This is a genomic window from Streptomyces hirsutus (genome assembly GCF_001418415.1).
Taxonomy (GTDB): domain Bacteria; phylum Actinomycetota; class Actinomycetes; order Streptomycetales; family Streptomycetaceae; genus Streptomyces; species Streptomyces hirsutus.
The window spans coordinates 1-50,217 of the sequence record NZ_LIQT01000067.1 but is presented as its reverse complement, the minus strand read 5'-3'; the positions used below and the strand labels follow the sequence as shown (position 1 = coordinate 50,217).

41 protein-coding genes are annotated in these 50,217 nt (G+C 69.3%); 22 read left to right on the top strand and 19 right to left on the bottom strand.

What is annotated here, in order from left to right; genetic code table 11:
- The 5 genes from AOK11_RS06120 to AOK11_RS06100 all read left to right on the top strand — a co-directional run.
- Positions 1–1,390: VWA domain-containing protein (locus tag AOK11_RS06120; protein ID WP_240497237.1), on the top strand; the 1,390-nt coding region annotated here is incomplete at its 5' end.
- Between the two features lie 164 nt (positions 1,391–1,554).
- Positions 1,555–3,282 (top strand): methionine--tRNA ligase, encoded by a 1,728-nt coding sequence (metG, locus tag AOK11_RS06115; protein WP_055592602.1) that lies wholly within the window; start codon positions 1,555–1,557, stop codon positions 3,280–3,282.
- A gap of 127 nt (positions 3,283–3,409) precedes the next feature.
- Positions 3,410–3,775, top strand: a complete 366-nt coding sequence (locus AOK11_RS06110) for a PH domain-containing protein (protein WP_055592601.1) — start codon at positions 3,410–3,412, stop codon at positions 3,773–3,775.
- A gap of 122 nt (positions 3,776–3,897) precedes the next feature.
- Positions 3,898–4,806, top strand: coding sequence for a hypothetical protein (locus tag AOK11_RS06105; protein ID WP_055592600.1), 909 nt, complete (start codon positions 3,898–3,900; stop codon positions 4,804–4,806).
- Between the two features lie 194 nt (positions 4,807–5,000).
- Positions 5,001–8,090, top strand: a complete 3,090-nt coding sequence (locus AOK11_RS06100) for an FG-GAP repeat domain-containing protein (RefSeq protein WP_055592599.1) — start codon at positions 5,001–5,003, stop codon at positions 8,088–8,090.
- Between the two features lie 70 nt (positions 8,091–8,160).
- Here the strand turns inward: AOK11_RS06100 and aspS are convergent, their stop codons facing one another.
- Complete coding sequence (gene aspS, locus AOK11_RS06095; protein ID WP_055592598.1) at positions 8,161–9,924, bottom strand: aspartate--tRNA ligase; 1,764 nt, start codon at positions 9,922–9,924, stop codon at positions 8,161–8,163.
- 156 nt (positions 9,925–10,080) lie between these two features.
- Here aspS and AOK11_RS06090 point away from each other — a divergent pair, with 156 nt between their 5' ends.
- Positions 10,081–12,288 carry an ATP-binding SpoIIE family protein phosphatase gene (locus AOK11_RS06090; protein ID WP_079034667.1) on the top strand — a complete coding sequence of 736 codons (2,208 nt, stop codon included), beginning with the start codon at positions 10,081–10,083 and terminating at the stop codon, positions 12,286–12,288.
- A 6-nt stretch (positions 12,289–12,294) separates the two neighbouring features.
- Here AOK11_RS06090 and AOK11_RS06085 read toward each other — a convergent pair whose 3' ends face one another.
- The 3 genes from AOK11_RS06085 to AOK11_RS06075 form a co-directional block, all read right to left on the bottom strand.
- Positions 12,295–13,386: an AI-2E family transporter gene (locus AOK11_RS06085; RefSeq protein ID WP_055592597.1), complete on the bottom strand. Its 1,092-nt coding sequence runs from the start codon at positions 13,384–13,386 to the stop codon at positions 12,295–12,297.
- Positions 13,387–13,578: 192 nt separating this feature from the next.
- Positions 13,579–14,559, bottom strand: coding sequence for a pirin family protein (locus AOK11_RS06080; protein ID WP_055592596.1), 981 nt, complete (start codon positions 14,557–14,559; stop codon positions 13,579–13,581).
- Between the two features lie 198 nt (positions 14,560–14,757).
- Positions 14,758–15,237: an SseB family protein gene (locus tag AOK11_RS06075; RefSeq protein ID WP_055592595.1), complete on the bottom strand. Its 480-nt coding sequence runs from the start codon at positions 15,235–15,237 to the stop codon at positions 14,758–14,760.
- A 261-nt stretch (positions 15,238–15,498) separates the two neighbouring features.
- On the opposite strand from AOK11_RS06075, the gene AOK11_RS06070 reads away from it, so the two are divergent.
- The 4 genes from AOK11_RS06070 (at position 15,499) to AOK11_RS06055 (ending at position 19,855) form a co-directional block, all read left to right on the top strand.
- The gene (locus AOK11_RS06070; RefSeq protein ID WP_055592594.1) at positions 15,499–17,325 is read left to right on the top strand and encodes an acyl-CoA dehydrogenase; all 1,827 of its coding nucleotides are present in this window, start codon (positions 15,499–15,501) and stop codon (positions 17,323–17,325) included.
- Positions 17,326–17,474: 149 nt separating this feature from the next.
- Complete coding sequence (locus tag AOK11_RS06065; RefSeq protein ID WP_079034666.1) at positions 17,475–18,848, top strand: M18 family aminopeptidase; 1,374 nt, start codon at positions 17,475–17,477, stop codon at positions 18,846–18,848.
- 104 nt (positions 18,849–18,952) lie between these two features.
- On the top strand, positions 18,953–19,201 hold the full coding sequence (locus tag AOK11_RS06060) for a DUF6458 family protein (RefSeq protein ID WP_055592593.1): 249 nt from the start codon (positions 18,953–18,955) through the stop codon (positions 19,199–19,201).
- 162 nt (positions 19,202–19,363) lie between these two features.
- On the top strand, positions 19,364–19,855 hold the full coding sequence (locus AOK11_RS06055) for an LURP-one-related/scramblase family protein (RefSeq protein WP_055592592.1): 492 nt from the start codon (positions 19,364–19,366) through the stop codon (positions 19,853–19,855).
- 69 nt (positions 19,856–19,924) lie between these two features.
- Here AOK11_RS06055 and AOK11_RS06050 read toward each other — a convergent pair whose 3' ends face one another.
- The gene (locus AOK11_RS06050) at positions 19,925–20,743 is read right to left on the bottom strand and encodes a carbon-nitrogen family hydrolase (RefSeq protein ID WP_055592591.1); all 819 of its coding nucleotides are present in this window, start codon (positions 20,741–20,743) and stop codon (positions 19,925–19,927) included.
- 218 nt (positions 20,744–20,961) lie between these two features.
- On the opposite strand from AOK11_RS06050, the gene AOK11_RS06045 reads away from it, so the two are divergent.
- Complete coding sequence (locus AOK11_RS06045; protein WP_055592590.1) at positions 20,962–21,786, top strand: maleylpyruvate isomerase family mycothiol-dependent enzyme; 825 nt, start codon at positions 20,962–20,964, stop codon at positions 21,784–21,786.
- A gap of 79 nt (positions 21,787–21,865) precedes the next feature.
- On the opposite strand, the gene AOK11_RS06040 is transcribed toward AOK11_RS06045, so the two are convergent.
- Positions 21,866–23,164, bottom strand: a complete 1,299-nt coding sequence (locus tag AOK11_RS06040; protein WP_055592589.1) for an MFS transporter — start codon at positions 23,162–23,164, stop codon at positions 21,866–21,868.
- Entirely contained in the window at positions 23,161–23,814 is a 654-nt protein-coding gene (locus tag AOK11_RS06035) for a GntR family transcriptional regulator (RefSeq protein WP_055592588.1), read from the bottom strand. The genes AOK11_RS06040 and AOK11_RS06035 overlap by 4 nt, the downstream gene beginning before the upstream one ends.
- Before the next feature lie 276 nt (positions 23,815–24,090).
- Here AOK11_RS06035 and AOK11_RS06030 point away from each other — a divergent pair, with 276 nt between their 5' ends.
- Positions 24,091–24,990 carry a D-alanyl-D-alanine carboxypeptidase family protein gene (locus tag AOK11_RS06030; RefSeq protein ID WP_055592587.1) on the top strand — a complete coding sequence of 300 codons (900 nt, stop codon included), beginning with the start codon at positions 24,091–24,093 and terminating at the stop codon, positions 24,988–24,990.
- A gap of 128 nt (positions 24,991–25,118) precedes the next feature.
- On the opposite strand, the gene AOK11_RS06025 is transcribed toward AOK11_RS06030, so the two are convergent.
- The 8 genes from AOK11_RS06025 to AOK11_RS05990 all read right to left on the bottom strand — a co-directional run bounded on the left by AOK11_RS06025 (position 25,119) and on the right by AOK11_RS05990 (position 31,595).
- On the bottom strand, positions 25,119–26,282 hold the full coding sequence (locus tag AOK11_RS06025; protein WP_079034665.1) for a flavin reductase family protein: 1,164 nt from the start codon (positions 26,280–26,282) through the stop codon (positions 25,119–25,121).
- Positions 26,279–26,656 (bottom strand): acyl-CoA thioesterase, encoded by a 378-nt coding sequence (locus tag AOK11_RS06020; protein ID WP_157869290.1) that lies wholly within the window; start codon positions 26,654–26,656, stop codon positions 26,279–26,281. Before AOK11_RS06020 ends, AOK11_RS06025 begins: the two co-directional genes overlap by 4 nt.
- A gap of 74 nt (positions 26,657–26,730) precedes the next feature.
- Entirely contained in the window at positions 26,731–27,504 is a 774-nt protein-coding gene (locus AOK11_RS06015; RefSeq protein ID WP_055592584.1) for an enoyl-CoA hydratase/isomerase family protein, read from the bottom strand.
- Positions 27,505–27,524: 20 nt separating this feature from the next.
- Positions 27,525–28,025, bottom strand: a complete 501-nt coding sequence (locus tag AOK11_RS06010; RefSeq protein ID WP_157869289.1) for a peptidase associated/transthyretin-like domain-containing protein — start codon at positions 28,023–28,025, stop codon at positions 27,525–27,527.
- Positions 28,026–28,034: 9 nt separating this feature from the next.
- Positions 28,035–28,820, bottom strand: coding sequence for a dioxygenase family protein (locus AOK11_RS06005; protein ID WP_055592582.1), 786 nt, complete (start codon positions 28,818–28,820; stop codon positions 28,035–28,037).
- Positions 28,817–30,055, bottom strand: a complete 1,239-nt coding sequence (locus AOK11_RS06000) for an NAD(P)/FAD-dependent oxidoreductase (protein WP_055592581.1) — start codon at positions 30,053–30,055, stop codon at positions 28,817–28,819. Before AOK11_RS06000 ends, AOK11_RS06005 begins: the two co-directional genes overlap by 4 nt.
- A 9-nt stretch (positions 30,056–30,064) precedes the next feature.
- Entirely contained in the window at positions 30,065–30,379 is a 315-nt protein-coding gene (locus AOK11_RS05995; RefSeq protein WP_055592580.1) for a 2Fe-2S iron-sulfur cluster-binding protein, read from the bottom strand.
- The gene (locus AOK11_RS05990) at positions 30,372–31,595 is read right to left on the bottom strand and encodes a cytochrome P450 (RefSeq protein WP_157869288.1); all 1,224 of its coding nucleotides are present in this window, start codon (positions 31,593–31,595) and stop codon (positions 30,372–30,374) included. The genes AOK11_RS05995 and AOK11_RS05990 overlap by 8 nt, the downstream gene beginning before the upstream one ends.
- A 456-nt stretch (positions 31,596–32,051) precedes the next feature.
- On the opposite strand from AOK11_RS05990, the gene AOK11_RS05985 reads away from it, so the two are divergent.
- The 5 genes from AOK11_RS05985 to AOK11_RS05965 all read left to right on the top strand — a co-directional run bounded on the left by AOK11_RS05985 (position 32,052) and on the right by AOK11_RS05965 (position 38,548).
- On the top strand, positions 32,052–33,404 hold the full coding sequence (locus AOK11_RS05985) for an MFS transporter (RefSeq protein ID WP_079034664.1): 1,353 nt from the start codon (positions 32,052–32,054) through the stop codon (positions 33,402–33,404).
- Positions 33,405–33,669: 265 nt separating this feature from the next.
- Positions 33,670–34,815: a CaiB/BaiF CoA transferase family protein gene (locus AOK11_RS05980; protein WP_063793431.1), complete on the top strand. Its 1,146-nt coding sequence runs from the start codon at positions 33,670–33,672 to the stop codon at positions 34,813–34,815.
- Positions 34,812–35,588, top strand: a complete 777-nt coding sequence (locus tag AOK11_RS05975; protein WP_055592578.1) for a citryl-CoA lyase — start codon at positions 34,812–34,814, stop codon at positions 35,586–35,588. Before AOK11_RS05980 ends, AOK11_RS05975 begins: the two co-directional genes overlap by 4 nt.
- On the top strand, positions 35,581–37,197 hold the full coding sequence (locus AOK11_RS05970) for a class I adenylate-forming enzyme family protein (protein WP_055592577.1): 1,617 nt from the start codon (positions 35,581–35,583) through the stop codon (positions 37,195–37,197). The genes AOK11_RS05975 and AOK11_RS05970 overlap by 8 nt, the downstream gene beginning before the upstream one ends.
- A gap of 70 nt (positions 37,198–37,267) precedes the next feature.
- Positions 37,268–38,548 (top strand): acyl-CoA dehydrogenase family protein, encoded by a 1,281-nt coding sequence (locus AOK11_RS05965; RefSeq protein ID WP_240497236.1) that lies wholly within the window; start codon positions 37,268–37,270, stop codon positions 38,546–38,548.
- Positions 38,549–38,604: 56 nt separating this feature from the next.
- Here AOK11_RS05965 and AOK11_RS05960 read toward each other — a convergent pair whose 3' ends face one another.
- From AOK11_RS05960 to AOK11_RS05950, 3 genes are all read right to left on the bottom strand, one after another.
- Complete coding sequence (locus AOK11_RS05960) at positions 38,605–39,108, bottom strand: MarR family winged helix-turn-helix transcriptional regulator (RefSeq protein WP_055592576.1); 504 nt, start codon at positions 39,106–39,108, stop codon at positions 38,605–38,607.
- 332 nt (positions 39,109–39,440) lie between these two features.
- Positions 39,441–40,901, bottom strand: a complete 1,461-nt coding sequence (locus AOK11_RS05955; protein ID WP_055592575.1) for an MmgE/PrpD family protein — start codon at positions 40,899–40,901, stop codon at positions 39,441–39,443.
- A gap of 16 nt (positions 40,902–40,917) precedes the next feature.
- Positions 40,918–42,249 carry an MFS transporter gene (locus AOK11_RS05950; RefSeq protein ID WP_055592574.1) on the bottom strand — a complete coding sequence of 444 codons (1,332 nt, stop codon included), beginning with the start codon at positions 42,247–42,249 and terminating at the stop codon, positions 40,918–40,920.
- Positions 42,250–42,415: 166 nt separating this feature from the next.
- Here AOK11_RS05950 and AOK11_RS05945 point away from each other — a divergent pair, with 166 nt between their 5' ends.
- From AOK11_RS05945 to AOK11_RS05925, 5 genes are all read left to right on the top strand, one after another.
- Complete coding sequence (locus tag AOK11_RS05945) at positions 42,416–43,189, top strand: IclR family transcriptional regulator (RefSeq protein ID WP_055592573.1); 774 nt, start codon at positions 42,416–42,418, stop codon at positions 43,187–43,189.
- Positions 43,186–44,391: a CaiB/BaiF CoA transferase family protein gene (locus tag AOK11_RS05940; RefSeq protein WP_055592572.1), complete on the top strand. Its 1,206-nt coding sequence runs from the start codon at positions 43,186–43,188 to the stop codon at positions 44,389–44,391. The genes AOK11_RS05945 and AOK11_RS05940 overlap by 4 nt, the downstream gene beginning before the upstream one ends.
- Entirely contained in the window at positions 44,388–45,344 is a 957-nt protein-coding gene (locus AOK11_RS05935; protein ID WP_079034663.1) for a citryl-CoA lyase, read from the top strand. The genes AOK11_RS05940 and AOK11_RS05935 overlap by 4 nt, the downstream gene beginning before the upstream one ends.
- 31 nt (positions 45,345–45,375) lie before the next feature.
- Positions 45,376–47,964, top strand: a complete 2,589-nt coding sequence (gene acnA, locus AOK11_RS05930) for an aconitate hydratase (RefSeq protein ID WP_055592571.1) — start codon at positions 45,376–45,378, stop codon at positions 47,962–47,964.
- Positions 47,965–48,158: 194 nt separating this feature from the next.
- Positions 48,159–49,136: a BRO-N domain-containing protein gene (locus AOK11_RS05925; RefSeq protein ID WP_055592570.1), complete on the top strand. Its 978-nt coding sequence runs from the start codon at positions 48,159–48,161 to the stop codon at positions 49,134–49,136.
- Between the two features lie 77 nt (positions 49,137–49,213).
- Here AOK11_RS05925 and AOK11_RS05920 read toward each other — a convergent pair.
- Positions 49,214–50,217 (bottom strand): dihydrolipoamide acetyltransferase family protein (locus tag AOK11_RS05920; RefSeq protein ID WP_055592569.1); only part of this gene is annotated, 1,004 nt, incomplete at its 5' end.

The following is a 50,217-nucleotide window of genomic DNA, read 5'->3' as shown; positions in this document are numbered from 1 at the left end:
CGACACCACCCCCGAGCCCGAGCCTGAGCCCCAGCCGGTGGCCGAAGCCGCCCCGAAGGCCCAGCCCGAGCAGCCGCAGGCCGAGCCGGTGACCGAGGCCGACACAGCCCCCGAAGCTGAGGCCGACACCAAGGCCGAGCCCAAGCTCGAGGCCGACACAGCCCTCGATGCCGAGCCCGAGGCTGAGGCCGACACCACCCCCGAGCCCGAAGCCAAGACCGAGCCCGAGCCTGAGCCCCAGCCGGTGACCGAGGCCGACACAGCCCTCGATGCCGAGCCCGAGGCTGAGGCTGAAGCCAAGCCCGAGGCCGACACCACCCCCGAGGCTGAGGCCAAGACCGAGGCCGAGCCCGACACCACCCCCGAGCCCGAAGCCAAGACCGAGCCCGAGCCCGAGCCCCAGCCGGTGGCCGAAGCCGCCCCGAAGGCCCAGCCCGAGCAGCCGCAGGCCGAGCCGGTGACCGAGGCGGCACCAGAGCCGAATCCGGAACCGGAACCCGCAGCCGAGGCCACTCCGAAGGCAGAGCCGGAACCGACGCCGGAGCCGGAAGCACAGTCCGCGGCAGCAACGACGTCGGAGCCGGAGCCGGAGGCAACCCCGGAATCCCAGCCCGAGGCCGCCGACGGCGAGGACACCCCCCAGGGGCCGCCCGCACCCGACGACGAAAGCCGCACAAGCGGTGCGGGTGAGAACACGACCAAGGCCGACGCCGAGACCGAGCCCGACGCCGGCCCCACCACCCCCCTCAAAACGCCGGAGGCACTCCGCACCGCCTACGAAGCCGCAGGCCAGGCCCTCGCGGAGCGCGGCCTCGCCGACACCCGCGCCAAGGTCTACCTCGTCCTGGACCGCTCCGCGTCGATGCGCCCGTACTACAAGGACGGCTCCGCACAGGCGCTCGCCGAGCAGACCCTCGCTCTCGCGGCCCACCTCGACACGGACCCCGGGTCCGTCACGGTCAAGGTCGTCTTCTTCTCCACCGAGATCGACGGAACCGGCGAGCTGACCCTCGCCGACCACGAGAACAAGATCGACACCCTGCACGCGTCCCTCGGCCGTATGGGCCGGACCAGCTACCACGCGGCCGTGGCCGAGGTCCTCGCGCTGCACGACAAGGCGGCACCCGGCACGCCCGCCCTGGTGGTCTTCCAGACGGACGGCGCCCCCGACGCGAAGACCCCCGCGACCCAGGCCCTCACGGAGGCCGCGAAGACCCACTCCTCCGTCTTCTTCTCGTTCGTCGCCTTCGGAGACCCGGACAACAAGGCGTTCGACTACCTCCGCAAGCTGAAGACGCCGAACACGGCCCACTTCCTCGCCGGCGAGTCTCCCCTGGAGCTCACCGACAAGGAGCTCTACGAGGCCGTACTGGAGTCCTGGCGTCCCTGACCCGTGGGGCCGGCCTCCGGCCCCACGGGTGACAGACGGGCACCGCCCCTCCCGCACACCCCCGCGCCGCCCGCTTCTCAGCCCATAAAACGAGAAGCGGGCGGCGCACCCGTGTCGGCTACGATTTGGAGGTTCCGTACGTTTCAACCTGGGAGCAGCCCCCGATGGCTCGACACCTCATCACCAGCGCCCTTCCGTACATCAACGGGATCAAGCACCTGGGCAACATGGTGGGGTCCATGCTCCCGGCGGACGTCTACTCCCGTTATCTGCGTCAGCGCGGTCACGACGTCCTGTACATCTGCGCGACGGACGAGCACGGCACCCCGGCCGAGCTGGCCGCGAAGGACCAGGGCCTGCCCGTCGACGTGTTCTGCGCGCAGGCGCACGACGCGCAGAAGGCGGTCTACGACGGCTTCGCCCTCGCCTTCGACCACTTCGGCCGCAGTTCCTCGCAGCAGAACGTGGAGATCACGCAGCACTTCGCCCGCCGCCTCCGGGAGAACGGGTTCATCGAGGAGCGCGCGATCCGGCAGGTCTACAGCCCGGCCGACGGCCGCTTCCTCCCGGACCGCTACGTGGAGGGCACCTGCCCGCACTGTGGCTACGACAAGGCGCGCGGCGACCAGTGCGAGAACTGCACCCGTGTGCTGGACCCCACCGACCTGCTCGACCCGCGGTCGGCGATCTCCGGCTCCACGGAGCTGGAGGTCCGCGAGACCAAGCACCTCTTCCTCCTCCAGTCGAAGCTCCAGCACGAGGTCGAGGAGTGGGTGGCCCGGCACGAGGAGGAGTGGCCCCAGCTGGCCGCGTCCATCGCGCGCAAGTGGCTGACCGAGGGCCTGCACGACCGCGCGATCACCCGCGACCTGGACTGGGGCGTCCCGGTGCCGGCCGACACCTGGCCGGACCTGGCGGCCGAGGGCAAGGTCTTCTACGTCTGGTTCGACGCCCCGATCGAGTACATCGCCGCGACGAAGGAGTGGGCGGACTCCGCGCCCGACGGTGAGACGCGCGACTGGAAGTCGTGGTGGTACGAGGCGGACGACACCGTCCGCTACACGGAGTTCATGGCGAAGGACAACGTCCCGTTCCACACGGTGATGTTCCCGGCCACCCAGCTGGGCGTCCGCGAGCCGTGGAAGAAGGTCGACTACGTCAAGGCCTTCAACTGGCTGACGTACTACGGCGGCAAGTTCTCCACCTCCCAGAAGCGCGGTGTCTTCACCGACCAGGCGCTGGACATCCTCCCGGCCGACTACTGGCGGTACTTCCTGATCGCCAACGCGCCGGAGTCGGACGACGCGTCGTTCACCTGGGAGCACTTCACCGCCACGGTGAACAAGGACCTGGCCGACACCCTGGGCAACTTCGTCAACCGTGTCCTGTCCTTCTCGAAGAAGCGCTTCGGCGAGGAGGTCCCGGCGGGCGGCGAGCCCGGCGAGGCCGAGACCAGGCTCGGCGAGGAGATCGCTTCGCTCCTCGCGGAGTACGAGACCCAGATGGAGGCGCTGCAGTTCCGCAAGGCGGCGGCCGCCCTGCGCGCCCTGTGGTCCGCGGGCAACTCCTACCTGGAGGAGAAGGCGCCCTGGCTGGAGATCAAGACCGACAAGGACGGCGCCGCCCTCACCCTGCGTACGGCGATGAACCTGATCCGCCTGTACGCGGTGGTGTCGGAGCCGTTCATCCCGTCGACGTCGGCGGCGATGCGCCAGGTCTTCTCCCTGACCGGTGACACCGCGACCTGGGTCACCGCCGAGGAGGCCCGTTCCCTCACCTCCGTCCCGGCCGGCACGCCCTTCATCGTCCCGCCGGTCCTCTTCGCCAAGCTGACGGACGACGACCTGGACGCGTACAAGGAGCGCTTCGGCGGCGAGCCGCAGCCCGCGTAACAACCCCGCACCACCGACGTCAGGGCCCGGGAACAAAGGTTCCCGGGCCCTGACGCGTTCAGCAATGTCCGATAACGTCCAGGAAAGATCACTTCATACGAAGACCACTTCACGCAGGGGACCTTTCATGGCACTGTTCGGCAACGCGCACAGCATCGACCCGGCGCAGGCGCAGCAGGAGTACGCCCGTCTCCTGGGCCACGGCGAGCAGGTGCACGCCGCCTACCTGCTGATCCGCGACACCATCCTCTTCACCGACCGCCGGCTGATCCTGATCGACAAGCAGGGCATCACCGGCAAGAAGACCGAGTACCACTCCATCCCGTACCGCAGCATCACCCACTTCGCCGTCGAGACGGCCGGCACCTTCGACCTCGACGCCGAGCTGAAGATCTGGCTCTCCGGCACCTCCACCCCGGTGCAGAAGACCTTCACCAAGGGCGTCGACATCTACGAGGTGCAGGCCATCCTCACCCAGTTCGTGGCCCGCTGACCCGCACGTCCGGGGAGCAAGTCAACGTCCTGTTTCCCTGGAACGTTTTTCCAGCTCCCGAACGGGTGAATGCCCCCGCATATGCCCCACGCCGGGATCATGGGCCCACCAGGCTCACTCCCATGGTCACATCGACACACGAGGTCTCCCATCGGCTCCTCCAGGAGCACCCGGAAGCCCTCGCACCCGTCTTCGAGGCGCTGCGGCTTCCCCCGCCCGTGAAGCAGGACTTCGGCGAACTCTCCCCCGACACCACGGAGATCCGGCCACTCGAGCGTCGCGTCGACACGGTGCTCAAGTTCGAGCCCGACATGGGGGAGAGCTTCCTGCTCGCCGTCGAGTCCCAGACGAAGAAGGACCCGGACAAGGCCAGAAGCTGGTCCTACTACGTCGCCTATCTGAGCGCGAAGTTCGACATGCCGGTGCTGCTGGTGATCGTCTGCCGGGACCGGGCCACGGCAGCCTGGGCGATGGGACCCTTCGCATGCGCCGTGGGTCCGTGGTCGACCCAGACCACACGCCCGTTCGTCCTGGGACCGCAGACCGTCCCGAAGGTCACCGACACGTCGATGGTGACCCGACAGCCGGCACTGTCGGCACTCTCGGCCATTGTTCACAGCGGGGACCGCAGGGCGGACGCCATACTGGACACGGTGGCCCATGGATTCGCGTGCCTCGCTCCGCACACCATGTCGTACTGGTTCGAGCTGGTGGAAATCGGCCTGGAGAACACTCCGACCAAGCAGAAATGGAGAGATCTGATGAGCTTCGCCAGTCACTTCCCGGGAAGCGGAACCCTGATCGAGGAGACGTACCTGGAGGGAAAGGCCGAGGGAAAGGCCGAGGACATCCTGCGCGCACTGCAGGTACGCGGGCTCACGATCCCCGACAGCGTCCACGAGCGCATCACCACCTGCACCGACCTCGACACGCTCACCGCCTGGTTCGATCGCTCCTTGACGGCCACCACGGCCGAGGACGTTCTCAAGGAGGGCCCGACCGTGCCGACGGACGCCTCCGAGCAGCCCTGAAGACGTAGCGTCAGAGGCCGCTCATATCCGCGTGCGCGGCAGGATGTCGCGGTGCATGCGCTCGCGACGCAGGTCCAGGAAGCGGGCCCCGTGGCTTGTTCAAGATCCGAGGGCGCGAAAAGAGCTGAAAACCCCCTGGTAGAGTCCGCTCACTTGTGCGAGGGCAGGGGACCCTCGCGGGGAGGGAACCTCACGTGGGCAGACACGCCCTGGGACGGGGCGGTCTGACCGCCATCGTCGCCACGCTCGCGGTCGCGGCCGCGTCCGTCACCGTCCTCACCGGAAGCAGCGATCCCGCTCGGGCCGCGGGCGCGCAGAGCGCGGCCGGCACCACCAGGATCACGCTCACCGATCCGGCCTCGCCCCAGCCGCGCGGCGAACGGCCGTTCGCCGCCGGTCCCAGTGGCTTCCTGCACCGGCAGTCGGGAGTCCCCGGACTGCTGTGGACGAGCTACGCGGACGGCACCACCGTCGGCGTGCGGACCCCGGACGGCGTCTTCACGCAGACGGCGCCGTGCGAGGACCTCGGCTCGACGTGCCGGCAGGCCTGGTACGGCTCGGACGGCGACCTCGTCGCCCTGCCGACGAGCACGTCCGCCACCGCCGTCACCCTGTGGGACCCGGCTACCCGCAAGACGTCGACCGTGACGTCCGCGTACCCCTACCGGGCGCTGGCCGGGACCACCGTCGTCACCAGCCGTACCCTCGTCGACACCGTGGCCGGCGAGCGCCGCGAGCGCCCCTTCGCACCAGCCGACGTGGTGGTCAACGACGGCTACGTCCTGGCCGCCGACGCGGCCGGGGTGCTGGTCAGGTCGGGCACCGGCCTGTACTACATCGACATCGAGTCGGCCGCCGTCACCAAGGCGTTCAGCGGCGTCTCCGCCACCGCCCCCGCCGTCCTGAGCGAGGACAGGGTCGGCTGGTACGGCGACGGCGGTCTGCACGTCAAGCCGCGCACCGAGCCGGGCGGCGAGGAGGAGTTCGTCGAGCTGCCGGGTCCCTACCAGAGTGCCAAGCCGGCCCTGATCGGTGACTGGCTGCTGCTGCCTCCGCAGACGGGCGCCAGCAGTCTGACGGCCCTCTCCCTCACCGACGGCTCGTCCCGCACCCTGCTGGAGAAGGCCGGCAGGTTCGCGGTAAGCGGACCCGGTGACACCGCTCTCGTCAGCGGCGGCACGGGCGCCACCGACTGGTGGGTGCAGCGCGTGAGCACGGCCGCGGACGGCACGCCGAAGCTGACGAAGCTGTACCAGGTGCCCGCGGTCGAGAACGCCAAGACGGGCATCGCCCTCAGCCGCGGCAGCCTGCGGGTCGCACAGGTCGACCCCGGCAATGCCAACGGCCTCCACACCACCTCCGTACGGACCCTGACGACCAACGGCGGTACGGTGCTCACCGCGTCCCCCGCCACCGAGAGCGCCAAGATCCACCCGAAGTGCCCCTACCCGGACACCACGTGCTCGGCCCTGTGGGGCAACACGGTCACCTCGCCCCGGGACGTCTACCTGGAGGGGGCCTCGGACGTCTACGAGGACGGCCCCGTGCCGGGCTCGGACCGGCTGGTCCCGATCGGCTACAACGCCCTGGGGTTCAACACCACGGGCGGCAGCATCGTCGACGTCTCCGACGACTACGCGGTCTACCACTCCGGCGGTTCCGCCCCGGCCCAGTACGTCGGCCGGTTCGGCTACGGCCAACTGCTGAAGCGCCCGGTCCAGGCCGCCGCCCTCAACGGCCCTGTGCTGTGGAGCGCCACCAGCACCGTCGGCCGGGTCACCTCCTACAGCCTGACGGAGAAGAAGACCCTCACCACGATCGCCGTCCCGGGCGCGCGCTGCGTCCCGAGCGAGCTGCAGGCGGCGGGCCGCTGGCTGTACTGGTCCTGCGGCACTTCCTCGGCGGGCGTGTACGACACCAAGGCCGGCACCTCCCGCGCCGTCACCCCGGGTGACGTACTGCTCGGCGACGGCTTCACGGTCCGCCACGACCACGCGGCCGGCACCCTCGTCCTGACCGACGCGGCCACCGGCGCCACCCGCGTACTGGCCTCCGAGATACCGGACACCGGCCTGGCCGCCGACCGCCGCCACCGCTGGACCGTGGACGAGTACACGGGCCTGGTGGCCTGGTTCGACATCCACGAGCGCACCCATGTCGCCACGACCGGCTTCTCCCCGACGGCCCCGACCGCGTTCACGACGGACGCCGCCGCCCAGGCGAACCTGACCGCCGCGAAGCCCTGGACCGGCACCTGGCTGCTGTCCCGCCCCGTCACCTCCTGGTCGCTGACGTTCACGTCCGTGCAGAGCGGCGAGACCGGCAAGGCCACCCGCACCCTCACCGGCGGCGCGGCCACCGCACGGGTGACGGCGAACTGGGACGGCAGGACAGCGGGCGGTGTCCGCTTCCCCAACGGCCAGTTCAAGTGGAGCCTGAAGGCGACCGGCCTCGGCACCTCCACGGCCGTGACCATCGGCAGCGGCAGCGGCACGCTGACCGGAGGCTCGCCCGTACGCCACGACTACAGCGGTTCGGACGGCACCGGCGACCTGCTCACCATGAACTCCACGGGCTCCCTGACCATCCACCGGGGCACGGGCAAGGGCACCCTCTCGTCCAAGGTGGGCGGTACCGGCTGGCCGAAGGGGACCACGGTCGTGCCCTTCGGTGACCTGAGCGGCGACCGCTGCAACGATCTCGTCGTACGGCCGAGCAACGGCTCGCTGCGGCTCTACAAGCCGAAGTGCGGGGCCGCGCTGAAGGCGTCGACGCCGTACACCACGATCGGCAAGAGCGGCTGGAACCAGTACGACATCATGCTCTCGACCGGTGACATCACCGGGGACGGACGCCCTGACCTGATCGTCCGCAAGGCGTCCACCGGGGACATGTACCTCTACAAGGGCACCAGCGCGGGCAAGCTCTCCGCCCGCGTCAAGATCATGAGCAACTGGAAGACGTACAAGAAGATCGTCGCCGTCGGAGACATCACCGGTGACGGCATCGGCGACCTGCTCGCCCAGGACAAGTCCAACAACCTCTACCGCTACAACGGCACACGTACCGGCACCTTCAAGACCCGCGTCAGGATCGCCACCAAGTGGGGCGGCTCCTACAACGCCGTCGTCGGCGTGGGCGACCTCAACCGCGACGGCATCGGCGACCTGATCTCCCGGGACACCTCCGGCAAGCTGTTCCGCAACTACGGCAACGGAAAGGGCGGCATCGGCGCACGGACCCAGATCGGCACCGGCTGGGGCGGATACAAGGCCCTGTACTGACCGCGTCCGAACAGAAAGCGGCTCGGAACCGGTGTCCGGTTCCGAGCCGCTTTCATGCTGTGCCTGTGGCCTACTTCGGCTGCGGCTTGCGCACCGTCAGGTGCAGTTCCTTCAGGCGGGCCTCGTCCAGCTCCGTCGGGGCGCCCATCATCAGGTCCTGGGCGTTGCCGTTGAGCGGGAAGGCGATGGTCTCGCGGATGTTGGGCTCGTCGGCGAGGAGCATGACGATGCGGTCGACGCCGGGCGCGATGCCGCCGTGCGGCGGGGCGCCGAAGCGGAAGGCGCGCAGCATGCCGGCGAACTTGTCCTCGACCGTCTCACGGTCGTAGCCCGCGATCTCGAAGGCCTTGATCATGATGTCCGGCTCGTGGTTACGGATCGCGCCCGAGGACAGCTCGACGCCGTTGCAGACGATGTCGTACTGCCAGCCCAGGATGTCCAGCGGGTCCTGGGTCTCCAGGGCCTCCAGACCGCCCTGCGGCATCGAGAAGGGGTTGTGCGAGAAGTCGATCCGCCCCGTCTCCTCGTCCTTCTCGTACATCGGGAAGTCGACGATCCAGCAGAAGCGGAAGACGTCCTCCTCGAACTGGCCGGCCCGCTTCGCGGCCTCGACCCGGACGGCGCCCATGATCTTGGAGACCTCGTCGAACTCGCCCGCGCCGAAGAACACCGCGTGGCCGGGGGCGAGGGACAGCCGCTTGGTCAGCTCCGCGATGTTCGCCTCGGTCAGGAACTTCGCGATCGGGCCGGTCAGCGAGCCGTCCTCGGCCACCCGCACCCACGCCAGGCCCTTGGCGCCCTGCGAGACCGCGTAGTCACCGAGCTGGTCGAAGAACTTGCGCGACTGACCGGAGACGTCCGGCACCGGCAGCGCGCGCACGTGCTTGCCGGCGAACGCCTTGAACTCCGACCCCTCGAAGACGTCGGTGATGTCGACGAGCTCCAGCTTGGCGCGCAGGTCCGGCTTGTCGGAGCCGTACTTCAGCATCGCCTCGCGGAACGGGATCCGCGGGAACGGCGAGGTCACGTGACGGCCGTTGCCGAACTCCTCGAAGAGCTCGGTCATGAGCTTCTCGATGGGCTGGAAGACGTCCTCCTGCTCGACGAAGCTCATCTCCACGTCGAGCTGGTAGAACTCGCCCGGCGAGCGGTCCGCGCGGGCGTCCTCGTCGCGGAAGCAGGGCGCGATCTGGAAGTAACGGTCGAAGCCGGAGACCATCAGCAGCTGCTTGAACTGCTGCGGAGCCTGCGGCAGCGCGTAGAACTTGCCCGCGTTGAGACGCGACGGGACGACGAAGTCGCGGGCGCCCTCGGGAGAGGTCGCGCTGAGGATCGGCGTCGCCATCTCGTTGAAGCCCAGCGCCGTCATCTTGTGGCGGATGGCCGAGATCACCGACGTCCGCAGCAGGATGTTGCGGTGCATGCGCTCGCGGCGCAGGTCCAGGAAGCGGTACTCCAGGCGCCGCTCCTCGTTGACCCCGTCCTCGGCGTTGATCGTGAAGGGGAGCGGGGCCGCCGCGCCCAGCACCTCGACCTCGCCGACCTCGACCTCGACCTCACCGGTCGGCAGTTCGGGGTTGACGTTCTCCGTGCCGCGGGAGACGACCTTGCCGTCGATCCGGACGACGGTCTCCTTGGAGAGCCGGTCCAGGGCCTCGTAGGCGGGCGTGCCGGGACGGGCCACGAGCTGCGTGATGCCGTAGTGATCGCGCAGATCGATGAAAAGGATGCCGCCCAGGTCGCGCCGATTGTGCAGCCAGCCGCTCAACCGGACGTCGGTGCCGACGTCAGAGGCGCGGAGCTCGCCGCAGGTGTGGGACCTGTACCGATGCATCGTCGTTCATCCAGCCTTCGCGGATCGGGGTCTTTGTTTCACGTGAAACTCCCCCAAGCCTACCGGCCGGTCCAAGATCGCCGCCCCAGGATTGCCTGCCGGTGCCACGGAGAACGCCGGTAGCATTTTTGTGCTGAATCTCCATAAAGTGGGGCAATGCGTACAGGTGAGCCCCTGCCGGCCATGGAGGAGGTCCTCGCCCTCGTCGACACCGGCCGATGGCACTGGGACACGGCAGCCGGGCTGGTCACGGTCGACGAGGTGGCGGCACGACTCCTGGGGCTGCCCGCCGAGCAGACCACCCTCACCGAGGCCCAGGTCCGGTCCCGGCTGCACCCGGTCGACTGGAACGAGATCACCGGGGTGGTCCGGCTCGCCGTCACCGAAGGCACCCTCTCCGAGGTGTGCCTCCGGATCATGGACGACCGGGGACGGGTCGTACGGGTGGTGCGCAGCCGCTCCAAGCCGACCTTCGATCCCCTGCGCAAGGCGTACCTGCTCACCGGAACCCTTCAGGAGGTCACCGACCCGGCGCCCGGCACGCCCGCGGACCGTGGGACGGTCACCGGCGACTGGCGCCGGTCCCGGGAGGCGTTCCTGCTGGACGCGGGCAGGGCGCTGGCCGAGGCGCGGTCGACGCAGGAAGTGCTGCGGGTCGTGGCGAACCTCTCGATGCCGGGCTTCTCACCCGACGGACTCGCGGTGTTCGGCGTGACGGGCGACCGGCTCACCATCATCGGCCACCACGGGCAGGAACCCGCCGCCGAGGACGCCTTCTACATGCCTCTGGACACGCCCTACCCGGCCGCCGAGGTGGTACGGACGGGCCGCGCGATCTACCTGTCCACCCCGCAGCAGTACCGGGCCCGCTATCCCCACACCTGGCCGCTCGCCGAACGCTTCGGCCGCAGTTCCTGGGCATTCCTGCCACTGATCGTGTCCGGCCGCACGATGGGCACCTGGATGGCGGCCTTCGCCAACCCGGTCGCCTTCACCCCCGACGAGCGGTCGGTGCTGACCACCGTGGCACGGATGCTGGCCCAGGCGCTGAGCCGCGCGGGCACCGAGGAGAGCGAGCGGGCCCTCACCGACGGCCTGCAGCGCTCGATGCTGCCGAGGCTCGGCCCACAGCGCATCCCCGGCATGACCCTCGCCGCCCGGTACATCCCCACCGGCGGCGGCCTCCAGGTGGGCGGCGACTGGTACGACGTGATTCCCCTGCCGAACGGACGGTTCGCCCTGATCATCGGAGATGTCCAGGGCCACGACGTACGGGCCGCCGGGCTCATGGGCCAGGTGCGGATAGCCCTGCGGGCGTACGCCTCCGAAGGGCACCGGCCCGACGCCGTGCTCTCCCGCGCCTCCCGCTTCCTGTACGGGATCAACGAGGTGGACCCCGTCGATCCACGCTTCGCGACCTGCCTCTACGTGGAGGTCGACCCTGCCGGCGGAGTGCTGGACGTCGCCCGCGCGGGACACCCCGAGCCGGCGGTCCGCATGCCCGACACGACCGTGCTGACCCGGCAGACGGCCGGCGGGCTTCCGCTGGGCATCGACCCGGACGCCGACTACCCCACCACCCGCATGCCCCTGGAACCCGGTGAGACCCTGCTGGTCTGCACGGACGGTCTGATCGAGACCGGCGGCCATGACCTGGACACCGGCTGGCAGCGGCTGCGCGGCATCCTCGAACGCCACGAGGGCAATCTGGAGGAACTGGCGGACGCCCTGGTCCAGGCGGTCCACGGCCCTTCCTCGCACCACACCACCGGCCCTCTGATCGACCGCCGCGAGGACGACATCGCCCTGCTGCTGCTCTCCCGTCGGACCGAGAGCCACGGCGCCGGCACGAGCCTGGACGGGGTACGGGCGTCGCTGCGCCGCACCATGCTGACGGTGGAGCAGGCGGAACCGGAACGGGTCGCGGAAGCCCGGCGGCAACTGCGCGAGCTGCTGCACGACTGGTGCTCGACGGACCAGGTCGACTCGGCGGTCCTGCTCCTGTCGGAGGTGCTCACCAACGTCCTCGTGCACACCGACACCGCCGCCCTGCTCGAAGCCGAGATCACCGACGCGCCTCAGGGCCGCCGGATGCGCGTCGAGGTCACCGACGCGGGCGCCGAGCTCCCGCACCTGCGCGCACCGGGCGAGCTGGCGTCCTCCGGCCGCGGTCTGCTCCTGATCGAACTCCTGGCCCACGCCTGGGGCGTCGTCCCGCGCGGCAAGGGCAAGAGCATCTGGTTCGAGCTGGACGAGTCGGCCGCCCCGCCGGACAGGGCCGACGGGGCCGCTCCCCCGAAGCCTCCCGAGGACCGCACCACCCACGAGGACCGCAAGCCCCACGAGGACCGCGCCACTCCGTGAAGGACCTCACGACGGCTCGGGCTCCGGGGGCGACTTCGAGGGCGGTTCCGCCGACGCGGTATGGCGTTGACGCAGTTCGTCCAGGACCCCGAAGACCGCCGCCGTCACCGGTACCGCCATCAGCATGCCGACGATCCCGGCGACCGAGGCACCGGCGGTGATGGCGATCATGACGACCGCCGGATGCATCTGCACGGTGCGGCTCTGGATCATCGGCTGGAGCACGTGCCCCTCCAGCGCCTGCACCGCGAGGACCACGCCGAGCACCCACAGCGCGATGAGGAATCCCCGGTCGGCCAGCGCCACCAGGACGGCCACCGCCCCGGAGATGAACGCCCCGAGGTAGGGGATGTACGCCCCGACGAAGACCAGCGCGCCCAGCCCGACGGCGCCCGGCACCTTGAGGATCAGCAGCCCGACGGTGATGCAGACGGCGTCGATGAAGGCGATGAAGGTGGTCCCCCGCATGAAGCCCTCGACGCCCCGGAAGGCTCGCCGGGCCATGGCCAGCACCGCGTCCCCGGAGTCGCCCGGCACGAGCCCGCGCAGTTTCTCGGCGGCCCGGTCGGAGTCGCGCAGGAAGAAGAAGACGAGCAGCAGCGCGAGCACCGCCATGGCGAGCGCCTGGCCCACCACGCCGACCCCGCTGATGACGCCCGACGCGGCCGTGCCCCCGAACTTGGACAGCAGGTCGCGCGCGTTCCCCACGACGTCGTCCAGGGAGGTGTCGGCCGCCCCGAAATGCTTGCTGAGATCGCGCGCCGCGGTCCTGAGCGAGGCGATGATCTGGTCCCCGGAATCGACCAGCGCGGACACGACGATGTACAGCGCCCCGCCGACCACCGCGACGACGGCGACACAGGTCAGGCCCGCCGACAAGGACCGCTGCACTCCGACCCGCACCATCCTCCGGTGCAACGGCCGCAGCAGAGCCGTCCCGAGCAGGGCGAGCAGTACGGGAATCACGGCCGTCCGGAACTGCACGCACAGCAGCACCACGACGTAACCGACCCCGCAGGCGAGCAGGATGACGGCACACCAGGCGGCGAACCGCCGAACGGCTTCGGGCAGCAACGGAGATGACGAGGAGTCCTGCATCGTCTCAGCCGATCACGCCCGGCACACCCTGTCCACCCGCCGGCCGCCCGTCCCGGGCCACCGCACCGAAAGCGGCACGTCGTCTCCCCTCCTCCGCTCCCGGCCACCGCACCGGGAACGGCGGACGACCCCGCCCGGGATCGGACGGGGCCGCCACGCGCTCGGCCGCTCAGGACTCCCCGGGCTCCCGGGTCAGGACTCCTGCGGTCCCGATGCCGACATGCCGTGCACGGCCGGGACGGAACCCAGACGGCCCTTCTGGAAGTCCTCGAAGGCCTGCTGGAGCTCCTCGCGGGTGTTCATGACGAACGGCCCGTAGTGCGCCATCGGCTCCCGGATCGGCTGCCCGCCGAGCAGGACGACCTCCAGGTCCGGCGTGTTCGAGTCCTGCTTCTCGTCCGCGCGGACGGTCAGCGAGCCACCGGCGCCGAAGACGGCCGTCTGCCCCACGTGGACCGGACGGCGGTCGGTGCCGACCGCGCCGCGGCCGGCCATCACGTAGGCCAGCCCGTTGAAGTCCTCGCGCCAGGGCAGGGTGATCTCGGCGCCCGGAGCCAGCGTCGCGTGGACCATCGTGATCGGCGTGTGCGTGATGCCGGGACCCTCGTGGCCGTCCAGCTCACCGGCGATGACCCGCAGCAGCGCGCCGCCGTCGGGGGAGGTGAGGAGCTGGACGCTGCCGCTGCGGATGTCCTGGTAGCGCGGCGCCATCATCTTGTCCTTGGCCGGCAGGTTCACCCACAGCTGGAGGCCGTGGAAGAGGCCGCCGGACATGACCAGCGACTCCGGCGGCGCCTCGATGTGCAGCAGCCCGGAACCGGCCGTCATCCACTGGGTGTCGCCGTTGGTGATCGTGCCGCCACCGCCGTTGGAGTCCTGGTGGTCGAAGATCCCGTCGATGATGTAGGTGACGGTCTCGAATCCGCGGTGCGGGTGCCAGGGCGTTCCCTTGGGCTCGCCGGGCGCGTACTCCACCTCGCCCATCTGGTCCATCATGATGAACGGGTCGAGATGACGGTAGTTGATCCCGGCGAACGCCCGGCGCACCGGAAAGCCCTCACCCTCGAAACCGCTCGGCGCGGTCGTGACGGTGAGCACGGGACGTGCCACGGCATCGGCCGAAGCGGTCACACGGGGAAGCGTCAGCGGGTTCTCGACGGTCACTGCAGGCATGTCGGTACCTCTCTCTCGTGCGGCCATTTTAGTTGAGCGTTGAACTTTCCGCCAGCAGCAACGGAGAAAGCCCGGAGGGCATTCCCTCCGGGCTCGGCAGGTTCCGGGGCGGGCGGAGATCACCCGCCCGTCACGCGACGACGATGACCCCGGCGACGGCACCGGGCGTGCCCGTGACCGGGGCGTCCGGGGCGGGCCCTAGCCATACATGCGCCGCATCGCGAACTCGACCATCTGCTCCACTGCCTTCGCGTCGAACACCATCCGGTGCTCGCCCTCCATGTCCAGCACGAAGCCGTAGCCGGTCGGCAGCAGGTCGATCATCTCGGCGCCGGTGATCACGAAGTACTTGGACTCCTTGCCCGCGTACCGCCGCAGCTCCTTCAGCGAGGTGAACATCGGGATCACCGGCTGCTGGGTGTTGTGCAGGGCGAGGAACCCCGGGTTGTCGCCGCGCGGGCAGTACACCTTGGATGTCGCGAAGACCTGCTGGAAGTCCTCGGCGGTCACCTGACCCGTGGTGAAGGCGCGCACCGCGTCCGCGAGCGACGGTGCGGACGGCTCCGGGTACAGCGGCGGCTGCTGCTGTTGCTGCTGCTGCCCGTAGCCGCCCGGCATCTGCTGCTGCGGCGGGACGTACCCCTGCTGTGCCCCTACGTTCTGGTCGTAGCCGTACATGCGCGCAAGCGTACCGAGGGCACCGGAGGGGCGGGCGGGTACGGGCCGGTAAGGACCGACGGACAGGGGGCCGGCCCTTCCCGGTGATCCGCGGCCGGGCGCTCCGGAAAGTCCCCGGAGGCGGATCTCGTCACAGATGGCCGGATCGGGCTTGCTTCTTATTACTGGCGGGTAGCATCATCGTAGCCACTTGTTGGAATGCAAACCTGTGCGAGGAATCAAGTGCCTCGCCGATCTCTCTACGGACCGGGAGCCGTCACCATGGGGCACTACAAGTCCAACCTCCGCGACATCGAGTTCAACCTGTTCGAGGTCCTCGGGCGCGACAAGCTGTACGGCACCGGGCCGTTCGAAGAGATGGACGTCGACACCGCGAAGAGCGTCCTCGAGGAGCTGACCCGCCTCTCGGAGAACGAGCTGGCCGAGTCCTTCACCGACGCCGACCGCAACCCCCCGGTCTTCGACCCGGAGACCAACACCGCGCCGGTTCCCGCGTCCTTCAAGAAGAGCTACCAGGCCTTCATGGACTCCGAGTACTGGCGGCTCGGCGTGCCCGAGGCCGTCGGCGGCACGACGGCGCCCCCGACGCTGATCTGGGCGTACGCCGAGCTGATCCTGGGCGCCAACCCGGCCGTGTGGATGTACTCGTCCGGTCCCGCCTTCGCCGGGGTCCTGCACGACGAGGGCAACGACACGCAGAAGAAGATCGCCCAGATCGCCGTCGAGAAGCAGTGGGGCTCCACCATGGTCCTCACCGAGCCGGACGCCGGCTCGGACGTGGGCGCCGGCCGCACCAAGGCCGTGCAGCAGGAGGACGGCTCCTGGCACATCGAGGGCGTGAAGCGGTTCATCACCTCGGGTGAGCACGACATGTCGGAGAACATCCTCCACTACGTGCTCGCGCGTCCCGAGGGCGCCGGACCCGGCACCAAGGGCCTGTCCCTCTTCCTCGTCCCGAAGTACCTCTTCGACTTCGAGACCGGCGAGCTGGGCGAGCGCAACGGCGTCTACGCCACGAACGTCGAGCACAAGATGGGCCTGAAGGCCTCCAACACCTGCGAGATGACCTTCGGCGACCGGCACCCCGCCAAGGGCTGGCTGATCGGCGACAAGCACGACGGCATCCGCCAGATGTTCCGCATCATCGAGTTCGCCCGCATGATGGTCGGCACGAAGGCGATCTCCACCCTCTCCACCGGCTACCTCAACGCGCTGGAGTACGCCAAGGAGCGCGTCCAGGGACCGGACCTCGCGAACTTCATGGACAAGTCCGCGCCCAAGGTCACCATCACCCACCACCCCGACGTGCGCCGCTCGCTGATGACGCAGAAGGCGTACGCGGAGGGCATGCGCGCGCTCGTCCTGCACACCGCCTCGGTGCAGGACACGATCGCGGTCAAGACGGCCGCGGGCGAGGACACCTCGGTCGACCACGCGCTCAACGACCTGCTCCTGCCCATCGTCAAGGGCTACGGCTCCGAGAAGGGCTACGAGCAGCTCGCCCAGTCGCTGCAGACGTTCGGCGGCTCCGGCTTCCTGCAGGAATACCCGATCGAGCAGTACATCCGCGACTCCAAGATCGACACCCTGTACGAGGGCACCACCGCGATCCAGGGGCAGGACTACTTCTTCCGGAAGATCGTCCGCAACCAGGGCGCGGCCCTGAACTCGATCGCCGAGGACATCAAGCAGTTCCTCGCCCTCGGCACCGGCGGCGAGGAGCTGGCGGGCGCCCGCGAGCACCTGGCCAAGGCCGCCGTCGAGCTGGAGGCCATCGTCGGCCTGATGCTCACCGACCTCGCGGCCACCGAGCAGGACGTCAAGAACATCTACAAGGTGGGCCTGAACACCACCCGCCTGCTGATGGCCTCCGGTGACGTGATCGTCGGCCACCTGCTCCTGCGGGGTGCCGCGGTCGCCGCCGAGAAGCTCCAGACGGCCTCCGCCAAGGACGTCCCCTTCTACACCGGCAAGATCGCCGCGGCGAAGTTCTTCGCGTCCAACGTCCTGCCCGGGGTCACCCTGGCCCGCAAGGTCGCCGAGGGCGTCGAGCTGGACCTGATGGAGCTGGACGAGGCGGCCTTCTAGGCCTCCCGGCGCAGATCGCGCACGAGCGGACGGAATCGCCCGGTCCCGTCCGCTCCTCGAGTCCGTTCCTCTCCGAGTCCGTCCGAACCCGTACGAGGGCCCGCTTCCGCGCCAGGGAAGCGGGCCCTCGTCCTCGTTAAGGTGAACCCATGAGCGAACCCGTCCGCCCGTCTCCCGCCGCCTCCCCTCCACGGAGCGCTGAGCGCGCCCCCCTCACCTTCGACCGCGGCCACACCGACGACCTCATGACCTTCCTCGCCGCCTCCCCCACGCCGTACCACGCGGTGGCGAACGTCGCCGAGCGGCTGGAGAAGGCGGGCTTCCGCCAGGTCATGGAGACGGACGCCTGGGACGCCGGGACATCGGCGGCTCCCGCCGCGGGCGGCGGCGGCAAGTACGTCCTGCGCGGCGGCGCGATCATCGCCTGGTACGTCCCCGAGGGCACCGCGCCCCACACGCCGTTCCGAATCGTCGGCGCCCACACCGACTCCCCCAACCTGCGGGTGAAGCCGCGGCCCGACAGCGGGACGCAGGGCTGGCGCCAGGTGGCCGTGGAGATCTACGGCGGGCCGCTGCTCAACTCCTGGCTCGACCGCGACCTCGGCCTGGCCGGCCGGCTGTCCCTGCGGGACGGTTCGACCCGGCTGGTGAACGTCGACCGGCCGCTGCTGCGCGTCCCGCAGCTCGCCATCCACCTGGACCGCTCGGTGAACGCCGACGGCCTCAAGCTCGACAAGCAGCGCCACATGCAGCCGGTCTGGGGCCTGGGCGAGGACGTGCGCGACGGCGACCTCATCGCCTTCCTGGAGGACACCGCCGGGGTCCCGTCCGGCGAGGTCACCGGCTGGGACCTGATGGTGCACTCCGTGGAGCCGCCGGCGTACCTGGGCCGCGACAAGGAGCTGCTGGCGGGTCCGCGCATGGACAACCTGCTGTCCGTGCACGCCGGTACGGCCGCGCTGACGGCGGTCGCCGCGGCCGGGGCCGGGCTGTCCTACATCCCCGTCCTGGCCGCCTTCGACCACGAGGAGAACGGCTCCCAGTCCGACACCGGTGCGGACGGGCCGCTGCTCGGCGGCGTGCTGGAGCGCTCGGTGTTCGCCCGCGGCGGCTCGTACGAGGACCGGGCGCGTGCCTTCGCCGGCACCGTCTGCCTCTCCTCGGACACCGGTCACGCCGTCCACCCCAACTACGCGGAGCGGCACGACCCGACGCACCACCCGCGCGTCGACGGCGGCCCGATCCTCAAGGTCAACGTCAACAACCGCTACGCGACGGACGGTTCGGGCCGGTCCGTGTTCGCGGCGGCCTGCGAGAAGGCGGGCGTGCCCTTCCAGTCGTTCGTCTCCAACAACTCCATGCCGTGCGGCACCACGATCGGCCCGATCACCGCGGCCCGGCACGGCATCAGGACCGTCGACATCGGCGTGGCCATCCTGTCGATGCACAGCGCGCGCGAACTGTGCGGTGCGAAGGACCCGTTCCTCCTGGCGAACGCGCTGACGGCGTTCCTGGAGGGGTAGGGGCGCCCGCCCCCGACGCATGAGCGATGACTGCCCGGGTACCTGGAGGCAACCGGAAGGACCGGGGAAGAACCGGGAGAACCGGATACAGGGAGGCGGCACTCATGGGACTCGGAGGGTGCATCATCCTGATCGCCGTAGGGGCGATCCTCACCTTCGCGACCGACTGGGACATGCAGGGAGTCAACCTGAACCTGGTCGGCGTCATCTTCATGATCGTCGGACTGATCGGCGTGGCGACCTTCAGCAGCATCGCCCGGCGCAGGCGCGTCGTCGTCCCGCCGACCACGCCCGTCATCGACGACACCCGCCCGCGCAGCCGTGACGGCTACAGCGACGGGTACGGGGTCTGATCGAACGTCACCGGTGCGCGTACGCCGTGGGCGTGCCATGTACCCCGCCTGCGCCGGGTACACCACGTGCGCCATGTACACCACAGGTGCCGGGTACGCCGTATGCCGACAATCGGCCTAGTGACGGCGTCGGGAGGCGGGCGGCGGGGCACCCGTGAGGGCATGAGATTCCTCGTACGCGACCGGCTCCTCGGAATCGGTGACGACTACTGGATCGAGGACGACCAGGGCAACAAGGTCTTCCTCGTCGACGGCAAGGCCATGCGGCTGCGGGACACCTTCGAACTGAAGGACGTCCGGGGCCGTGTACTCATCGACATCCGCAAGAAGATGTTCGCCCTGCGCGACACCATGGTGATCGAGCGGGACGGCGAGGCGCTGGCGGCGATCCGGCGCAAGCGGCTGTCCCTGCTGCGCAACCACTACCGGGTCACTCTGGCCGACGGCACCGAACTGGACGTCAGCGGGAAGATCCTCGACCGCGAGTTCGCCGTGGAGTACGACGGCGAACTGCTCGCCGTGATCTCGCGGCGCTGGCGGCACATCCGGGAGACGTACGGCGTCGACGTCGTACGGGACGACGCGGACCCGGCGCTGCTGATCGCGGTGGCGGTGTGCGTGATCCACCTGGCGGAGAAGGAGCGGGAGGGCTAGGGCCTCCCGGGGCCCTCTCCAGGGTCCCGCTCCGGAGCCCGCCCCGGGTCCGTTCCTCGGGGCGGAGGCTCAGCGGTGCGGGCGGTCCAGGCCGAGGACGCGGTCCTTGAGGGCCGGGAACTGCTCGCGGGTCTTCGCCACCTTCGCCGGGTCGAAGTCCACCGTGAGGACCTGCTCCCCCGAGCCGGCCTCCGCCAGGACCTCCCCCCACGGATCGACCACGATCGAGTGACCCGCCTGCGGAACTCCGGCGTGGGTCCCGGCCGTTCCGCACGCGAGGACGTACGCCTGGTTCTCCACGGCCCGCGCCTGCGCCAGGAGCGTCCAGTGGGACCGCCGCCGGTCCGGCCAGCCCGACGAGACGACCAGCGTCTCGGCACCGGCGTCGACGAGACCGCGGAAGAGCTCGGGGAAGCGGAGGTCGTAGCAGGTCGCGACACCGAGCGTGGTGTGCGGCAGCGGCACCGTCACCAGCGCGTCGCCCGCGCTCATCAGGACGGCCTCGCCCTGGTCGAAGCCGAAGCGGTGGATCTTGCGGTAGACGGCGGCCAGGTCTCCGGCGGGGGAGAGGACGAGCGAGGTGTTGTAGAGCGGCCCGTCGCCCCCGGCGGAGCCGTCGTCGGCGGCGGCCCGCTCCGGGACGGAGCCCGCGTGCAGCCACACGCCCGCGTCGCGCGCGGCCGCGGCCATCGCCTCGAGGGTCGGCCCGTGGAGGGGTTCCGCCTCGCGCGCGAAGTCCTCGTAGGCGAACGCACCGGTCGTCCACAGCTCCGGCAGGACGACGAGGTCCGCCCCGGCCTGTTCCCGTACCAGAGCGGCCACCCTGCGCCGACGGGATTCGACCGATTCGCCCTCGTTCACGTCGACTTGGAGCAACGAAGCGCGCACAATACCACCGTCCTGGCATTCGACTCGTCGGCACGGCCTACGATCGTCACACGAAAGCACTGCCGGGGTGCCTCACAGCAGCGTAACTTGGGGGCCCTCCCGGTTCGAGCGTAGCCGAGAACCGGGGGAGTCCCGAGACGCCCGCCGAGCGCAGCCACCGCCCACTGGCACCGCCGCCACAACCTGCCCGTGTACCGACCGCCGAGGGGTCCCGTTCCGTGAGTCTGCATCCCACCCTCCAGCCCTACGCCGACGCCTGGAACCATTCCGTCGAGGCGATATCCGAGCTGGTGCAGCCGCTCGTGGAGGCCGACTGGAACCGGCGGACGCCGTGCCCGGGGTGGTCGGTCCGCGATGTGGTCTCCCACGTCATCGGTCTGGACTGCGAGATGCTGGGCGACCCGCGCCCGATCCACACCCTCCCGCGCGACCTGTTCCACGTCACCAACGACCAGCAGCGCTACATGGAGATACAGGTCGACGTGCGGCGCCACCACACGGCGCCGGAGATGACCTCCGAGCTGGAGTACACGATCATCCGCCGCAACCGCCAGCTGCGGAACGATGCGCGTGAGCCCGGCAGGACGGTGCGCGGCCCGCTCGGCTCGGAGCTCACGCTGGAGGAGTCCATGCGCCGGCACGCGTGCGACATGTGGGTGCACGAGCAGGACCTGCGCGCGGCCCTCGGCCGCCCCGGCAACCTCGACTCCCCCGGCGCGCACGTCGCCCGCGACGTGCTGCTCGCGGAGCTGCCGCGGGTGGTCGCCGAGAAGGCGGAGGCACCGCGCAGCTCGGCCGTGGTGATCGACGTCCACGGGCCCGTGGAGTTCCTGCGCACCATCCGCGTCGACATCCAGGGCCGCGGCACGCTGGAGACCGCCCCGGCGCTCGGCCCGGCCGTCACGCTCGGCCTCGACTGGGAGACGTACGTCCGCCTGGCGTGCGGCCGGGTGACGCCGGAAGCGGTGTCGGACCGGGTGAAGACGGAGGGCGACCCGGACCTGGCGGCGGCGATCCTGCGGCACTTCGCGGTGACGCGGTAGAACCGACGGGAGCGGGGCACCGGGGCTCCGGGACGGCCCTGTACGGCGACCTCCCGGGCCCCGGCGCCCGCCCACGCCCCTACACCGGCACGTGCACGCTCTCCACCCGGCTGGCGACCAGCCGTTCCCGCTCCCTGCGCGCCGCCTGCCCGCGCAGCCGCAGGATCTGGGTGAGCCCGAAAGCCTGGAGGACGAAGACGGCCGCGAAGGCGACGCCGTAGTCCCCGCCGGTGGCGTCCAGGAGCACGCCGACGGCGAACAGGGTGGTCATGGACGCGATGAAGCCGCCCATGTTGGTGATGCCGGACGCCGTGCCCTGCCGCTCCGGCGGGTTCACCGGACGGGAGAAGTCGAAGCCGATCATCGAGGCCGGACCGCAGGCACCCAGCACCGTGCACAGCACCACCAGCAGCCACATCGGCGCCGTCTCGCCCGGGTAGGCCAGCGTGACCGCCCACAGCAGGGCCGTCACCCCGACGGTCCCGAGGACCAGCGGCAGCCGCGCGCCGTGCTGCCGGGCGATCAGCTGACCGTAGACGAGACCGAAGACCATGTTGGACAGCACCACGAGGGTGAGCAGCTCACCGGCGGTGGCCCGGGACAGCCCCTGCGCCTCGACGAGGAACGGCATGCCCCACAGCAGCAGGAACACCATCGCCGGGAACTGCGTGGTGAAGTGCACCCACATGCCGAGCCGGGTCCCCGGTTCGCGCCAGGAGGCGGCGATCTGCCGGCGCACGTAGGCGGCGCCCTGGTGCGGGACGGGGGCCGGCTCGTGGCCCTCGGGATGGTCCTTCAGGAACAGCAGGAGCAGGACGAACACCACGACGCCGGCGAGCGCGCTGCCCGCGAAGGCCGCCGTCCAGCCGATGCCGTGCAGCAGCCGGGCCAGGACCAGGGTGGAGACGAGGTTGCCCGCCATGCCGGCCAGCCCGGCGAGCTGCCCGATCAGCGGCCCGCGCCGGGCCGGGAACCACCGGCTGCCCAGCCGCAGCACGCTGATGAACGTCATGGCGTCCCCGCAGCCGAGCAGGGCACGGGAGGCGAGCGCCATGCCGTACGACGGGGAGAGGGCGAAGCCGAGCTGTCCGACCGTGAACAGCACGACGCCGATGCCCAGCACCTTCTTGGTGCCGAGCCGGTCGACGAGCAGGCCGACGGGTATCTGCATGCCCGCGTAGACCAGCAGCTGGAGGATGGAGAAGGTGGACAGGGCGGAGGCGTTGACCCCGAAGCGGTCGGCCGCGTCGAGGCCGGCCACCCCCAGGGACGTACGGAAGATGACGGCGACGAAGTAGACCGAGACACCGATCCCCCACACCATCAGGGCCCGCCGCCCGCCCGGAGGATCCCCGGGCAGGGCGCTCCCGCCGCTCATCGCACCTCTCCCCGGGCCAAGTGGGAGAACCAGCCGACGTGCCGGTTGACGACCCCGGCGGCCGCCTCCGGGTCGCCCGAGCGCAGCGCATCGAGGATCTCCTGGTGCTCGGAGAGGGTCTTCGCGATGCGGTCGGGGTGCGAGTGCATGACGGCGACTCCCATCCGCAACTGCCGGTCGCGGAGCTGGTCGTAGAGGCGGGAGAGGATCTCGTTGCCGCCGCTGCGGACGATCTCCGCGTGGAAACAGCGGTCGGTGACGGACACGGCGGCCAAGTCACCGGCGGCGGCCTGCTCCTTCTGCCGGGCGAGCAGCGCCTCCAGGCGCTCGATGAGCCCGGGGGGCGCGGGGACGGCCTTGCGCACCGCGTGCTCCTCGACGAGCAGCCGGGTCTCGACGACGTCGGCGATCTCCTGCGCGGAGACGGGCAGGACGAGGGCGCCCTTCTTCGGGTAGAGCCGGATCAGGCCCTCGGCCTCCAGCCGCAGCAGCGCCTCACGCACCGGTGTGCGCGAGACCCCGGCGGCGTCGGCCAGCTCCCCCTCGGTCAGCAGCGTGCCGCCCTCGTAACGGCGCTCGAGGACACCCTGCTTGACGTGGATGTAGACGCGTTCGGCGGCGGGGGGTTGCTTCACGGGAGCCGGACTCATGCCGACAGGATAGATACAACACGTGTGCGTGGATGCATCCGTCCATCATCCGGACCGCCCGCGCCGCTCTGCCGCACCACCCTTGCCGCACCGCCCTGTCGCACCGCTCTGCCGCACCGCCCTGTCGCACCGCCCTTGCCGCACGGACCGGAAAATCACCTCACCCCGGCGCACAACCATCCGCGCCATCTATGCGTCAGACTCGTGCGGCCGCTCTCGGTCGCGCCTCAAGTCGGCCGCAGCAATGGGGCATTCAACGTAATCGGGGTACCTCACTTGAATATCGGCATTCAGGGCATCCGGGTCCGCAGAGCCGTCGGTGTCGCCGTGACCACCGGCGCCATGCTGGCCTCCGGCGCCCTCTACGCGGCGCCCGCGCAGGCCGCCGCCGCACCCACGATCGCCGCCAAGGGCGGCTTCGTGATGAACGACGTGAACGGCAAGTCCCTCTACACCAAGGCCGCGGACACCCGCCGCTCGACCGGTTCCACGACGAAGATCATGACCGCGAAGGTCGTGCTCGCGCAGAAGAACCTGAACCTGGACGCCAAGGTCACGATCCAGATGGCCTACAGCGACTACATCGTGGCGAACAACGCGTCGTCCGCGCGGCTGATCGTGGGCGACAAGGTCACCGTGCGCCAGCTGTTGTACGGGCTGATGCTGCCGTCCGGCTGCGACGCGGCGTACGCGCTGGCCGACAAGTTCGGTACGGGCTCGACGCGGGCCGCCCGCGTGAAGTCCTTCATCGGCAAGATGAACGCCGACGCGAAGAAGCTGGGCCTGACGAACACCAACTTCGACTCGTTCGACGGCATCGGCAAGGGCAAGAACTACTCCACGCCGCGTGATCTGACGAAGATCGCCAGCAGCGCGATGAAGAACGCCAACTTCCGCGCGATCGTCAAGGCGAAGACGTACACGGCGAAGACCGTCACCAAGACGGGCAGCACCCGCACGATGGCACCGTGGACCAACACCAACGGTCTGCTCAGCAGCTACAGCGGCACGACCGGCGTGAAGACCGGTTCGGGCCCGGAGGCCAAGTACTGCCTGGTCTTCGCCGCGACGAAGAACGGCAAGACCGTCATCGGCACGGTCCTCGCCTCGACCGGCTCCGCCCAGCGCGAGACGGACGCCAAGAAGATCATGAACTACGGCTTCGGCAAGATCTGACCCGCGCCGGACGCACACGGGCGCGCACGGGGGCTCACCCACGCCGGGTGGCCCCCGTCGCGTGCGGGGCTACGGGGAAGGAGCCGAGATCAGCGGGTCAGCTGAACCGCTCAGGTGGGACGACAAGCTCAGACCTGAGGTGCGGACTTCTCGGCTTCTCGGGTGAGGCGACACAGTTCGTCGGCCAGGACCTCGATCCGGGCTCCGGAGACCGGCGGAATCTGACACAGCCGGAGCATGAGTTCGCATCGTCCGTGTCTGTTGCGGATGGGGGCCACCAGGCTTGCGCCCTCGTACTGCTTCTCCGGCTCGAGGTCCACCGGCCGGAGATCCTCCCCCGCGGCCTGGAGCATCGCCTGGATCTCGCGTTGCTTCGCCGGCGTGACTCCGTCCACGCCGTACTCGGTCAATGCGGGAAAGAGCAGCGTGTCTCTTGTGTCCCCGGCGTAGGACCCGGCCCAGCCGTGTTTGTGCGCATGGTCCAGACGCTCCTGCGATATGCGCAGCAACTCCTCGCCCGCGGTCCTTGCCCTGTTCATCCACTGCTCGATCTCCGCTTCGGGAGCGCCGATCAGGAACACCTCGCCGAAAGGAGGCGTGAGCGGCCACTTCGAACCGAGGATCGTGGACGTCGGCACATCCGGGCCGGCGACCGTCGCCACGGCCACGGCATGGTCGGTGACCTTGGCGTAAGCAGTCACCTCCCCGTGGGCCGCATGCGCAAGACGCTGCATGCCGTCGCGGATGTACTGCACGGTCTGCACGCTCTCGGCCACGATCGCATCACTCGGCGCGACGAAGGATCCCGGGACGAAGCCGCCGAAACCACCCTGGAAGAACAACAGCGGGGCGACCGGACGATGAATCTCCAGGCTCTCGACCAAGCCGGTCACGAAGTAGTGGTCTCCTGCCGGGGTACAGGCCTCGAGGCTGCAGTCGATGCTGCACACCACGTCCGGGAGAACCGGCGACCCGTTGCTGGACGGCGACCACTCCAGTCCCTCGAACCTCTTGTCCGCGGGTCGGGACAATGCCCTGCAGAGGTGTTCCTGGTCGTGGGCGAGGATGTTGACGGTGAAGCGCCCCGATTTCCTGATCGCGGCGAAGCTCGCGGAGTCCCGCGTGGGCAGGAAGCCGACAAGGGGTGGGTCGAGGGACACGGAGGTGAACGTGCCCACGATCAACCCGACGGGCTCCCCGTCCGCGTGGGTACTGGATATCAGGGCCACCCCCGTGGGGTGATGCCCGAGGGCCTGCCGAAAGGCGGCGGAGTCCACCGCGCCGCCGCTCATGGGTGACTCGCTTCGCGTTCGGAGGTTGTGGCCAACGCGCGGATCTCCTCCGGCCAGGGCGTGGCCTCACCGCTGGAACGGTCGGTCAGCACGAAGACCGCTCGGGACGTCGCGACCAGCCGCGTGCCCACCAGCATGCGCTGCGCGAGTGCCAGCGAACTGCGGCCGACTCGGTCGAGGCGGGTCTCGGTGGTGAGCGTCGCGGGGTAGTGGACCTGACCCTTGAAATCCACCTCGAGCCGGACCAGCGCGATGATCGGCTCGAACCCCACCGCCGGCCTCACCTGCTCGGTCAGGAACGCGTATCGCGCATTGGCGAGGAGGGCGGTGAACGCCGTGTTGCCCATATGGCGTTGGAAGTCGAGGTCGCTCACCCGGAGCGTGTCCTCGACGACGTGTGCGGCGGGCCCCGTGGGCCCGGTGCTCGACTGCTCCATCATCAGCTTCCTCAGCCGGCCTGAGTGGCCTTGACGGAGGCGCCGAACTCCTTCAGCGCCTGGGCACGGTACTCACGCATCTCCTCGTTCGCCTCACGGCCCCGCACGAGGCCCTCGGCCAGTGGGAGATCCGCGACCGCGTGGAACAGCCGCTTGGTGGCCTGGAGCGACATGGGCACCTGTCCCGCCAGGGTCTCGGCGATCTTCATCGCCTCAGTGAACTCCTCGCCCTCCGGGACGACTCGCGTGACCATCCCCATCCGCTCGGCTTCGTCGGCATGGACCAGGCGCCCACTGGCCACCAGCTCGAAACCCGCCTTGCGGCCGAGCTGCTTGGTCAGGTTGGCCATCACCACCGCTGCGACAAGACCGTGCTTGATCTCGGGGTAACCCATGCGGACGTTGGCCGACGCGATGGTGATGTCGCAGGCCAGAGCCAGCCCGCAGCCACCGCCGACGGCGTATCCATGAATGGCGGCGATCACCGGCTTGGATATCTCGGGAATGGTCTTGTGCAGACCGTAGGTGAGTCCGGCGCGGTACTCGACGCGTTCGGTGTTGTCGGGCGTGAGCTCGGCGAACTCACCGGTATCGGCGCCCGTGCAGAAGGACGTCCCCGCCCCGCGGACGACCACCGCACGGATCTCGTCGTCCTGGTCGGCTCCCCGGAGCTCTTCGATCAGGCGCTCGTAGAGCGCGCTGTCCATGGCATTGAGCTTGCGGGGACGGTTGAGGGTGAGCACCAGCACATGGCCCAGGCGCTCGACAATGAGGTTGTCTTCCATGGTTCAGCCTCGTTCGTGCTCTAGTCGATGGAGAAGAAGACGGACTCGCGCTCGCCCTGCAGCCTGATGTCGTACTGCAGGTGCCGCTCGACGTCGGTCGGCCGCGCGATCAGGAGGGGCCGCCTGGCCTCGGGGACCTGCCGCAGGATCGCGTCGGACCGGTTGGCCTGTTCCTCGTCGGGGAAGTACACCTTCGTCGCCAGCGGCCCTGCCAGGCCGCGCGTGAAGAGGAAGATGCCCAGGTGCGGCGCCAACTGGTTGCCGTCGGGCAGCGTCACCGGTTCCGGCTTCCTCACGACGGCACGGAATCGGCCCTCGAGGGTGCGGACCCGGCATGCCTGCTCCTGGCTCCAGAGCTCGAGGAACGCGCCGTAGCCGACATGGTCCCCTTGACCGTCGAGAACCATGCCCTCGATCACGACGGCACTCGGATCGTCCTCGGCGACGGTCTGGGTGATGCCCGGCGGGGTCATGGCAAAGCCGAACAGGGGACCGCAGGTCTGTGCGGGGGTGAGAATCATGACCATCCCTCACTCGAACGGAGTCGCGGCCGAGCCACGAAGCACGATGTCGAACCGGTACGCCAGCGCCGAGGGGTTCCTGGTCAGCAGGGCGCCGGGGTCGGTCCGCTCAGGTGGGGGAATGACCGCGCCGCTGCCGTCGACGGTGGCCAGAGTGCGCTGGGGGCCGAACGACTCCGCGATGGAGTTCTCCTCGTCGAGCATGGCGATCAAGCGTTCCTGGCCTCGCCGGTCCGGAACGGCGTTGATCATGCGGTCCATGCGGATCAGCGGGTCGCCTTCGAAGTACATCTGCGTGACAAGTCGGCTGGAACAGCCGGCACCCAGCACGGAGAAGTGGATGTGGGACGCCCGCCAAGCACGTGCACCGTCCTTGAACATGGCTGGGTACGGCCCCGGACGGATCGTCAGGAAGCGATAGCGGCCCCGGTTGTCCGTCAGGCAACGGCCCGCGCCGTGGAAGTTGGCGTCGAGCGGAAAGCCCGACACGTCCATCGAGTCGCGATAGCCACCGGCGGCGTTGGCCTGCCAGATCTCGACCAGGGCGTTCTTGACCGGGATGCCGCCGCTGTCGGTGACGGTTCCGTGAACGACGACTCGGGTGCCGATGGGCTCCGAGACGCCCTGCACCGTGAGGTCGTTGTCGAATGCTCCGAGCTTCAACTGCCCGAAGGCAGGGCCCGGCAGGTGGTGGAACCACTCCTTGTCCAGGTGGACCGGTGCTGCCAACGGCACGCGCAGGGTACTGACGCTGGAGTTGGAATCCGCCAACGGCGGATCGAACGATTCGATCATGAGGTTGCCTTCCCCAATGCTTGTGCGGCGATGTCACGGACGCTGAGGCTCTCGTCCGCCAGGTGGTGACGCGGGGGACTCATGCCGCGGTCCAGCAGCCTTCTGGCTGTCAGGAAGGCGCCGGGGTCGTTCAGCGCCTCGACGGCTCTCAGGTCGTCCCCGCGGTAGTGCCACAGCGAGAAGCCCCCACCGTCCTCCGCGGTTCTCTTGATGACGCGGTCGCCGTCGCCGGTCAGGCCGACGATCTGCAGTCGGACGTCGTACTGGTCCGACCAGAACCAAGGCGCCGGCCGCGGGGGCACCGCGCGGCCTGCGATGTGGGCCGCCGCCGCCCTTGCCATGTATTCCGCGTTCTGGACCGACTCCAGGCGGAGTCTGCCGCCCTGCCAGGCGAAGTTGGCGCAGTCACCCACCGCGTACACCGACGGGGCGCTGGTCCGGCCGAGTTCGTCGACGGTGATGCCGTCGTCGACCGTGATGCCGGCCTGAGCGGCGAGTTCGGCCTCCGGTTCGGCGCCGATCCCCATCAGGACGAGATCGGCGTCGATCCGTGTCCCGTCGGTGAGCACGCCGGCGACCACGCGGCCGTTCCCACCGTCCAGCGACCGCAGTTCGCGGCCTTCCAGGATCTCGACCCCGTTGCGCAGGTGCTCCGACCGGAGATGGTCGGCGGCCTGCTCGCTGACGACTCGCTGGAGCAGCCGGTCACGCTCGACCACGGTGACGTGACGTCCGAGGCGGGCCGCCACCGAGGCGAACTCGAGACCGATGAAACCGCCACCGAGAACGAGTACCGACTTCGCCTCGTCGAGTGCCCCGGACAGGGCGTCGGCGTCGGCGAGTGTGCGCAACACGTGCACGCCCTGAACTCCGTCGACCAGCGAGTCGGGCAGTCGTCGGGCCCGCGCACCCGTCGCCAGGACCAGGTTGTCGTAGCGAAGAGTGCTGCCGTCCGCCCGGACCACGACCTGCTGGGCGACGTCGATCCGGGCCACCCGTTCGCCGGTGCGCAGGTCGACCTCGGGCTTCGTGCGGCCGGCGGGTGTGCCCAGCGTGAGGTGCTCCTGCCCGATCTCTCGCAGCAGGTAGCGCTTGGACAAGGGTGGGCGCTGGTAGGGGACGGCGGCTTCGGCGCCGATCAGGGTGATCGGCGCGTCATAGCCCGCGGCGCGCAGGTGCATGGCCGTGGTGTGGCCGGCCTGCCCGGCGCCGATGATCGCGGTTCCGTGTGTCATGGCGCGGCGTCACCAGGCCGGCGGTACTTCGACGGTGATTCCGTCAAGCTCGGGCCGGGCGGAGATCTGACAGCTCAGACGACTGCCGTCGCGTCGAGGAGCATCGGCGAAGTCCAGCAGGTCGGCCTCGATCGGGCCGGGCTCGCCGGTCCGGTGGTCGGACTCGACGTAGACGTGGCAGGTGGCGCACATCATCCCGCCACCGCATTCACCGACGATGCCGGGCACGCGGTTGGCCACGGCCGCCTCCATCAGGTTGACGCCGTCGCCGACCTCAGCGGTGATGCGCTCGCCGCCGGCGGTGATCCAGGTCACCTCAGCCATGGTCAGAACCTCCAAGCCGGACCAGCAGACTCTGCGGACCGCGGTGGGCCATCGTCTTCGTCCATGCGGGTCGTTGTCCCTTCACCAGCTCCATGCCGGGGAAGGCGTTGATGAGTTCTTCCAGCACGATCTTCATTTCGATGCGTGCCAGGGGGGCGCCCATGCACACGTGGATGCCGTATCCGAAGGACAGGTGGCCTCGTGCGTCGGGGCGGTGGATGTCGAAGTCCGACGGCCGTTCGTACTGGCCCTCGTCGTGGTTCGCCGAGGCCAGGCTCAGCAGGACCTTGCCTCCCGCGGGGATGGTCACGCCGCTGAGCTCGACGTCCTCGAGGGCCCTGCGCCGCCAGGTCATGACCGGGGTGCTGTGCCGGAGGACTTCTTCGATCGCACGCGGGATCAGTGCCGGATCCGCGACCAGTTCCTCCCAGGTCCCGCGGTTCTCCAGCAGCGTGAGGATGCTGATGGTCAGACCGTTGGTCACGGCCTCGTGACCGGCCAGCAGCAGCGCGAACACCAGACAGACGATCTCGTTCTCCGTCAGTACCGAGTCGTCGCCCCCGCGAAGTTCCAGCAGTTTGCTGGGGTAGTCGTCGCGCGGTGCCCACTTGCGGTCCTCGACGATCTCCTTGCAGAAGTGGAAGAAGTCGTTCAGCTCGTGGCCGGCGTCGATCATTTCCTGCCGGGTCGGCTTGCCCCAGATCATCGTGGCGCGGTTGAGCGCCCACCGCTTGATCATCAGAGGGTCCACGTCGTCGACACCGAGGAGCATGAACACCACCCGCGCGGGCATCTCGTGGGTCAGTTCGGCGACGATGTCGGCCTCGTCCTTGCCGCGCAGGCCGTTCACGTACTCCCGCACCAGCGCGCGGATCCGCGGCTCGTACTCGCGATAGCGCCTGGGGTTGAGGAACTGGCCGGCGCTCTGCCGGATCCGGGTGTGCCGGGGCCGGTCCGTGTTGGACTGCACCGGTTCGACGGTGAATCCGTTGTCGGTGAGGAACCGGGTCAGTTCCTCGGGGTAACCCTCCAGCGAGTCCAGGACGTTCGAGGCGGAGAACCGCTCGGGGTCCTTGAACACCGAGAGGACGTCCTCCCGTTTCGTGACGACCCAGTAGTCGGTCTCCTCGTTGTAGAACACCGGCGCCTCGCGACGGGCCATCGAGAAGAACTCGTAGGTGCCGTCGTGGTCGAACGGCCTGAAACCACTGGTCACGGGGCATCGTGCGGCCGTCGGTCGCTGATCCACCACCGCCATCCGTCTCCACCCTTCCTCAGCGACCGCAGCGGCCACTTGTTGTTTCGTCAACAGGTGGCCGAGTCTGTCCCGGCGCTTGATGATTTGTCAACGGATCTCGGCGGTCGAGGCGGCCGCAAGGCTTGACCAGCGCACGGTCGCGCCGGCCAGGGGGTCACCGAGGCCCGCCGACCGGCTGCGGACGAAGCCCGCGGAGACTCCGACGCACCCCGATCGCAGACAGGTGGCCTTTTCCCGCAGTTGTCAAATTGACCCTTGACAAGTCAAGAGAGGGGGGAGAGCGTGTGCCCTTGATCACTCAACACCTTGCTGAGCCGCACTGTCCCGTGTCCGGAACGAGCCCTCTCGTGTCGCGGCTCATCGTCGGTTCGGGGGCGGCACTTCCGTAGCGGTATCCAGTCGAGAGAGGACGTCATGGAAGCGAATCAGACTGCTGAGCCCGAAGCGTCGGTCGCCCTGGCGACCGGCCCCGCTCCAGGGGGCGAGGAGAAGCAACGCCGCCGGGTCGCCTACGCCACGCTGGTGGGCACCACCATCGAGTGGTACGACTTCCTGGTCTACGCGCAGGTCGCGGCCCTGCTCTTCGGTGACCTCTTCTTCAGCGGGCTCGGCCAGTGGAGCCAGCTCACCGCCCTGGCGACCGCCGGGGTGAGCTTCTTCTTCCGGCCGCTCGGCGCCCTCGTCTCGGGCTATCTGGGCGACCGGTTCGGCCGTCGCATCGTCCTGGTGCTGACGCTCGGGCTGATGGGCGTGTCGACCACGCTGGTCGGCCTGCTGCCGACGACCGCGGCCATCGGAATCGCGGCCCCGATCCTGCTCATCCTCCTGCGCTGCCTCCAGGGGCTCTCCGCCGGTGGCGAGTGGGGCGGCGCGGCCATGCTCGCCGTGGAACACGCCAGAACCGGTCACCGCGGGCGGATGGGATCCTTCCCGCAGATGGGCGTACCGCTCGGGATGATGCTCGCCATCACCGTGATGGGCGCCTTCAACGCCCTGCTCGGCAAGGAGGCCTTCGACGCGTGGGGCTGGCGCCTGCCGTTCCTCTTCTCCGTCGTGCTGGTCGTGGTGGGGCAGTACGTGCGGTCCCAGGTCGCCGAGTCGCCGGTCTTCACCGAACTCGAGGAGTCGAAGGCCAAGGCGAAGACGCCCCTGCGTGAGCTGCTGAGCACCCACGGCACCAAGGTGCTGAAGGCCGCCGCCACGATGGTGGGCAACATCGCCGCCGGCTACATGATCGTCGGCGGCTTCGCGCTGGCCTACGTGACCAGCGCCCATGACCTTCCTCGCACTCAGGTGCTGATGTGGCTCTTCGCGGCCAGCGCCGTGTGGATCGCGTTCACCTACGTCGGCGCGCGGTGGAGTGACCTCTCCGGCCGCCCGGTCGTCTACAAGTTCGGCTACTCGATGCTGTTCGTGCTGCTCCTCCCGCAGTTCTGGCTGCTCAGTCAGGGCACCGGGCTGGGCGTCGGCGTGGCCCTGCTGACCCTGGCGGTGCCGCTGGGCCTGACCTACGGCCCCCAGTCGGCGCTCTTCGCGGAGATGTTCCCGGCCCGGATCAGGCTCTCCGGGGTGTCGCTCGCCTACGCGGTCGGTGCCGTCCTCGGTGGAGCGTTCGCGCCGATGATCGCCGAGGCGCTGACGCAGGGATTCGGCACGGTCATCGCGGTCGCGCCGTACTTGATGGGAATGGCGTTGATCAGTCTGGTGACGGCCTTCTTCCTCACCGACCGCTCCACAGAGCCGCAGGAGTCGATGGCCGAGCGCTGAGCCACAGCCACAGTCGCTGCCGCTGCCGCTGCCGCTGCCGCGAGCATCCGGGGTGCTTCTCCGCGTCGGAATTCCGTGCCGGAATCCGAGCGGTCGACGGAGCACCCCGGATTGCTGTTGACAACACAACAAGATGACCTGAGGATGTTGTTGACACCACAACAACTTGATTGGTCCGCGCCGGGTTCTCCAGTGCCCGGGCCCAAGCCGCTAGGAGAAAGCTGTGGGAGTTCGGGAAAACGAGGGAGCGGGTAAGCCGCTCGGAATGCTTCCGGGCTTGAAGGTCGTCGAGATGGGCCAGAACCTGGCCGCCCCGTACGCCTCGTTGATTCTCGGTGACCTCGGTGCCGAGGTCATCAAGGTCGAGAAGCCCGGGGGAGACGACGCGCGTGGCTGGGGCCCGCCGTTCGTGGGCGAGAGTTCGGTCAGTTTCCACATGATGAACCGGAACAAGCGGTCCGTCGTGCTGTCGCTGGACGACGAGGCCGACTACAAGGTCTTCCTCGACCTCATCCGCGACGCCGACGTCTTCATCCACAACCTGCGCCCGGGCGTCGAGAACAAGCTCAGGGCCGACGCCGAGACGCTCAGGGCCGTGAACCCCCGGCTGATCTACTGCTCGATGTCGGCGTTCGGTCACACCGGTCCGATGGCGAACCGCCCCGGCTACGAGCCGCTGCTGCAGGCGTTCTCCGGTCTGATCGCCATCAACGGGGACCCGAGCGGCCCTCCCTCCCGGGTGGGCCCGTCGGTCGTCGACCTCGGAACGGGCATGTGGACCGTGATCGGCGTTCTCGCCGCGATCCTGGAACGCCAGTCGACGGGGGTCGGCGGTGAGGTGAGGACCTCACTGCTGGAGACGGCCGTCAGCTGGGCGGGACGGCACATCGCGGACTACGGGGCGACCGGCACCATCCCGCCTCGGGTCGGTACCGGCCACAACTCGTTGACTCCCTATGGTGCGTTCGAGGCAGCGGACGGCCCGTTCATCATCGCCGCGGGCAACGACCGCCTGTTCGCCAAGCTGGCTGCGGCCCTGGAGAGGCCCGAGTGGGCGAGCGACCCCCGCTTCGCCACGAACGCCGCGCGCAACGAGAACAGGGCCACGCTGCTTCCGCTCATCTCCGAACTCGTCGGCCGCAGCACCGTCGCCGACTGGATCGCGTGTCTGGAGCGCGCCGGCGTGCCGTGCGCACCCATCCATTCGATCCCGCAGGTGCTGGAGCACCCTCAGACCCACGCCATGGACATCATCCTGGACAACGCCGACGACCGGCTCAAGCTCACCGGACTGCCACTGAGCATCAACGGCGTGCGAGCGGGCTTCGGCACCACGGCGCCCGCGCTCGACGAGTATCACGACGAGCTGGCCGACTCCGCGCCGGCACCGGAGTCAGGAACCGCACAGTGACCGGCAGCCGCACCCACATCGCGACCTCCGACGCGACCTCGATCACCGTCCGCGGGAAGGACCTGTGCGAGGACCTCATCGGCCGGCACAGCTTCACGGACATGATCTACTTCCTGTCCGTCGGCCGGATGCCCACGCCGCCCGAGGCACGGGTTCTCGACGCCTGCCTGGTCACGCTCATGGAGCACGGATGGACCCCGACGTCGATCATCACCAGGCTGGCGGCCGACAGTGTGCCCGACGACGTGCAGGTGGCGATCGCCGCAGGGCTGCTGTCGGTCGGGCCGGTGTTCGCCGGGACCATGGAGGGCTGCGCCGAGCTGCTGGTGGAGGGTGTCGAGAGCGGCGAGGACCCGGACACCTACTGCAAGCGCGTGGCAGAGGAGTACGTAAGCGCCAAGCGGCCTGTTCCGGGATTCGGGCACCGTTTGCACAAGCCGGACGACCCGCGCGCGGTCACCCTCCTCGAGGTGGCCGAGAAGAACGGGATCACCGGCCGCTACGTCGACCTGCTGCGGCGGCTGAGCCGCGAGGTGGACGCGGCCCGGGGTGGCCGTCACCTCACCATCAACGCCACCGGTGCCATCGCCGCGCTGTTCCTGGAGATCGGGATCCCGCTGAAGGCCGGTCGCGGACTCGCCGTGGTGTCCCGGGCCGGCGGACTGCTCGGCCATGTGGTGGAGGAGTTCGCCCAGCCCTCCGCCCGCACCATCTGGCAGCTCACCAGGGAGGGCATCCCGTACTCGGATCCCCAGGAGACTTCGCATGACTGATGAGTGGGGCGATCGGTACACCTCGGCCGAGGTGCTCGCTCTCTACCGGGAGCACGGTGACACCCTGATCGACCTCGTGGCCAGTCGGGCCGCGGCGGATCCGGACCGTCCGATGCTGGTGTGCGGCGAGCGTTCATGGACCTGGGCCCAGGCCGCCGACGCGGCGGGACGGCTGGCCGGTCACCTCCGGCACAGGGGGGTGAAGGCCGGGGACCGTGTGCTCGTCATGGGCCGCAACAGCGACTGGCATGTACTCGCCTTGCTGGCCACCGCCGGGCTGGGTGCGGTGTTCGTGCCCGTCAACCCCGACTTCAAGGGGGAGGAAGCGGCCTACGTGCTCCGTCAGTCGGGTGCCCGGGCGATCCTCTGCGACCAGGCCGCCGAACCGGTCGCCGAGGCCGCGCGCGACGACGTCGACAGCTCCGCCTGGATCCAGCGGCTCGACGGCGAGCTCCTCGACGCCGAGCCGATCGAGCTGAACGGCGGTGACCGGCGGGCTCCGTGCGTCATGATCTACACCTCGGGGACCACCGGTTTCCCGAAGGGCGTCCTGCACAGCCAGCAGAGCGTGATCGCCGCGGGAGAGAGCTTCGTGGAGCGGGTTCGCCTGCAGCCGCACGACCGGGTGCTCACCATCCTTCCGCTGTTCCACGTCAACGGCCTGCTCTATTCGGTGGCCGGAGCGCTCGCCGCCGGTGCCACCCTGCTGGTGGAGCCGCGTTTCTCCGCCTCCGGCTTCTGGCCCACGGTCAAGCGGCTCGGTGCGACGCAGGTCAACATGATCGAGGCGATCAGCGCGATCCTGCTCAACCGGCCCGGCGACGAGTACGTGCCCGACCACGGTCTGCGCAAGATCTACGGGATCCGGCAGGCGAGCACGCGAGCGTTCCGGGAGCGGTTCGAGGTACCTCACCTGGTGGGCGGGTACGGCATGACCGAGATCCCCGGCATCCTGAGCACGCCGTACGACGCGGAGGCCAGGCCGGGCAGCATGGGCCGGCTCTGCCGGCACCCTGATCCCGCACGGCCGTGGGCGCAGTGCCGCATCGTGGACGAAGCCGGTGCGGACGTTCCCGACGGCGAGACCGGGGAGCTCTGGGTACGGACGCCCCTCGTGATGCTGGGGTACTTCCGCGAACCCGGGCAGACCGCCGACGCCTTCGAAGGCGACTGGTTCAGGACCGGCGATCTGGTGCGGCGGGACCAGGACGGCTGGTACTACTTCGTCGCGCGGAAGAAGGACATCATCCGCCGGCGGGGCGAGAACATCTCCGGAGCCGAGCTCGACAGAGTGGTCGCCGAACACCCGGAGGTGGTGCTGGCAGCCGCGGTCGGAGTGCCGTCCGAGATGGGCGACGAGGACATCCTGCTGGTCGCCACGCCCCGTGCGGACTCCCTCCTGACCGAACAGGAGGTCGCCGACTTCTGCAGCACTCGGCTGGCCCGGATCAAGCGGCCCCGCTACGTCCTCCTCACCCAGGACATGCCGCTCACACCGACCGGGAAGGTCGCCAAACACCTCCTGAGGGCGGACGCCACTCTGCGCGACCGGGCCCGCGAGGTCGACGTCTCCGTCGATCAGCAGCCGGCCCGGCCCGAGCCCAGGTGAACCCCTCCCAGGTCCCCTCAGGGGACCTGCCACAGCAGCGGCCTTGCACGACCGCGGAAAGGAACGCCCCATGACCGAGCTCCTCGCGCTGCACCCCGACCGGTTGACCGGTGACGTCGAACCGACCGGAGACATCCACGCGTTCCTTCTGGGCGACTTCAGCACCTCGCCGATGGTGCAGCGTGCCCGGGACCTGGTCCCGGTCCTCAAGGAGCGAGCGGCGCGGCAGTCCCAGCAGGACCGGCTGCTGCCCGAGACGATCGCGGACATGCAGCGGGCCGGCTTCTTCCAGATGCTGCAGCCCCGTGCCCACGGCGGGTACGAGCTCACTCCCATCGAGTCCTTCGAAGTGACCTCCATCCTCGCCGAGGGCGACCCCTCGGTGGGATGGGTCCTGGGCGTGGTCGGCATTCACCACTTCCACCTGGGTTTCTTCGACGGCCGCGCACAGTCCGACGTCTGGTCCTCGGACACGACCACACTGATCAGCTCGCCGTACGCACCCCAGACGGCCAGGCGGGTGGACGGCGGATACCGCCTGTCCGGACGGTGGTCCTTCTCCTCCGGCAGCGACTACTGCGACTGGGCACTGCTCGGGGCCAACATCGAGGGGGAACCGACCCCCGGGCCGGGGCCGGTCGGCAGCCACGTGCTGCTGCTGCCGCGCGAGGACTACGAGATCGTCCACAACTGGGACGTGTCCGGTCTGCGGGCCACCGGCAGCAACGACATCGTGGTCGAGGACGCGTTCGTCCCTGACCACCGGAGCCTGACCTGGACCGAGGTGCACCAGAGAACCGCACCGGGCCTGGCGCTCAACACGGGGCTGCTGTTCAAGCTCCCGTTCTTCCAGGTCTTCTCACGGGCCACCCAGGCACCGACGGCGCTCGGCGCCCTGCAGGGCATGGCGGACGCCCTGGTGGAGTTCCACAGGGGCAAGCGCCGGCCCAGGATCGACCCGGCCACCACCCTCGCGCTGGCCGAGGCCTACTCCTTCGTTTCGGAGGCGAAGGGGCGCCTGTACGCCAACTACGCCGCGATGCTCTCCGAGGCCGGCGGAGGCGCCGAGGTCGGCGATGAGCGGCTGGAGGAGTTCCGCTTCCAGTCCGCGCACATCCCCGCACGCGCGGCCCGTTACGGCACCGAGCTGTACCGCGTCGCGGGCGGTACCGGCATCTACAACGCACAGCCGTTCGGGCGTTATCTGACGGACCTCATGGCGACGCAGACCCATGCGATCAACAACTACCAGGCCCGGGCGATGGACTGGATCGGCCCGCTCCTCGACACCACGGGGGCCGTCGTGTCGACACCGCTCGGCGTGGTCAAGGATCAGCGACGTCCCGCCTGAGGCGGCGTTCCGGCCGGGGCCGGTGCCATTCCCGTGGCACCGGCCCCGGCTTTGCGTCACTCCGGGAGGTTCTCGGCGTTCTCGCCGAAGAGCCTGAGCATCTCGTTGAACTTCTCCACGTCCTGGGGAGTGAATCCGGCGAGCACCTGCTTGTGGCGTTCCAGAGCCGATCTGAGGATCCGGTCGTGGAGTTCGTACCCCGCAGGCGTGAGGTGCCACAGCCGGTTGCGCGGATTGTTGCCGAGGACCTTGGCCTCCGCCAGGCCGAGCTTGGCGAGCTTGCTCAGGGACCGGCTGACCGCGCCCTTGTCGTAGCCCACGGCAGGGCTGGCGGCGGTCACCGGGACGTCCGGTTCCTTGCAGAGCATCACCAGCATCCGCCACTCCATCGCGCTGATGCCGAACTCGTTCTGGTAATGCCGGGAGAAGCTCCGGTTGAAACGGTTGGCGGCCCACACCAGGAGGACCGTCGGGTTGTCGGCCAGGTTCAGCGTCTTGGACTTCTCCCCATCGCCCACCTCGACCTCCTCGACAAAGAACTCATCGAGCTCGTCGCTCATGGGGTGGCCTCCCGGAGTCTTGTCGATGCGAGACGGCTGTCTCACATCCGTGGCTGCGCGGTCTCTCCTGCTCGGGAAACAGTCTAGGCAGGCCATGCGGCCTGCCCCGCTTCCCCGTTGTGATGATCATGCCGCTCCTGAGTCGGCCGTGTGAAGGGCCCGGTCGTGACCGGCGTACCGGGTCTCCTGGCCGACGGTGCCGAGCATGCCCGGGGCGGTGGGCCGGCGGAGAGGATGCCGCCGGACCTCGCCGGCCCTGATCCGCCCCGTCACAGCCTGACACAACGACAAGAAGTCCGTGCGGAATCGATCCGCACGGACTTCTCCCTCGATCACGCCGCACGACTCCCACGAGTCGCCGGTGGCACCGCGCTCGAACTGATCAACGCGGACACGACATCACGGATGTCCTGGACCGCGGCAAGGTCCGAGGTCATTCTCTTCAGGTCCCGCACCTGTTCGGGCTGCAGGCCCCAGGGCGCGTAGCCCACGCAGTCGTCGAACCCTTGCGCGTGATCCTCAGGAGTGAGCGGGTTACCCGGATATCCCGGACCGATCTCGAGAGTTCTGACCCAATGGCCTCCGTCAGCGGTGCGCATCTCGAAACGCGACGCCGAATGACCGGTGAGTGCGGGGTCGAAGTGCACATGGATCCGCGAGATCATGGCGGACGCGTTCAGTTCGGCGACCTGTTCGGGTTCGAAGTGCTTGAGCAACGACGATCCCCGCTCCAGAGCGTTCGCAGCGCAGTACTGCGCACTGAACTGGGCATTGACCCGCAGGTTGGTGCCGGCCTTGAAGGGTTTACCGATGAGCTTGAAGGCGAAGTCGGGCAGGAAGACGTCCACCCGCTCGATCTCCCGCGTGTTCACCGGGCCGTCACTCAGCGCCAGGAGGGCCGACTCGGTGATTCCCTGGGTGAGCCCGCAGCTCGGGTACTTCTTGAAGAAGATTCCCTCCAGGTCGTAGTGACGGCCGATCCGGTCGGCGAACGACTCCGGGGAGCGCTCGCCTCGTGCGTACAGTCGCGCGTACCCGAACGGGCCGGAGATGAAGTGACGGGGCCCGGTCAGTCCGGCCTGGGCGAACTGCACGCTCTGAACAGCCGCGGCCGCGGTCCATCCCTGGATGAGCCGCACCGCCAGGGACGCGTCGACATTGCTCTGAAAACTCGCCGAACAACGGTTGAAGGAGAATGCCAGCGCGTGCAGCGTGTGCTCCGCGCCGAGACCGGCAGCCCGCGCCGCGGCAGCGGTGGCTCCCATCAGGCCGGCGACGCCCGTCGGGTCCAGCCCACCGTACTGCTCCTCGGTGAGGTTGAACCGCACACCTGCCTCGAGACCCACTGCCAGCGCGGCCAGGAGCTCGGCCCCGGTGCAGCCTCCACGCAGCTCTGCGGCGGCGAGCGCCGCGGGCACGACCGAGGACCCGAGGTGCAGTCCGGGCACCATGGTGTCGCAGTAGTCCAGCGCACGCGCCATGGAACCGTTGAGCAGCGCGGCGCTCTGGGCCGTCAGGTGGTCTCCGTGAACGAAGGACCTGGCCTCCGCCCGCCCCCCTTGGGTGACGACCAACTGCCGGAGTTCGGCGATCCCGTCCTGTGCGGCTCCCGCGACCGCGGTACCGCACACGGTCCTCAGGACCTGGTGGGCGACATCTAGCACCTCTGCGGGGATGTCGGCGGCCCGGGTGTGCGCCACGAAGCGGGCGATCCGCTCCTCGGGGCCCGCGGCGGAGTCGGACGGTGCGGCGTGACGGTTCTGGTCGACGTCCGCTGCCGTGGTGTTGCCCATGGGTTTCCCCTCTCCCTCAGAGGTGTGGAAGTGACTTGGAGGCGGTCCGTCCCACTGAGGCGACGCTGAGCAGGCCGATCAGTGCGACCAGGATGATCCAGCCCGCGGGGCTGGTGTCGTACCCGGTGCTCTGCACGAGGCTCTGGGCGATGAACGGCGCGGTTCCGCCGGCGATGATCGCCCCGAGGTTGTATCCCAGCGCGATGCCGGTGAAGCGGACTTTCGTCGGGAAGAGTTCGGCGACCAGCGCCCAGGTGGGCACCTGTACCCATCCACTGAAGAACATGAAGACGAAGTAGACGAGGCCGATCGCCAGCAGGCTGCTCGTGTGGGACAGGACGAGGAACGCGGGCCAGGCGATCACCATGAACGCGAGGTATGCGGTGACCAGGATGGGCTTCCGGTCGAACCTGTCCGAGAGCAGGCCGGGCAACGGGTAGGTCATGGCCGCGAGCGCGATGCCCGCGGCAGCGGTCCAGGACACCGCGGTGGGCGAGACGTTGCCCTTCAGCTCCAGGAAGATCCCGAAGTAGGTGAGCCCGATGTAGACGGTTCCGTTCAGGGCGATCGAGAGACCGAGCACGCGCAGGACCGAAACCGGGTGGTCCCGGATCACCGACATGAGCGGGCGCTTCTCCACGGCCGCTCCGTCGCGACGCTCCTCGAGTTCCTTGAACTTCGGGCTGTCCTCGATGCGCAGCCGCGCCCACAGGGCCAGGACGGCGAAGACGGCCGACAGCAGGAACGGAACCCGCCAGCCCCAGGACACCATCTGCTCGGGGCTGAAACCGAGGCGGACCGCTCCCACCACGGCCGCGGCCACGGCGAAGCCCAGGGTCGCCCCGATCGCGGTCGAGCTGCCGTACAGGCCACGGCGGCCGGGAGGCGCGAGTTCGGCGACATAGGTGGCGGCGCCGCCGATCTCGCCACCGGCGGCGAATCCCTGCACCAGACGGACCAGCACGATCGCGACCGTCGCCGCGATACCCATGTCGGCGTGCGTGGGCAGCAAGCCCATCGCGACGCAGGCAGCGGACATGATCAGGACGGTCGCCACGAGCGAGAAGCGCCGGCCCCGCTTGTCACCGAGGATGCCGAAGAACCATCCGCCGACCGGCCGCACCACGTAGGACGAGGCGAACAGGGCCAGCGCCGCCAACGTCGCCGTGGCCGGGTCCTGCTGGGGGAAGAACAGTGGTGCCAAGGTCAGCGCGAGGAAGCCGTACACGCTGAAGTCGTAGTACTCGATCACCGTGCCGACACCGCCGGCGACGGCGGCTCGCCTCGCCATGCTCGGATCGCCGGCTTCGGTTCTGCGCTGTTCCTCGAGGTTCGAGGTGATGGTCATGGGTTCTCCTCGCCAGTCTGCGCTGACCACTAGATGGTTCGCTTCAATCACCTGACGGTTCTGTGGCGCGTGTCACGGATGGAATCATGCGGAACTCGCCACGTCAATGCATGTTCAATCCATCAGCTGGTTTACGTGAACCACCTAGTGGACCTATGCTGGCGGCATGACATTGCCCTCAGCGGCCGCCGCAGCCGACGGCGGCGTGCGTAGCGTGACGCGTGCCTTCGACCTTCTGAGAGCGTTCGACGGCGAGCACAGGGTCCGCTCACTGCGTGAACTCATCGAGTTCACCGGCCTGCCCAAGTCGACGGTCGTCCGCCTGCTCAGCACACTCAGCAATCCGGGGATCATCACCAGCCCCAGCGAATCGACCTACAGCATCGGTCCCGCGTTCCTGCGGTGGGTCAAGCTGGCCGAGGCGATGTGGGAGGTGGGCGCCGAGGCCCGGCAGGTGATGACGGCCCTGCGCGACGAGTGCGGCGAGACGGTGAACATCTACATTCGCCAGGATCTGCACCGCATCTGCGTGGCCCAGGTCGAGGGCACCACGACCGTACGAAGCGTGGTGCGAGTCGGTGAGCCGTACCCCATGACCGGGGGCGCCGCGGCCAGAGTGCTTCTCGGTGGCTGCCCGGACACCGTGCTGGACGCCCTGTCCGAACAGGACGCACGCGTCGACGCGAAGGACCTGCGCACCGGGGCCGCGAGCACCCGTGAGGCCGGCTTCGCCATCACGCACGGCGATCGCGAACTGGGTGCCTCCGCGGTGGCGGCTCCGATCACGGCCGCCGACGGTCGTCTTCTCGCCGCGCTCTCCATGAGCGGCCCCACCTCTCGGTTCACCGCTGACCGAGTCACCCAGTACGTCGACGCCGTAACCAAAGCAGCCCGGCAGATCAGCGCTGTCGGGCTCGGCACCGTGGAGGCCTTCCTGTGACCGCAGACCTGCTCGAGGGCGTTCGAGTCCTGGACATGACCAATGTGCTCGCCGGACCGTTCGCCGGTTATCAACTCGCCCTGCTCGGCGCCGATGTGATCAAGGTGGAGACACCCGGGAGCGGTGACCTGGCACGCCAGCTCGGCGCCGATCCCGAACTGAGCGCTGCCCGGATGGGCGTCTCCTTCCTCGCCCAGAACTCCGGGAAACGATCGGTGACGGTCAACCTCAAGACCGACGGCGGCAAGAAGGTGTTCGAACAGCTGCTGGCCGATGCCGACGTGCTCCTGGAGAACTTCCGCCCAGGGGTTCTCGAGCGTCTCGGCTTCGGCTGGCAGCGACTACGGGAACTGAACCCCCGTCTGATCTACTGCGCCGTCTCCGGATTCGGCGCCACCGGGCCGATGCGCGGTCGCCCGGCGTACGACCAGGTGATCCAGGGCCTCTCCGGCATCATGAGCGTGACCGGTGACACCCGGTCCGCGCCTTTGCGCGTCGGTTACCCGGTCTGCGACAGCTTCGGCGGCCTCGCCGCCGCCATGGCCGTGTGCGCCGCCGTTGTCAGGCAGCGGCAGACGGGGCAGGGCGCCTGTCTCGACACCTCCATGCTGGACGCGGCCATCACCTCCATGGGCTGGGTCGTCTCCAACCACCTGGTGACCGGCCAGGAGCCCGTGCCCATGGGCAACGAGAACATGACCTCGGCGCCGTCGGGCAGTTTCGCCACCGCTGACGGCATGCTCAACATCGCGGCCAACAAGCAGGAACAGTTCGAGACACTGTGCACAGTCCTCCACCGCGAGGAACTCATCACCGATCCCCGCTTCGTCACCCGTGAGGACCGCAAGCTCAACCGCGAACTCCTGCGCGACGAGCTCGAGATCTCACTCAAGGAGAAGACCGCCGCCGAATGGGACGAGGTCCTGCTCGACACGGGTGTCCCGGCCGCTCCGGTGATGTCGGTCCCCGAAACGCTCACCTCGGCACAGGTCGAGCACCGGGAACTGGTCTCCGAGGTGCCGATGCCCGTCGCACCGGCCGGAACCGTCCAGGTCCTGGGACTGCCGACCCATGTCGACGGTCAGGCGGTGAAACCCTCCTCGCCACCCCCCGCACTCGGCGAGCACACCGAGGAGATCTTGCGCGAGATCGGGTTCACCGCTGACCAGATCGAGGACTTCCGCAAGGAGGGAGCCATATGAGAACCCGAACGGACACCACCGACGGCGCAGGCGCGGGCCGGAACGAGCCCATGGACCGGACCTCGCCGGCACGCGCCGCGGCACTCGACGCCGTGACCACCCGCAAGGTGGCCGACTGGTGGACCACCGAGGTGTCGGACATCGAGCCCGGCGTCATCCGGTTCCGCGGATACCCGGTCCAGGACCTCATCCGCCGGGCAAGCTTCGTGGAGACCATCTGGACCATGGTCCGCGGCTCGATGCCGTCCCCCGCCCAGGCGGCCCTTCTGGAGAAGGCACTCGTGGCCGCGGTGGACCACGGACCACAGGCGCCCTCCATCGCGGCGGCCCGCATGGCTGCCACGTGCGGTGTGGGGTTGCACGGAGCGATGTCCACCGGTGTCGGACTGCTCGGGGACGTCCATGGGGGTGCCGGGCAGCAATGTGTCGAACTGCTGCAGCGACTGGTCGCCGCCAGTGGAGGCGGCGAGGCCGCTGACGGCGGCTCCTCCCCCGCCGCGGTCTCCCTGCAGGAGGCCGTTGCCGCCGAGGTCGCCGCCCACCGCGAACGCCGGGCCTACATCCCCGGGTTCGGCCACCGGTTCCACCCCCGCGACCCGCGCCGGGACCCACTCCTCGAGTTCGTCCAGGAAGCCGTCGACGCCGGGGTCGTCACCGGTCATCACCTCGCCGCGGCCCAGGAGTTGGAGGCCCAGCTGTCGGTCGGGCGGGAGCGCCCCGTCCCGATGAACATCGACGGCGCCACCGCCGTGATCTACGCCGAGCTCGGCTTCACCGCCGAACTCGCCCGTGGACTCTTCATCCTGTCGAGGTCCGTCGGCGTACTGGCCCACAGCTGGGAGGAGTCCCAGAGCGGCCGGCGCATCAAGGGCCCGATGCCTCCGCCGCTCCTCCCGACCTATGCCGGCCACGCGGAACGGGCATGGGCCGCCGAGACCGTGGACACGCCATGAGCACGCAGTTCACCGCGCCGGACGCGTTCGGGTGCCTCAGGGAGCTGCCGTCGAGGGCGCACCCGGGGGTCCCCTGCAGTACTACAGTCTGGCCGACGCCGAGGCCAACGGCGCCGGGCCCCTCAGTGACTTGCCCTGGTCGCTGAGGACGCTGGTGGAGGGCATCCTGCGCCACCAGAGGCATCCGCAGGTGCTCCCCGAGCATGTACATGCGATCACTCGACGTGACGCGTCCGCGGCGGTCCCGTTCTTCCCCGGCCGTGTCCTCCTGCAGGACGCGTCCGGCATTCCGGTCCTGGCCGACCTGATCACCCTGCTCGAGCGGGCAGCCGCCGACGGCCTGGACAGCTCGGCGCTCGAGCCGGTGCTTCCGCTCGATCTGGTCGTCGACCACGCCCTGGAAGTGGACGAGTACGCGAGCGGGGCCGCGGCGCCACGGAACATCGACCTGGAGTATGCGCGGCACCACGATCGCTACCGGTTCCTGCGGTGGGCCCAGGAACGGCTTCCCGGACTTCGGGTCGTGCCTCCCGGCGTGGGCATCTGCCATCAGCTGAACCTCGAGGTCCTCGCCCCGGTGGTGACCACCGAGGAGTCCGACGGCACGCGAATCGCCGCACTCGACGCACTGGTCGGAACCGACTCGCACACCACGATGATCAACGCGCTGGGAGTCACCGGGTGGGGGGTGGGAGGTATCGAGGCCACCGCCGCCGCGCTCGGTCAGGCCATCATGATCCGTGTGCCGCACGTCGTCGGTGTGGAGCTCACCGGACGGCTCGCCCCGGGTGTCTTCGCCTCCGACCTGGCCCTGACCTTGGCCGAACGACTGCGTGAGCTGAATGTCGTGGGGTCCATCGTGGAGTTCCACGGCCCGGGCCTGTCCTCCTTGTCGGTGCCCGATCGCGCGACGGTCGCCAACATGGCTCCTGAGTACGGCGCGACCATGGCGTGGTTCCCGGCCGACCGCCGCACCATCGCGTACCTGGCGACCACCGGTCGCCCCCCTGAGCAGGTCCATCTGACCGAGCAGTACTTGAAGGCACAGGGCCTGCTGCACAGTCCGGCCGCCCCGGTCCCGCGCTACGACACCGAGGTGACCGTCGCACTGGACTCGATCTCGACCACCCTCGCAGGCCCCGCGCGGCCACACGAAGCGCTCAGCCTGGCCGAGGTCCCCGCATCCCGGGGCACCGGCCGGCCTCAGGACGGCGACGTGGCCATCGCGGCGATCACCAGCTGCACCAACACCTCGAACCCTCGCTCCCTGGTCGCCGCAGGCCTCCTGGCGCGCAACGCGGTCGAGGCGGGTCTTCGACCGGCGGCGTGGACGAAAACCTCACTGACGCCGGGCTCCAGGTCGGCGGCCGACCTCTTGGCCTCGGCCGGTCTGCAGAAGTACCTCGACGACCTCGGCTTCCACGTCGCGGGATTCGGGTGCGGCACCTGTATGGGCAACTCCGGGCCCTTGAGCCCTGCCCTCGATGCGACGGCGCGGGCCAAGGACACCGCTCTGGCCGCGGTCCTCTCCGGGAACCGCAACTTCACCGGCCGTATCCACCCCGAGGTCGCGCACGCCTACCTCGCCTCGCCGGCCATGGTCGTGGCCTACGCATTGGCGGGCAATGTCCGGACGAACCTGGAAGTCGACCCCCTCGGTCATGCCGCAGACGGCTCACCGGTCACCCTTGCCGACCTCTGGCCGGACGAGAGTGAGATCGACGAGCTGCTGTCCGCCCATGAGGCCGCTTCGCTGGGCCGCGGAGCCCGCCGGGCCCTGACCACTGAGCGATGGCTGGCGCTCGACCATCCACGGGACGACACCTACCCGTGGGACGGCGAAGCCGGCAGCATCCGACGGCCCCCGTTCACTGACGCGGACCTGACCAGGCCGGCGGTCGACGGAGAGTTGCTCGGCGCCCGTCCGTTGCTGGTGCTCGGTGACGCGGTGACCACCGACCACATCTCGCCGGTCGCACGGATTCTGCGCGACTCCGCCGCGGGCCGATGGCTGATCGAGCGGGGAGTCGACGAGCGGGCTCTGGGCACCTTCAGCTCCCGCCGCCTCAACCACGACGTCATGGTCAGGGGCGGCTTCGCGAACCCGCGCCTGTCCAACCACCTGGCCCTCGAAGGGGAAGGCGGCTGGACCCGCACCGCGCCCGACGAGACGCCGGTGCCCGTCCACGTCGCGGCCGAGTACCACCGCCGTCGGGGCACCCCGCTCGTCGTCGTGGCGGGCGACATGTACGGAGCGGGCTCCGCACGCGACTGGGCGGCCAAGGTCACTCGGCTCCTCGGTGTGCGCGCGGTGCTGGCACGGAGCTTCGAACGCATCCACCGCACCAACCTGGTCGCCCTCGGCGTCCTGCCGGTCCAATGGGACGGCCCATCCCTCGAGCTGTTCGACGGAACCGAGGAGATCGACCTCCTCGGTATCGACGACCTCGCGTCCTCGACGAACGCCACCGTCCGGGTTCGTCGCGGCGACCACGTGCTGTGGAACGGCGCCGCCACGTGTCGCATCGACACCCCGTTGGAACTGGACTGGCTCCGGGCCGGCGGACTGTTCGGACACCTGCTGTCCACCCGGGCGGCCAGCAGGGGCGTCTCCAGGTAAGCGGCCCACGCACGCGGGGGCCCACCCCTTCCGGTGGGCCCCTTTCCCATGCCTCAACGCCGCCGTCCGCCATACACACTCCCACCAGCCAGTACAGCGGTTTCGATCATCTTCGCTCGCAGTCGTGAACCTCCGCGAACCGGCTGGCATATTCACTCCGCCCCGCTCTACGTTCCGCAGCGGAGGTGGTTCACATGAACGAACCCAGCAAACGACCGAAGCATGCCGAACGGCATGAGGCGATCGACGTCAACGACTTCGTGTACGCGGCGACCGGCGCCCGGGTGCGGAGGCTGACCATGCCGGACGGAAGCCACTGGTTCCCGGCGGTGGATGTCTGCAAGGAACTCGGACACACCAACTCTCGGCAGGCGCTCTCAGATCATCTTCCCGACGAGCACCGAGAGATTCTCGAGACCGTAAGTGGAGCTTACGGTCTCAGCATTCCCGCAGGTAGAGAGTGGCGTCGAGACCTGAATGTCATCTCTCTCCAAGGTCTCATTCTCCTCGTCAACGCCTGCACCAAGCCGGCTTGCGCCCCCTTCAAGCAGTGGGTCGCCGAAGTGATCGAGACCGTTCAGCGCGAGGGCTCCTACTCTCTCGACGAGGCCGAGGTGCAGTCACCCGAGCCAGGTGCCCCCATCGCCTACGCCATGCCGGAGCAGGTCGCCGAGGCCATCGTCCGGCTGGAGGCGCACAACCTTCAGCTGGATGAGGAGCTGGCCGACGGGCAGCGCGAATCGATCGCTTTGCAAAAGGAGACGCTGGCCATGCAGAGGGAGATGCTGGCCGCACAACAGGCCACCCTCGCCGTGCAACAGGCCATGGTCCGGGCGATGGAACGTATCGCGGACCGGTTCGACACCCTCGTCCTCGAACGCCGGACGCCCCATGGCCGCCTCACTGCGCTGCCCACCACCGAATCGGTGCTGGCCGACTGGCGGCAGCGGCTGTCCGTGACCGAGGACGTGTGGGCGGTGGCCGTGGTGATCGCCCCGGTGCTCGTCGAGAAGGGCGAGCTGCGCGAGCCGCTGGAGTCGATCGCCTCCCGTACGGGGATTTCCGTGCGCCGCGTCAACGAATGCCTCCGGCTGCTGCGCAAGCACGCCTGCATTCGCTCGCGGGGCGGAACTGAGGACGGGGCTCCGGTGTACGTGCTCCATCAGGTCTGAGCCCGGCACAGCAGGAGGGGCGTCGCAACTCCAACTTGCGGCGCCCCTCCCGTGCTGAACCTACCGGTTCGTGGTCGTCACGCCCAGCTGATCAACCGTTTCGGCTGTTCCAGGATCGCCGCTACGTCGGCCAGGAACCTGGAGCCCAGTTCACCGTCGATCAGACGGTGGTCGAAGCTCAGGGCCAGGGTGGTGACCTGACGGGGTTTCACCTTGCCCTTGTGGACCCACGGCTGGAGCTTGATCGCGCCGACCGCCAGGATCGCCGACTCGCCGGGGTTCAGGATCGGCGTGCCCGTGTCGACGCCGAAGACGCCGACGTTGGTGATGGTGACCGTGCCGGCCTGCATCGCGGACGGGGAGGTCTTGCCGTCCCTCGCCGTGGACACCAGTTCACCCAGGGACTCGGCCAGTTGCGGCAGCGTCTTGGCGTGGGCGTCCTTGATGTTCGGGACGATCAGGCCACGCGGGGTGGCCGCCGCGATGCCCAGGTTCACGTAGTGCTTGACCACGATCTCCTGAGCCGTCTCGTCCCAGGACGCGTTGACGCCCGGGTTGCGCCTGATCGCGACCAGCAGGGCCTTCGCGATCAGGAGGAGCGGGTTCACGCGCAGGCCCGCGAACTCCTTGTCCTGCTTGAGCTCCTCGACCAGCTTCATCGTGCGTGTCACGTCGACCGTCACGAACTCCGTGACGTGCGGCGCCGTGAACGCCGAACCGACCATCGCCGCCGCCGTCGCCTTGCGCACGCCCTTGACCGGGATGCGGGTCTCGCGCGCGGTGTCGTACGACGCCGGAGCCGGAGCCGGAGCCGGAGCCGGAGTGGAGACGGGAGCGGCGGAGGGGACTTCCGGGGCGGGCGCCCCGGGCTCCGGCGCCGTGGGTCCGGCCTCGGGCGCGGCCACCGCCGCGTGGACGTCCTCGCGGGTGACGATGCCGTCCGGGCCGGTCGGGGTGACCGTCGCCAGGTCGACGCCGAGGTCCTTCGCCAGCTTGCGCACCGGCGGCTTGGCCAGCGGGCGCTGAGCGCCGACCACCGGACCGGCGGCGGGTACCGGGGCGGCGGCGGGTACCGGGGCGG

Coding starts and splice junctions, on each gene's coding strand:
- AOK11_RS06055 (WP_055592592.1), top strand. CDS start 19,364: ATGAGATTCCTCGTACGCGACCGGCTCCTCGGAATCGGTGACGACTAC.
- metG (WP_055592602.1), top strand. CDS start 1,555: ATGGCTCGACACCTCATCACCAGCGCCCTTCCGTACATCAACGGGATC.
- AOK11_RS06110 (WP_055592601.1), top strand. CDS start 3,410: ATGGCACTGTTCGGCAACGCGCACAGCATCGACCCGGCGCAGGCGCAG.
- AOK11_RS06000 (WP_055592581.1), bottom strand. CDS start 30,055: ATGACACACGGAACCGCGATCATCGGCGCCGGGCAGGCCGGCCACACC.
- AOK11_RS05955 (WP_055592575.1), bottom strand. CDS start 40,901: ATGGGCAACACCACGGCAGCGGACGTCGACCAGAACCGTCACGCCGCA.
- AOK11_RS05995 (WP_055592580.1), bottom strand. CDS start 30,379: ATGGCTGAGGTGACCTGGATCACCGCCGGCGGCGAGCGCATCACCGCT.
- AOK11_RS06075 (WP_055592595.1), bottom strand. CDS start 15,237: ATGTACGGCTACGACCAGAACGTAGGGGCACAGCAGGGGTACGTCCCG.
- AOK11_RS06105 (WP_055592600.1), top strand. CDS start 3,898: ATGGTCACATCGACACACGAGGTCTCCCATCGGCTCCTCCAGGAGCAC.
- AOK11_RS06035 (WP_055592588.1), bottom strand. CDS start 23,814: ATGAGTCCGGCTCCCGTGAAGCAACCCCCCGCCGCCGAACGCGTCTAC.
- AOK11_RS05945 (WP_055592573.1), top strand. CDS start 42,416: ATGACATTGCCCTCAGCGGCCGCCGCAGCCGACGGCGGCGTGCGTAGC.
- AOK11_RS06040 (WP_055592589.1), bottom strand. CDS start 23,164: ATGAGCGGCGGGAGCGCCCTGCCCGGGGATCCTCCGGGCGGGCGGCGG.
- AOK11_RS05965 (WP_240497236.1), top strand. CDS start 37,268: ATGACCGAGCTCCTCGCGCTGCACCCCGACCGGTTGACCGGTGACGTC.
- AOK11_RS05970 (WP_055592577.1), top strand. CDS start 35,581: ATGACTGATGAGTGGGGCGATCGGTACACCTCGGCCGAGGTGCTCGCT.
- AOK11_RS06005 (WP_055592582.1), bottom strand. CDS start 28,820: ATGATCGAATCGTTCGATCCGCCGTTGGCGGATTCCAACTCCAGCGTC.
- AOK11_RS05925 (WP_055592570.1), top strand. CDS start 48,159: ATGAACGAACCCAGCAAACGACCGAAGCATGCCGAACGGCATGAGGCG.
- AOK11_RS05980 (WP_063793431.1), top strand. CDS start 33,670: ATGCTTCCGGGCTTGAAGGTCGTCGAGATGGGCCAGAACCTGGCCGCC.
- AOK11_RS05935 (WP_079034663.1), top strand. CDS start 44,388: ATGAGAACCCGAACGGACACCACCGACGGCGCAGGCGCGGGCCGGAAC.
- AOK11_RS06015 (WP_055592584.1), bottom strand. CDS start 27,504: ATGGAAGACAACCTCATTGTCGAGCGCCTGGGCCATGTGCTGGTGCTC.
- AOK11_RS05985 (WP_079034664.1), top strand. CDS start 32,052: ATGGAAGCGAATCAGACTGCTGAGCCCGAAGCGTCGGTCGCCCTGGCG.
- AOK11_RS06070 (WP_055592594.1), top strand. CDS start 15,499: ATGGGGCACTACAAGTCCAACCTCCGCGACATCGAGTTCAACCTGTTC.
- AOK11_RS06065 (WP_079034666.1), top strand. CDS start 17,475: ATGAGCGAACCCGTCCGCCCGTCTCCCGCCGCCTCCCCTCCACGGAGC.
- AOK11_RS06060 (WP_055592593.1), top strand. CDS start 18,953: ATGGGACTCGGAGGGTGCATCATCCTGATCGCCGTAGGGGCGATCCTC.
- AOK11_RS05960 (WP_055592576.1), bottom strand. CDS start 39,108: ATGAGCGACGAGCTCGATGAGTTCTTTGTCGAGGAGGTCGAGGTGGGC.
- AOK11_RS06085 (WP_055592597.1), bottom strand. CDS start 13,386: ATGCAGGACTCCTCGTCATCTCCGTTGCTGCCCGAAGCCGTTCGGCGG.
- aspS (WP_055592598.1), bottom strand. CDS start 9,924: ATGCATCGGTACAGGTCCCACACCTGCGGCGAGCTCCGCGCCTCTGAC.
- AOK11_RS06010 (WP_157869289.1), bottom strand. CDS start 28,025: ATGATTCTCACCCCCGCACAGACCTGCGGTCCCCTGTTCGGCTTTGCC.
- AOK11_RS06090 (WP_079034667.1), top strand. CDS start 10,081: ATGCGTACAGGTGAGCCCCTGCCGGCCATGGAGGAGGTCCTCGCCCTC.
- AOK11_RS06025 (WP_079034665.1), bottom strand. CDS start 26,282: ATGAGCGGCGGCGCGGTGGACTCCGCCGCCTTTCGGCAGGCCCTCGGG.
- AOK11_RS05950 (WP_055592574.1), bottom strand. CDS start 42,249: ATGACCATCACCTCGAACCTCGAGGAACAGCGCAGAACCGAAGCCGGC.
- AOK11_RS06080 (WP_055592596.1), bottom strand. CDS start 14,559: ATGCCTGCAGTGACCGTCGAGAACCCGCTGACGCTTCCCCGTGTGACC.